This is a genomic window from Algoriphagus sp. UBA3586 (assembly GCF_002376385.1).
Lineage (GTDB): Bacteria > Bacteroidota > Bacteroidia > Cytophagales > Cyclobacteriaceae > Algoriphagus > Algoriphagus ornithinivorans.
Window position 1 is genome coordinate 1 of the sequence record NZ_DFMT01000046.1, and the last position, 57,671, is coordinate 57,671.

Sequence of the window (57,671 nt, forward strand, 5' to 3'; positions counted from 1 at the left end):
GAAATTGTTTGAACAGGTTTGGGAGATTTTAATAATTTGAAAAAATTGGAACGGTGCTTTAGCCCGTTCATTCCATGGGTGATAGTTGATGTCGGGGCTTTAGCCCAATAACAAAAAAAGCGACCGATGGGCCGCTTTTAAATAATTTGATTTAAAACTCTATTATTTGACTGCTATAGGATCTGCATTTCCATCAGGATCATTAATAGCTGATCCCCCGTTTCGTGGATTTCCAGTTAATAGAATTCCAGCTACGTGTGGAGCTGCCATGGAGGTTCCGCTAAAGCTAGAATACCCACCTGGTACTGTAGACAACACCGCAACTCCTGGAGCTGCAAAGTCTACTGGTGGATTTCCGAAATTAGAGAAGGATGCAAACACATCATCGCTATCTATCGCTGATACAGTATAAATGTTAGGTCCATTAGCTCTCGCTGGAGATGAATTACTGGCATTTTGGGCTGAGTTACCTGCTGCAAGAGAGGTTTTAATGCCTTTGCTTGCCATATTTATTACTGCAATATCTAATGCAGTTGAAGGAGGTCCGCCCAAACTCATATTAGCAACATCGCCATTTTTACCATTTGCAGCAACAAAATCTACTCCTGCGATCACTCCTGAATAAGATCCTGAACCTCTGCTGTCCAATACTTTAATCGGAACTACAGTGGCACCTGCAGCCACTCCTATTACTCCAAAGCTATTATCGATAGCGGCAATCGTTCCTGCAACGTGCGTTCCATGACCATTTCCGTCTGCAGATAGGTTAGAGTCTTTTCCTTTATCAAATGCATTAAAGCCTTTAGAAACATCCACATTCAAATCCGGATGGCCTGCCTCAATCCCAGAATCAATGACATAAGCTACTCCAGTTCCTGTGTAGGTTGCTCCGCCTCCGACTCTTGTAATTCCATACGGGGTAGCTTGAGCAGGCTCATTACCTCCTCCATCTCCGCCATCTTTTGGACCTTTACCAGGAGGAGGAGCTAGCATCACTACTCTATCTGGCTCAATAAATTTCACTGACGGATCTTTGGATAGATCCATGTATTGCTCATCGGTCAAGGCGACAGAGAATCCCTCTATGGCATCTCCGTATACATATCCCAAATTCGCTTCTGCGATTCTGTATTTGGCTAATAACTCATTGCCAACTTTTCGCATGGCAGCCTGATTAGCTGCATAGTCTGTACCTTTTCTAAAATTAAGATTGCTTGGGTTTAATCTGACGATGTATTTCCCAGGGATAATATCACCGTTTTGGTACTTGATCACTTCCAATACATCACTTTGAAGTAGTGGACTTTCTTCTTGAGGGGCACAGGCAAACGTCAGAGCTCCTAATAGGATTCCTGCGCACGCTGCTGGTTTTCTCCAGAGGTTTTTCATTTTGCTTTTGATTGTTTGAATAAAATAATTTAAGGATTAGTGGTGTTTATAAAGAATAAACGGTTTTAATATGGGGCTAAAAGCAAAATAATCCTAAATAAAAATTGAAAAATATGCCCAAAAAAAAGTAAGCCTCAATTTCTTGAGGCTTACTTGCAATTATTTGATTTCGAAATTTTCAACCATGGTTCCTGACCTGACTTTCCGATCCAAGGTGCTTCCCAAGTCCATTCGGTCTAGCTTTTCAAACCTTCCTGAAGGTGGGGTTCCAGTGATTTGGGTTATTGCAGTTCGAAGTAATTGTTCATTTACATCCCCAAATTGTCTCAATCGTTCAGCAGTTTCCTTGGCTGTTATATTAGGTGTGAATCCATTGGAATAATCTGATTTATCTTGACTATTAAAGCTTTGAAAAACTATAGGAAGTAAACCATAACTGTTTTGGGGGTTGTCCTCATCTTCAATAGGAACAGATCCCACATTTTTTCCAGTCGTCACATCGCCAATAATAAATACATCCATGTAAGGTTTCAGACCATTGATAATGAGTTCAGATGCTGAAGCTGTTCTGCTGGATGTGAGTACATATACTCTATTTCCCGAAAGCGTATTTCCAAGGTTCTGTGATTTAGACAAAAATTTCGCATTGACATTTTTGAACTCATCAAAACGACTTAAAAAACTATTGAATTTTCTTTTCAAAAAGATGTCGTTTGTACTGACTCCGGGAGCGATCAAGCTTGCCAGATTGATGGCTGAAGAGACAAATCCTCCGCCGTTGTATCTAAAATCAACAATCAAGTGGTTGATGCCTTCTGCTTTGAATTTGGCAAAAATGGCATCTGTTTCTTGATCATAGGCATTGCTATTGTTACCCGGTCCAGGAGCAAAGAAATGATAAACTACATACCCTATTTTTTGATTATTTATAGTATAAATCGTGTCAAGGAAATTTGGGTTTTCAGCTAATTGTACAGGCGTAAGTTGTAATTGGCCTTGATTTTCAAAAGCTTGACTTCCTTCATTATATCTCAGATAAGTAATGGTATGCTGAGAAGAAATAGCCCCAATCACCTCTCTGAAATTAGTAACCGTCATTTGCTGACCGTTGATTGTCCTGATAATATCACCTCTTCTTAAGCCAGCTGTAGCGGCTGGGCTATTTTTCTTGATATAGGTGATTTCTGCAATGACATTATCCGAATTTTGGCTTTCCCGGAAAAGAATAAACTCGTAACCTGCTTCAAGGGTAACTCCATTTAAGGAGTTTAATAGTTCTTGGTAATCAGGATAGATTACAGAAAATCTATCAGTAGGTCTGAACAATAAGGATTCAAAGTAATCTTCAGGATCTGAATTTTCGCTGATGGGAGTTCCTAAGTTCTCCAACCAATAGTAAGCTTCCTCCATTACTTCCGAAATCCATCGGTTGATAGCCGCATTGGAACCCGGTTCCACTTCAGGCAAGATATCCTCATCATCTTTACATGACCAAAAGGAAATAGTCATTAAGCCTAGAAGGAAAAAAGGGAAAATTTTTCGTAGTCTCATAATCATTTGGTTGTGCAGAAATAACGAGGGATTCGTTAAGATGTTTTTCCTTGGCGCTCTAAATCAATACGATGTCCCGAAGGAGACATTATGGGTTTGGCTATCCAGTAACTTTCCTCCCTCGCATTTTAAAACTCTATAAGGATATTTACGAAGCAATTCATGGTTATGGGTTGCCATTAGGATTGCAGTTCCTTTTTTATTGATCTCTTGAAAAAGTTTGAATATCCCATCCGCTACGTCCGGATCTAAGTTTCCTGTTGGTTCATCAGCTAGCAGTATTGAAGGCTCATTTAACAAAGCTCTCGCAATCACTACCCTTTGTTGCTCTCCTCCCGAAAGTTGGTGGGGCATTTTGGAAGAAGCATTGTTGAGACCTACGAGCATCAGGACTTCGGCCATTCGCTCCTTGATTTTCACTTTGTCTTTCCAGCCAGTTGCTTTCATGACAAAGTCTAGATTTTCGGCTACGCTTCTATCATTGAATAGCTGAAAATCCTGGAAGATAATCCCCAGCTTTCTTCTTAAAAAAGGTATTTCGGAAGTTTTAACCTTGGTCAGATCAAAACCGGCTATTTCCACTTTCCCGCTTTTCAGCGCCAAATCTGCATAGAGGGTTTTTAATAAGGAGCTTTTTCCACTTCCTGTCTGGCCAATCAAAAAAACAAATTCATGTTGCTCCACAGAAAAACTCACATCAGTGAGGACAGGATCAATACCCTGAAAAATAGTAGCTTTCTCTACCTGCAGTACAGGCTGCGTGCTAAAATCCATATTATAACTCCAGTTTTTGCAATTTTCCAAAAGGCAGTTGCTCAATCAGCGCTGCCAACTCTTCTTCTTTTCCCTCCAATCCAAATTTCTCAATGTTTTTCATGGGTCTATCTGCTCTAAAGTAAGCTACCAACACGAAATTTTCGTCTCTGATTTGGATATAGTCAGGAATCTTTGCTTTTCCCTTTACCTTAATGATATACATATTTTGTATAAGTAGGGAAGGAGGAGATTTTCCTCCTTCCTTGTATTTGCTTATTTACCTGCTGCCTTGGCATGATCTGCCAAAAACTGTGCTAGTCCGGAATCTGTAAGTGGATGTTTCAACAAGCCGGTAATAACTTTCAATGGGCATGTAACTACGTCTGCTCCTATTTCGGCACATTTGATTAAATGCATGCTATGTCTCACCGAAGCTGCAAGTACTTCTGTTGCAAAGCCATAAGTCTGGAAAATATGCACAATCTGCTCGATCAACTCCAATCCGTCAAAAGAGATGTCATCCAAACGCCCTATAAACGGGGAAACATAAGTAGCTCCGGCTTTTGCAGCAAGCAAAGCTTGGCCTGAAGAGAAAATCAAAGTACAGTTTGTACGGATTCCTTCACTATGGAAATATTTGATCGCTTTAACACCATCCTTGATCATGGGGATTTTCACCACAATCTTATCATCAATTTTGGCCAATTCTTTTCCTTCTTTAATCATGCCATCAAAATCAGTAGCAATGACTTCAGCACTCACTTTATCATCTACAATATCGCAGATGGCCTTATAGTGAGCCTTTACATTGGCGTCTCCGCTTATTCCTTCTTTTGCCATGAGAGAAGGGTTGGTTGTTACTCCATCTAAAACGCCCAAATCGTAGGCTTCGCGGATTTCATCCAAATTGGCAGTGTCAATAAAGAATTTCATAGGGTTGTAATTTTAAGGGTTTTCGAATTGTTCCAAAACAAGCTTCATATTTCCAGAAGTCGTTTTTGGACATTTCATGAGTTTAGGTTTGAATTTTAGGTTAATGGGAAAATAGTAGCAAATAGACTTTACCGAAATGGTAAAACCTTTTTCATACTTACTTCCCGAGGAATAGGTTTACTTAATTATTGAATTTGAGAAATAGGTGTGAAGCTATTCTACTAGACAAAGTTAAAAGATTAATCAGCATACGGAACCTTAAAAATGAAAGGTTCGAAAATAAAACAAAAAAAGAAGCGGCATCGCACCGCTACAACCGCCTACCCTTGCTTCCTTCCGGACCTGGGGGATTCAGCAGGAGCTGGTCGTGCCGCTAGGCCACAAAGTTACGGTAAAATTTGCTGATTCCAATATTCAGAAGAGTTCTTTGATCACAAAGGAAGTACTCAGTTGATTCTCAGTCTATTCTTTTTGAATGTGGAAAAAAGATTCATTCTTCGTTTTCTTTCAAGTTGTAGTTGATCATCCAGCTCACTCCAAATTTGTCTTTAAAACTTGCGAAATAAGCATTCCAAAACATTTTTTGATAGGGGGACTCTATTTCTCCTCCTTCAGAAAGCTTTTCAAAAAATTCTTTACCCTGTTGCTTGCTGTCAACTCCTAAAGAAATATGGTTATTGTTTCCCATATGAATTTGATGACCTGCACTGGGCATACTATCACTGCCCATGATTTGTTGGTCAGGTGAGAAAATCAAATTCACATGCATGATTCTCCTTTTTTCCTCGTCTGGGATTTGGGCTCCGGGTATATCTTCAAAATAATGGAAACCACTTTCAAAGTTTCCTCCGAGTACCGATTGATAAAAGGTAAAAGCCTCTTCAGCCTTGCCATCGAAGCTTAGGTGTGGGTAAATGATCATGATTTTGTCTGTTTGGCCTATTTTAAGTTACGGAGATTTATTTTTTTATCCACCAAAAAGCTGAGTATAGAAATGGATAAGCCGGCAAATGAAATCAAGAAAGCAAAGCGAAGAGAATAATAGGAGATGGCGATTGAAAGGAACTGTAGGCTAAGGCCGATCAACCAGACTAAATGGCCCAGTGAGGATTTTAAGGATGTAGGGTTTGATTTTACTTTTTCCAGGCTCTCATTTAAAAGCGGGGGAAAAAAACTTCTGTAATGCCAAAGAATGATCAAGTTAAAAATGAATAAGACTGCTAAAACAAAGGGAGTGCCTCGCCATTGTTGGGAAATAGTGACCATCAAAATATTGAGGATCATGGGCACCATCATGACACTTCCCAAAAGTTTAAATCGAGTTGTGAGGAGTAGATAACCTATCAATACTTGTGATAAGGCTATGAATTTTGCATAAAGCCCAAGAGAATACTCTTCCAGTCTTTCTATCAGCCATACAGGACCTATCCAACCAAAATAGGAGTGCTCATTATAAAGTTTGGCCATTCCCGCACCAAAGAAAGTGAAACCTAGAAATATGGCCAATAGTTGTACAATTGCTTTTTCTGAGAATAATTTCATGGTGCTGTTTAGAGTAAGTATTTACTGGATGAATTCAAATAATGAATGTTACACATTTTGTTCCTGAGGCTGAATACAATTTTCTGATTATCCGCAATCATGCCAGTTGCCTTATTTTCCTTGCTTGACAGGTTGGAAGACCGATGACCGAAGCACCGGATTTTGATCCTTTCAGCAGACAATAAGCCATATTTTTGTCAATACTGGTAAGAAAGCGGATATCCATATACAATTTAATTTAGATGTAAAACTGACTATTTTCCAATAAGAAATAATAACCGCGTAGAATCAGTATTAAGGATCGAATCTGCAAGCTTCGGTCCACGGTCTTACATGTAATTATGAAGAGGGAAAGAAAATATGTAAGAAGTTATGATTAGGGAAACCAGATTAATTTTTTCCTATTTTGGTATTACTGAATTTAACTATTTTAAAAATTATGTCAGCAAGTGAACTAGCCCCAGGCAGCAGATTACGTCATCCTAAATTTGGTTCTGGAATGATTGTATCAGCAGATGCAACTTATTACAAAATCTACTTTTATGATACAGAGGAAGTGAAAACCCTAGCGAGGGATTACGAGGGCTTTGAAATTGAAGAAGCGAAAAAACCGGATTTCCCCATGTTGACACAAAAGGATGTAGAGAAAGCTATTCGGGAGGCTTTAATCCAAACTTCCGAACGGGCCCCTATTGTCCCTTTGGGAGGGAAATGGATCGGAGGATCGATTACACTAAACCCTGGTGACGCAAGCCTTCAGGAAAAGGAAATTTCTATGGATACATTTTTTCATAAGATTGTGATGGTAAGAGAAAAGCTTAGGGTCCTAGAACAGAATATCAACAATCACCCCAAGTTGGATGATGAGGATCGGGTTCATTTGCAACAATACATCACTCGTTGTTACGGTTCCTTGACCAGTTTCAATGTCCTTTTTGCTTATAAAGAAGACCAGTTCAAAGGTAGTGGAGGGAAGGATTGAGTTGGGTGTTTGGTAAATGTTGGAGTTAAGGTAGGCTAAATTTTGAGTTACGAAAATTAGAAGTCTGTTTTTTAGAATTTAAAAAGTGATATAGAAAATTAGAATAATTATATAAAAACTCTAAGTGAATAGAAAAATAGAAAATAAAATATTATTTCTTTAATTATAAGTTTCTCCAAATTAAAATTAGTTTTTATAGCAGGCTTGAAATGAATGCGTGGAATTTAATTCTGTTAATAAATATTTATTTTAATTAATTCAGAATAAAATACTGCGTTTATTCCAAAAGCAAAATTTAAAATAAATAGTATTTTTTAAAGAATCAGAAGATCATTCAGTTTTAACCGGGAAATGGAGAATAATAAACTAAATTGAATAGTATACTATTAACTATTATTCTATTAAATTTTAATAGCATGGTTTAAAATATAGGTAATTTGGATTTTTAACATTAAAGCCAAATTTTATTCTTTAAAATGACGCAATTTGGACTTTTTTCAATTTTTATGTCTAGTAAATACTCATCATTTTAGGCTTTTGAATTAACTAAATAATCAACCTATGAGAAGAGTTTTACTGGGTTTTGTCCTGCTGATGATGAATGCATCATTAGTTTGGGCCCAATCAAGGACTGTCACGGGGAAAGTGACAAGTAAAGAGGATCCCGCGGGGATTCCGGGATTAAGCGTAGTAGTAAAAGGTACTACTCAAGGGACGGTTACCGATTTGGATGGTAACTACAGTCTTTCAGTACCAAGTAGCGATGCAGTTTTGGTTTTCAGCTTTGTTGGACTTCGTACCAAGGAAGTTCCTGTTGAAAATAAGACTGTGATTAATGTGGTAATGGAGTCTGATGTGAAAGCATTGGAGGAGATTGTTATCACCGGTCAGGGTTCAGGGGTTGAGAAAAGAAGACTTTCAACTACTGTGGATCAGATGGGTGAAGATAAAATCAGTAAAATGCCTGTCGTGCAGCTGGATCAAATTTTGCGAGCCAACATGCCCAATGCACAGGTAAGACTAGGTTCTGGTCAGCCGGGAACAGCCTCCTTGATTCGTTCAAGAGGACCTATTTCTGCAGCTGTAGGAACAACTCCTGTTATCTATGTGGACGGGGTCAGAGTGGATAACCTTAACTCAGCTGCACAATTATCATTGGGAACAGGTGGTGCGCAAAGTTCTGCGATCGCAGATATTCCAGTGGAAAATATCGAAAGTATTGAATATGTGAAAGGTGGTGCTGCCACTACTTTATATGGTGCGGATGCTGCGAATGGTGTGATTCAAATCTTTACCAAAAAAGGTACTGCCGGGGCTGCCAGAGTAAATTTTGAAACTCAAATCGGTTCTCAGGTAGGTACAGAGGATTACCTGTTTTTCAAGGAAACTGCTGATATCATTTTCAGACCGGGATTGCAGCAAAGTTATAGATTGGGAGTAGATGGAGGGAATGACAAGTTCACTTACTCTTTCTCCGGAAATCTTTACGATGATGAGGGTTATAGATATGGTTTAAGTCAAACAAGAAGAAATTTCCGTGGAGGTATTTCAGCAAAAGTGAATGACTGGATCACTTATTCATCCACTGCAGGTTTCTCCAGTAATGAGTTTACCAGAGATTACAATGCAAACAGTAGCTTTAGTGAGTTCGGTAACTTGGAGACTGTAGGGCGATGGGGAGACCTGACTACTTTAAACCGTAATGAGTTGGATTCAATCACTCAAAGAATCCGAAGAACAATCGAATTGACCAATATCACTGAGCGTGTGAGAAGATTTACCAACTCTCAGCAATTTGATTTCAAATTCTCTGAAAAAGTATCCGCTAGAGCACTTTTTGGAATTGATGCAAGATCAACCAGGCAGCAGGATATCACCACCAATGCTCAATTGATTCAGCGTGGTTTCGTTCCTGAAGGAACTACTGACCGTGGTACAATTGATTTGTTTGAAAGAAACTTCTTCTCCTTAACTGGTCAAATTGATGCAAGCTGGGAAGAAAATGTAGGTAAATTCTCTTTCCTCACCATTGGTGGTGGTCAGTTTTTCAGAAATCAGGATGAGCAAATCCAGATTAACGCCAGCGAAGTGACAGAAGGATCTATTTCCATCAATAATGCGGGTGAGAAAAATGTAACTGACTTCTTGAGTGCAGTGACAAACTATGGTTTCTTCTTAAAAGAGAATATCGGATTTAGAGATAAACTATTTGCTGAAGTAGGTCTTCGTGTAGATGGAAACACTGCATTTGGTAATGAAATTGGATTGCAGTTTTTTCCATCTGTAGGTTTGGCATACAATCTTTCTGACGAGGATTTTTTCAGAAAAGCTTTCCCGAACTATTCTGTTTCTACAATCAAGTTCCGAGCTAACTATGGTGTTGCGGGTAATTTCCCTAGACCATTTGCGAATGATAGAATTATCAATTCCAATACCTATTTGAATGCTCCTTCATTCACTTTCGGAAACCCGGGTGACCCTACTTTGAAGCCTGAAAGAACTTCCACTACAGAAGTTGGTGCTGACTTGGGATTATTCTCAGATCGCATCAAATTCCAGGTGACTTACTATCAGGCATTGACTGAAGATGCCTTGTTCTCAGCTCCATTTGCGCCTTCTTTCGGTCAAGGCAACCAGTTGAGAAATATCGGTGAGATCGAAAATAAAGGTTGGGAGATCGGAGCCAATTTCGTAGTTCTGGAAACTAATGACTGGAATGTAAATGTGACTGCTTCTTACAATACAGTTCAAAACGAAGTATTGTCCTCAGGCGGAGCTCCTGAATTCAACGTGGGAGGTTTCCAGTTCTTAGGTTCTTTCATCAAAGAAGGTCAGCCTTTAGGATACTTTAGAGGTAACAGACCGATTTTGGATGAGAATAATAACATCACTGAAGTGATCCCTAATGCTGCATTGGGTTCTCCAATTGCTCCAAGATTCGGTTCAATGTCCTTGAATGTGAATTACAAAGGTTTGAGCTTGTTTGCTACCGGTGATTATCAGCATGGTGGACAAACAGTAGCAGTGGATGATGTGCTTCGTTATTTTGCCGGAGCTTCTACTGTCATTCCTGAGAATTTGGTGGGAGGAAACTTCTTCGATCTTGCAGGTCTATGGGTTCAGAGCTCTGATTATCTAAAAATTAGAAACATCTCCCTTTCCTATAAGATCCCAAGTCAATTCTATGGAAAGGCAATCCAGTCCATGTCTATTGGATTCAATGTGTTGAACCCTATCAACTTTTTCAAAGCAGATGTAGATCCTGAAGTCAGTGGTGCCGGATTCGGAACTCAAAATAGCTTTGGTGGTGGTGGTTTCGGCTTTGGTACAGAATCATTGCCAAGAACTTACCTAGGAACTTTGAGAATTTCATTCTAATCAAAGTGAATGATGAAACCTAAAGCAATCAATTATTCGCAGGAAGATATCTCCTCTTTGAATCAGGGTTTCAACTATCCTTTGAGAAAAATTTTAAACACATGAAAAAAACAGCATTAACATATTTATTACTGGGAGGAATATTGATGTCCTCAGGTTGTGATTTGGTAGACCCAACGGAAGTTACCAACCCCAATCTTACAGAAGAGGCCATCTTGAACACCAATAATCCCATGACACCATGGGTGGCTGGGGTAAAAAGACAATTGGCTCTGACGGTAAACGCTCATGTTACCTTTCTGGAAATAGGATCGGATAATTATGAGAACGTTCAAACTTTCTATAACCAAAACCTGGATAACCTAACTATCCGTCCTCAGGACGCAGATATCAATGGGTTCCAGTTTCAGTTGGGTCGTTTGAGAGAAATGGCGGATTACGGTCTGACGGTCGTAAAAAATGCCGACCCTCTGACAACCGCAGAACAGGAAGCTGAATTGAATTTCTACAAAGCTTATTCTTACCTCTTAAGCGGTGAGTACTTCTCTTTCCTTCCGGTGACGGCAGGAGGAGAGGCAGTAGAATGGAGATCCATCCTAGGGATGGCAGTTGAAACATTCCGTTTGGCGGAATCCTCTTCCAATACCCAAATCAGTGCTGCTGCAAGCTTGGGAATAGCAAGAGCTAACTACCGTTTAGGAAACAAAGCTGAAGCAGTTCAGGCTGCCAATTCAGCGATTTCGAAGGCTCCTAATTTGGTTTATTATGCACAGTTTGATCAGGCGCAAGGTCCTGTGAACACTATGCAAACAGCCCTTTATGACAGAGGTAATTTTGATGATTTACAGGTATTGCCAAGAATGGACTTTTTGGATCCAAAGTATTACTTCAGAGGAGCCAGTCAGGCCAGCCCTGTAGCAATATTCAAAATTGAAGAAGCTCATTTGATTCTAGCTGAAGCTGCTATTTCCGATAACAACCTGAATTCAGCTAAATCTGTAATGACTGACATTGTTAATTTGGTAGGCGGCCGTGAGCGGTCAACTTTCAATAACAATCAGCAAGACAGAACCCAATTGAATCCTGGCTCAAGACCTAACAACTCGGATGTTCAGGTGCGTTTTTCTCCAGGTGCTCCTTTGATCGAAGGTTTGGTTTTGGATAGAAAGTCCGGAAATGTAACTGTGCCGACTATTTCTGGAACATCAGTTTCTGTTGCAGATGTCGATGCTTTAAATGATCTGGATGATGCATTGGAAACTCTTTATTTGATGCGTCAGGAGATTTTTATCGCTGAAGGTAGAAGATTGGCAGATATGGGAATCAAATTGGTGATATCTGAAGTGGAATATTTGGCCAACCCAAATATCGATGCGGGAAGTCCAGGTACTTCGCCTGTAATCCCTCCATTCATCGATTCTATCAAAGATGAATTAGATGCCTTTGACTATGATGCTGCTGCTGGAATCTGTACCATCAGACATAACATTAATAGAATTTTGGTTGAGAACAAGACCTCTGAGTTGGTCTTGCCATTCCATTAAGACTTGATTATGGTTTAAAATAAAAAAAGACTGCCTCTTTTGGAGGCAGTTTTTTTTATGTCAGTTCGCTAAATTTATTTTTCCCACCAGACTTTGCTGTTGATGTTGTCTCCACCCATTCTTGCTGCAGCTTCATCATAATTTGACTTATTAACTGCCTGCTCAGATTCAGGGTAAAGATACCTCACCGGATAGCGGCCTTCATTTAAATTATCAGGTCCCGGCTTGAGTGCTGGAATACCAGTTCTCCTTACATTAAACCAAGCTTCATGACCATTATTGATCAAGGCTAGCCATTTTTGAGTCAGAATTTTAGTCAAAGCATTTCCCGTATCCAGAGATACATTATCCCGCTGGAAATAATCGGCTGGAACCGGAACTTTCCAATAGGCAAAGCTGGCTCTAACGCCCTTTTCATAGTATGCTTTCATATCGCCCTGAATGTATCCTCTCGCTACGGCTTCTGCTAGAGCAAATTGCAATTCAGCATACTGCATAAACTGTCCATCAACGCCATTTGGCACATCTCTGAAAACCGCTCCAAAGAGAGAAATATCGTTTAATTGTATTCCTCTTTCATTAATGGTTTCTCGATTAAGGCCATTTTGCAAACCTTTAAACTGAGGATTTCCATTGATGACACTTTGCTGGGTTGGTTTATACAAAACCGCCTGTCTTGGGTCATTCCAAGCTTTCAAAACAGAATCCACGGTAAGTGTCATTCTGTGTTCTTGGTATAAACCCAAAGCGGACTGGGACATAGGCCATTGGTTTGGTGCTGATGCCAAGTAAGGAACTACCGCATTGTCTGAATTCCCTTGCATCATATCGTTTTGATCCACTAGTGCCTGCATCTCAGAGAAATTTGTCAACCTTTTACTGATTCTAAGCAGATATCTGAACCTTAATGAATTGGCAAATCTTCTCCATTTCACTAAATCATTGTTGAACATCATATCTCCCTGAATACTGTTGGTAGTTGATGCCAAAGTTTCAGATGCTTTTTTCAAAGTAGCCAAAATCCCAATTTCAGGGTTTGTATATACAAATTCCTGCGTATCATATTTTGGGCTATACAAGCCATCACTCGCCTTCAATGCTTCAGAATAAGGAATATCTCCCCACATATCAGTCAATTGAGAGAATAAGTAACATTTCATAATGTCGGCTACCGCATTGTAAGCCTCGTTGGTTGCAGGGTTAGTCTGTATTGACTTAATATCATTTAATAAGCGGAAATTTTGATTCCAATACTGGGCGTTACTTCCCATTTCGTATCGATCAATTCGCTCAAATTCCACACTTGCAGCAAACTGTGCTAGATAATTTGCCAGCCTAAACCCTTGATCATAAGTGTTTTCATCTGCTGCCACAGAAATCACATTGGATAGTAAAAACTGTGGACCAATCGCTTCCGGTGAATTCGGATTCGTATTGATTTCTTCAAAATCTTCGGTGCAGGAAAGTGAAAATAAAAGCATTCCACATATTCCTACTTTATATAAATTCTTCATGATTAAAATTCTGTTTTGATGCTAAAACCAAAGCTTCTGGTAGACGGATAAGACATGTCTTCAACTCCATAGGTTAAGTTTCTTCCTTGCATGGCGTTGAGTTCTGGATCGAAGTGAGGATTTTCGGTGAATAGGAGAAGATTGCTTCCCACAAAACCCACTTTGATGTAATTGAACCCGATAGAATTTACCCATTGCTGAGGTAGGTCATAGTACAAGCTCAATTGTCTTAATTTCAGGTAAGAAGCGTCATATAGTGCTGAGGCTTCATTTCCTCTGTCAAAGAAGTTGTTGTAAAATGAGCTGGCAGGTACTACAGTTGTATTTGGCACATATTGAGGATTTTCAGGAGTTCCTACATTCATGACTCCTTGTCCAACTACTCCAGTCTCTCTTCCTTCCAAAGTTTCTTTAAGGACACCAGATGTACTGCCCAATGCTTTGGTTCTGGAAACTATAGTTCCTCCCTGTCTCCAATCGAAAACAAATCCTAGCTGAAGTTTTTTGTAACGGAATTGATTGGTTAAACCCACAAAGAAATCCGGGTTGTAATTGCCTAAAAGCCTCAATCTTCCGTCCTGGATAGGAAGTCCGTTGGATCCGAAAATTGTCTGGCCTTCAAACTCTTGGAAACCGGATCCATACATGTCTCCGATTCTTCCATTTTTTCTTGCGATGTAGAAAACAGAATTTGACCCTCCAGCTCCTCTAAATACGCTGGCCTCGCCAGTCACATACTGATCCACTCCTTCCGGAAGTTCAGTTACCACACTTCTATAAGTTGTGAAGTTTGCTTCCAAGCTCCAGCTGAAAGCTCCTCTTTCAAACATCAAAGCTTGAACGCTTGCTTCCAAGCCTCGGGTTCTTACTTCTCCTCCATTTTCAATGATATTACTGAAACCAGATGCTGTTGAAATTGGTCGCCCGATAATCTGATTGATACTGGTGTTTTGGAAAACGGCAATATCTGTTTGAATTCTGTCTCTCCAAAGTCCGAATGCCATTCCCGCCTCCAAAGAGTTCAGTCTTTCAGGCTTTAGATTTGGGTTGTTTAGTACGGTCCCATTGGTTACTCGAGTGAATGAACCGTAATTCTGATTAAACTGGAAGGTATTGTTTAGCTGATAAGGATTTGTGTCATTACCCACACTGGCAACGTTGAATCGAACAGTCGCATTTGAAATGGATTTTGGAAGCGGAAGCCCTTTGGAAAGCACATAGCTCAACCCGCCTGAGTAATAAGCGAAAGAGTTGTTTTCAGCCGGTAAGGTACTGCTCCAGTCATTTCTCAAGGTCAGATCAATAAACAGAACCGATCTATAGCTGAAGTTACCGAAGGCATACACACTGTTGATTCTTTTATCAAAAATCTGACTGCTTCCTCTCAAAGGCACTCTTGAGTTTTCTATAGTATAGATTCCAGGTAAAGCCAATTGGTTGGCTTCGGTGTAAGAATAGTTGATATTCTGGTCTAGGCGGTTAGCTCCGGCAGATACTGAATACAGCCAGTCAGAATTGAATTGATCAGAGTAGGTAAGGAGAATGTCGGAATTCATTTCGAATAGCCTTACATCATCTTCTCTATAACCTCCAAAAACCCGTCTATTAGTACTGAATGCTCTTCTGAATGCTCTGGAGTCTGATGAATTGTCAATTCCTGTTCTTACACGAAGGCTTAGCTTATTGGTGAAATCATAGGTAAGAGCAAGATTTCCTAAAACCCTGTTTTTAACAAAGCTGTTGGTGTTTTCAAACAGCGTCAAATAAGGGTTGGTCAACCATAGGTAATTGAAATCAAAATGTTGAATACCTACTTGTCCAGCTTGCCAGTAATCTCTCAAAGAAGAAATATCAAAATTTCTACCTGTCCAGTTGAAGCCATACATGACGTTTTCATATCCATAACCTAAGTTGGGACGATTATCACTTCTGGAATTGATGAAGTTGGTAAATAGGTCTACTCTGAATTTTTCCGTCAATGCTTGGTTAATGCTCAGTGCCAAACCATCTCTTTTGAGGTCTGTATTAGGTAGGATACCCTCATTTCTTAAATTGCTGTAAGCTATTCTGGCTCCTCCTTTTTCATTTCCTGAAGTAACAGCAATATTATTTTGGGAAGTAACTCCAGTTCTAAAGAAGTCCCTCACATTATCAGGTCTTGCGATCCATGGAGTAGGGGTGATGGCGGTAAAGGTTCCATCAGGTCTTCTTCTGCTGATTACATCGCCTGCTCTAACCGGATTTCCATTAATATCTACAGATGGGCTGTCAAACTGAGCAATTAAAAGGCCTTGATTAAGTCTTGGACCATAACTGGAAATTCCTCCATCATTGACCCCCGCGCCAATACCATTTTGGAAAGAATATTGTCCATTAGAACCTCCTCCGTACTCATTTTGGTAATCGGGGAGGGTCAAAAGACCATCAAAAGTTAGCAAGGAGCTGGTAGTTACACCTATTCCCTGCTTTTTTCTACCTTTTTTGGTAGTAATCAAAACAACTCCGTTGGCAGCTCTAGCGCCATACAGAGCTGCAGAACCTGGTCCTTTCAATATGGTGATGGACTCAATATCATCTGGGTTGATTTCGGCAGCACCATTTCCGAAGTCTACTTCCTGGATATTTGCTCCATCATTGAAAAGATCACTGGTAATTTGCTCGTTGATAATAGGCACACCGTCGATTACGATTAGGGCCTGGTTGTTGCCGCTGATGGAGTTTTCACCTCGGATAATTATCCTGGAACTTGATCCAACGCCTGAAGATCCATTGGTGATTTGAACTCCGGCAACTTGACCAGAAAGTGAGTTGATCAAATTTGTTTGAGGTACATCACTTAGCTCTCTTGCACCGATGGTGGTCACAGCAGAAGAAAGGGATTGTCTTTGTCTTTCTACCCCTAAGGCAGTTACGACAAATTCCTCTAAACTTTCAGTGGACTCGAGCAGTTTGATCTCCTTTTTTAAAACTCCGTCGTTGATGACAACATCTTGAGTTTCGAAGCCGATAAAACTGATCCTCAAGGTCAGATTTTGCTTGGAAGAACTGATTCTAAATCTACCGTCTTGGTCAGAAATAGCCACATTGGAAGTTCCAAGTTCGGTAACAGTGGCACCTGGAATAGGAATGCCACTTACATCCAAAATTCTACTCTCATAGGTCATAGACTGGCCAAAAACCAGCTGCATACTGAGCAGAAGTAAAAGGGTAAATGAAAATTTCATATACAATTGAATAAATGAATAGATGTCCCTGAAGGAATAGCTCCAGGGAAGATTTGATTTGAAGAAAAGATTGATAATTGATTAAATGGAAAGGGGAGGTGCCCTAAGGGGATTATCCTTGGGTAGGAGTAATTTCTCGAAAACAGTTTTTGTATAGAGAATGAATAATTTTAAACTAAATAGCAGGATTGCAATCCAGTTAACATTCTTTCTGACTATAACTAAAGATTGAAAGTCATCTATATCTACCAGGCACTCGAGTTGCACGACTGAAGTATAAGAAGAGAGTAATTCTGATAACTTGGAATGTAAACTACCCTTGTTCCAAGGTAGATTTTTGAATTCCTCTTCATAAAAAGTTTCTTCGGTCAGCGCAATTAGGTAATCTCCTCCATCTGCAGCAGGTCCGAGTACTGCCTTAGAATGGGTCAGAGAATTACTAGCTTGCTCAATATGAGATAATTCCAGTTCGGGAATATCATTTCCAATAGATATAACTTTTCGGTAACCCTTGGAAAAAACTTCTTTGAAAGCATTGATATAACGCTCTCCAAAACTTTTTCCTTCTTGGAGGTGATCAAAAAACCAAAAGGTTTTTAAACCTGAATTTTGAGCTAAGGATTCTGTTTTCTGATGAAGATCTTGGAAAAGTTTAACCGTGTCTGCGTGATGAGCTGCCCCAAAAAGGCTTTTTCTCCTAGCTTGATAAGCAGGGGAAAGGGCATAAATCATTAAAACTGGCTGATCCATCAGTTGAGCTTAAGTACGAATATAAGGACTATTGACTCACGAAGTCCTATTTCATCTGCACTTACGAAGCTAACTCTGAGATCGGCTTAAAGTTTATAAAAATTTTTAAAGAACTATCGTGGAGGATACTTTTTGGAAAATGGAGGGGTAGGAGACAAGAAGCGAGAGACGATAAGCAAGATGCAAGATCCGAGAGACGAGATGCGAGAGACTAGAGACGAGAAGCGAGAAACGAGAGACAAGAGACTAGAGACGAGAAGCAAGATGCGAGAGACGAGATGCGAGAAGCAAGATCCGAGAAACGAGATGCTAGAGTCGAGATGCTAGAGTCGAGTTTGAAGAATATAGGAATTACGAGCGGCAGAGAATATTTTATCCTCATTACACCTTTTGAACGGGTTTGAACGGTGAACAGTTCTTGATTTTTTACTCAATTACTCGATTCCACAATTACTCAATAAGCTTCTAAAATTTTTAGGCAGTATTGAATGGCAATCCATGAACATTCAATTTTTTCAATTACTCAAATACACAATTACTCAGTTACTCATTTCTGTAGTTACTCATTTTATCTAAAAATTCTACAATATTTTCTTCGATAGTCAATCCATAGAAAAAAAACTCTTCGTATATCCGAATTATTTAACAACAACTACCCATATGAATAATTTCTTAAAACGAGCGATGCTTCCTGGAATTTTTGCTGCTCTAGCCATATTTACAGGATGCGAACAAGAACCGATGGTTCCTAGATTTGAAGGAGCAGATGCTACACCTGAGGTAAACTTCACAGCACTGACTTCCGATGGAAGGATTCTTTACTTTGAAGGAGGAAATCTATCCAATGCTGCGAAAACACTGAACTTGAGTAATCTGGGTTCTGGAGAGCAGATTGTTTCCATAGATTACAGGCCAGCTACCGGACAATTATACGGTTTGAGTTCTGCCAGCAGATTGTACCATATCAATGAAAACAGCGGAGTTGCAACAGCCTTGGGACAAGCTTCTTTTAGTCCAGCTTTTCAAGGTGCAAACCCCTCATTGGATTTCAATCCGACAGTTGACCGTATCAGATTGGTTACAGAATCTGGTCAAAACCTGAGACTACATCCAGAACTAGGAACAGTAGTGGCTACAGACGGAAATATCAATGGGGGTTTCAGGCCAAGAATTGGGGCGGTAGCCTATACCAATAGCTTTTCTGGAGCATCTTCTACTATTTTATATGATATAGATTTCGAGCAGGATAAACTTTATCAGCAAGTTCCACCGAATGATGGCGGCTTGGTTGAGGTAGGAAACCTACAGGTGGATTTTGAGGGAGAGGGTGATATGGATATTTTACCTGACAATTCTTTGGCGCTTGCAGTTACAAGATATTTAAACCAAAGCAGACTGTACACCATTGATTTATCTTCAGGGAGAGCCAATTGGGTTGGGGTATTTACCGATCCAGTAATCAGCATTTCATTCAAAACAGATCCTATTGCCTACGCGGCAGTAGGTGCAACTTTCTACAGATTCAATCCATTAAACCCTAGCAGTCAAACTATGGCTCCATTTACTGGTTTGGCCATGGGTGAAACTATAGTAGGGTTGGACTATAGACCAATAAATGGGCAGTTATTAGCTATTTCAAATAGAAGTAGACTTTACTCGGTAAACCCTTCGAATGCAGCTTTAAACCCAATCGGACAAGCTTTAAGCCCTGCAATTGCTGGGAATTTCGTGGGATTTGATTTCAATCCAACTGTTGATAGAATCAGACTAGTAACAGAAACAGGACAAAATTTGAGACTACATCCAAGTTTAGGTACAGTAGTAGCAGTAGATGGAACCTTGAATCCTGGCTCTCCATTTGTGACCGGTGCTGCCTATACCAATACTTTTGCTGGTACCACTTCAACAGAACTATTTGTCATTGATAGTCAATCCAATAGATTACTAAAGCAAAGCCCTCCAAATGATGGAGTTTTGGTGGATGTTGGGCCTTTGGGAGTTGATTTTGATGCGGATAATGGCTTTGATATCGGTGGAACAAGTAATTTGGCCTATGCCGTATTAAGAGTTGGAAACGCATCTGCTGTTTACAGAATTAACTTGATGACTGGAGCAGCTACCAAAGTGTCAGACTTGAATTTCAATCCAACAGCTATGGCGGTTGGACAAGGATTCTAATAAAGTTTCGGTAAATCATAGCAATCCCCCTTTGCTTACTTTTGGCTTGAAAATTCAACCATCTGGAAAGTAGAGGGGGATTTTTATTGGATTTAAGAAATCCAAAGAAAACTCTGTTTTTATCCAATGTCTATCGTGCGGGTTCGAACGGTGAACAATGAACTCTGAACAATAACAGATTTTACTCAATTCCCCAGTTACTCAATTTTCCATTCCCCCAATAACTAATACCTTTGAAAAACAACTCGAAAAGATTCCAATGAACTCTAAACTTTTTGATAGCACATCAGCTGCCCAAGCTGAAAAACTGGGAAGTTTGCTGCCCGAGTGGATAGCTGAAATTGAAAGAGAAAAATTGTTCCAATTATTCGTGCCCAAAAGACTGGGCGGTTTGGGTTTGACCCTTTCACAAGGACTGATGGTGGAGGAAAAATTGGCAAAACTGGACGGGAGCTTGGGTTGGACAGTAACCTTATGTGCTGGCGCACTTTGGTTTGTAGGCTTTTTAGATCAAAAACTGATTGAAGAAACTTTTCCAAACACACAATTATGTTTTGCAGGAAGTGGACATGTAGGCGGGAGAGCGGTTAAAACGGAAAAAGGATACCGCGTTTCAGGGCATTGGACTTATGCGTCAGGAGCTTTGCATGCTTCTCACTTGACTGCCAATTGTGAAATATGGGAAAATGGAGAGCCGGTAATGGACTCAAACGGAGAGCCATTGATCTATGCTTTTATTTTAAAGAAAGAGGAGGTTAGGATTTTGGACTCCTGGCATTATATGGGAATGATTGCTACCGGAAGTTATGCTTTCGATTGTGAAAATATAGATGTGTCATTCCAGAGGGCGTTTCAAATTTTGCCTGAATCAGCGAGCTTACCTGATCCTGTTTTTCAGTATCCATTTCTTCAGTTGGCCGAAGCGACTCTGGCTGTCAACATTTTGGGAATTAGTTTGCATTTACAAGAGTTGATCAGGGAGTCCTTTTGGAAAAGAAATGAGAAGAAACATTTTTCGGAAAAGCAGTTGGCTTATGCCAATCAGCTTTTTGAGGATACTGCTGTCCAATTAGGAGAGGGAAAGGTTGCTCTTTATGGGGCAGTGGAGAAATCCTGGTCTGAATTGGAAAGAGATGGAGCAATTAAAGACAAGACTTTACAAGAGGTTTCCAAGGCTAGTAGAGCATTGGTTCAAGTTGCCAGAACCTGCAATGCAAGCATTTATCCTTTGGCAGGCTTGGAAGCTGCAAAAAGTGATTCCGAACTGAATAGGGTTTGGAGGGATTTCAATACCGTAAGCCAGCATTCCTTATTGACATTTCCATTTTAAATGAGTAAAAAAGCCAGATTTATAGCCGAATTGGGCTTTTTCTCTCTTAGATTTTATACTTTCAGTTTTCCAGCCTAAGTGCGTCATGAACAAATCACTTTTTGAAATTCAGAAAATAACTCAAAGTCAGAATTTTTTGGAAGAAATATTTTACAATTGTAATTCAAAAGTTATCCCTAAGAATGAGTTTCTTCTCAAAGCAGGTGAGCATTGTACGTATGCCTTTTTTGTAAAAAAGGGCGTATTGAGGCAATTTGTTCTGAGTGAAGAGGGAAAGGAAAGCATTGTGCTTTTTGCATTAGAAAACTGGATTTTAGCTGATAGGGCCAGTACCTATTTTCAGGAGCCATCCGAATTTTACATACAGGCAGTAGAGAGTAGCAAAGTATATTTTTTGGATGAAAAATTTATTCAGGAGCTATCTATGAAAAACACGGATTTTTTCGATTTGAATACCAAGATGCTTCACAATCATATCCGTCATCTTCAAAATCGGATCAAACATCTGTTAAGTCTAAACTCCAGAGATAAATATCTACAGTTTGTGAAGCAATATCCGGACTTGTATGGAAGAGTTCCGCAAAGTATGATCGCTTCTTATTTAGGAATGACTCCGGAGACATTGAGCAGAATTCGAAGAGAAGCTAGCCACGAATAACTTAGGTAATTACTTATTTTAGATCAATTCCCGGATTGCTTGCCTGGGCTATTTTTGTATAAAAAAGAAAGGAATACCATGAAAACCAGATCTGTTGAATTAATTACCCAGCCCACTACTCCCCATTTTGTAGGAGATGGATTTAGGGTTCATAATTTCATTCCCAGTCAAGAGGGTTTGAGTATGCAGAGAATGGATCCATTTATCATGCTGGATTATAACTCTCCCTATCATTTTGCTCCTTCAGTCCGTCCGAAAGGTGTGGGAGTGCATCCTCACAGGGGTTTTGAGACGGTGACCATTGCTTATAAAGGGAGAATAGCGCATCATGATAGCAGTGGAGGTGGTGGAATAATCGGTGAAGGAGATGTGCAATGGATGACTGCGGGGAGCGGAGTTTTGCATAAGGAGTACCATGAAGAGGAATTCAGTAAAAAAGGAGGCCTGTTTCAGATGGTTCAACTATGGGTAAACCTACCCTCTGAACATAAAATGACCAATCCGGGATATCAGGCAATCAAGAATGATAGCATCCCAAAAGTAAGTAAGGATGATGGTAAGGTAGAAGTGGAGGTCATTGCGGGAAATTTTGAGGAAGAGCGGGGAGCTGCTCATACTTTCTCTCCGATTTATCTGTATAATATTAGGATGAAATCCGGGGGGAAATTAGAGTTAGAGTTACCGGAAAACTTCAATACTTCCTTTTTGGTGTTGGAGGGGAAAGTGAAGTTAAATGGTCAAGAGGTGTTGGAACAAAATCAATTAGCCCTGATGAAAAATGAAGAAGGTGAAATTGGGGTTCAGGCAATGGAAGACTCATTGGTTTTGTTATTGAGTGGAAAGCCCTTGGCAGAGCCTATTGCTGCCCATGGTCCTTTTGTGATGAATACCAGGGCGGAATTGATGCAGGCTTTCCGAGATTTTGAGGCTGGGAAGTTTGGTTATTTGGATTGAGTAAGATTTTAAGCAATCAAATTTCAGTGCTTGAAAAAAAATATGGCTTAAAAATCAGTCGTTTAGAATAAAATCTATGTTTGGGCTTTGCAAAAGTTGAGTTTCATCTTACTTTTGCAATCCCAAACAATAAGAATTGTAGGGAATATAGAGGAGTGGCAGAGTGGTCGATTGCGGCGGTCTTGAAAACCGTTGTACCGCGAGGTACCGGGGGTTCGAATCCCTCCTCCTCTGCATTCAAAAGCCAGACGAAAGTCTGGCTTTTTTCATTTCGAGTCGTCGGGCCTGCCCTGCAATCTGGCCCCTCACTAAAAAAGTCCACTGGACTTTTTCTTGACGATCGGTCCTCTCCTCCTCCGCAAAAGAAAAGCCTTTTCGCATAGCGAAAGGGCTTTTTGCATTTTAGTCTGAAGTATAAATCCTATTTGCTCACCATTATCACCATTCAGTTAGGTCAAATAGCCTGCTTAACTTTTCAGATAGTATAAAAAAACAATCCCCCAAAATGGAGGATTGCTTTAGATCAAGATTTAATTTTCGAAGATGGGGAAGCTCAAAAATTACATTTGAAGTGATTTCTGAATCCCATCCCCTGATTAGTTTTTATACAGTTCATGCTGCAACTCAAATCTGTCTAGCATCATTACTTTATGCCAAGCATCTACAAATTGCTTTACAAATAATTCATGACCGTCAGATGCCGCATAGGCAAGAGATAGAGTTCGCAACTGTGGATTGGAACCAAATACCAAATCAGCACGGGTTGCAGTCCATTTGGTCTTGCCACTAGCCTTGTCCTTTCCTTCAAAGGTTTCCTTAGTATCATCTGCTGGAGTCCATTTGGTATCTATGGCCAATAGGTTGGTGAAGAAATCATTGCTCAATACTCCAACCTTATCAGTAAATACTCCATGCTTGGAGCCATCGTAATTAGCGCCTAATACTCTCAACCCTCCAACCAAGGCGGTCATTTCAGGAGCAGTCAGGTCCAACAATTGCGCTCTGTCAATCAACATACGCTCTGTTTCTACAGAATACTTACCTTTTCTGTAGTTGCGGAATCCGTCTAGCATAGGCTCCAATACTGCGATATTATCAACGTCTGTTTGCTCTGCACTTGCATCCATTCTACCAGGTACAAAAGGAACAGATACCTTCACTCCAGCATCATGGGCAGCTTTCTCTACCGCTGCACAACCTGCCAAAACTATTAGGTCGGCCATGGAAATCTTTTTATTTCCGGATTGCTTGCCATTAAAGTCAGATTGAATTTTTTCCAAAGTTTCTAAAACTGAAGCCAATTGTTTGGGGTTGTTGACTTCCCAGTTTTTCATAGGCTCTAAACGCACTCTTGCACCATTGGCACCTCCTCTGAAATCAGTTTTTCTGAAAGTTGAAGCAGAAGCCCAAGCAGCACTTACTAAAGCAGAGATAGACTGACCTGAAGCCAAAATGTCCTTTTTCAGTTGAGCGATATCCTGCTCATTTACTACTTCATGATCCAATGCTGGAACAGGGTCTTGCCAAATCAATTCCTCTTTTGGAACCTCTGGTCCTAACAAGCGATTTTTTGGACCCATATCTCTGTGAGTCAATTTGTACCAAGCACGGGCAAAAGCATCATCCAACAAAGTGGAATCTTCCACAAATCGCTCACAAATTTTTCGGTATTCCGGATCAGTGATCAAAGCAATATCTGTTGTCATCATCATCAATGGATGACGTACACCTTCCAAATGTGCATCAGGAACAGCATCTGCAGCGGCTCCGCCTTTTGGTTTCCAAGCCTTTCCACCAGCAGGGCTGACAGTTTGCTCCCACTCATATTTGAATAGGTTTTCTAAATATTCATTATCCCATCGGGTAGGGTTGGAGGTCCAAGCCCCTTCAATTCCGTTGGTGGTGGTATATTGAGCATTTCCGGTACCATTGCTGTTGATCCAGCCTAGACCTTGATGCTCTAATTCTGCTGCATTAGGTTCAGGGCCCAAATGGGATTTTGGAGAAGCACCATGGCTTTTTCCGAAGGCATGTCCCCCTGCAATCAAGGCAACTGTTTCCTCATCATTCATCGCCATTCTGGAGAAAGTAATTCTAATCTCCTGGGCTGCTGAAATAGGATCCATATTTCCAAAAGGTCCTTCTGGATGCACATAGATTAGGGATTGTCTGGATGCTCCTAATGGATTTTCCAAATCATATTCCTCAGTTCCCGGCTTTCCTGTCCAGCGCTTGTCTTGGGTGGCCATTTCTGTTTCAGGACCCCAGTAGGTGCTATCATCACCTTCCCAAGAGTCCAGTCTTCCACCTCCGAATCCGAAGGTTTTGAATCCCATTTGCTCCAAGGCACAGTTACCGGTTAGGATGATTAAATCCGCCCAGGACAATTTTCTACCATATTTCTGTTTGATAGGTTCTAGCAGTCGGATAGACTTATCGATATTACCATTGTCTTCCCATGAATTGAGAGGAGCAAAACGGATCAGGCCTTCGCCAGAACCTCCACGACCATCGGCAACTCTGTAAGTACCGGCAGCGTGCCATGCCATCCGAACCATCTGTGGACCGTAGTTACCATAATCAGCTGGCCAAAAATCATGAGAAGTGGTCAGCATTTCTGTGATATCTTTTTTGACAGCAGCCAAATCCAAGGAAGCGAATTCCGATGGATAGTCAAAGTCCGGACCATAAGGGTTTGCTTTGGATGATGGGCTGTGAAGCAATTCTACCGGAAGTCGCTTGGGCCACCAGTCAGCATTCATAGGTTTGGTGCCGATGCCACCGCCTATTCTATCGCTTTGAATTTGATTTCTGCCTCCAGAAAAGGGGCATTTGCTTTGTTCAGTCATTTTAAAAATGTTTTATGGGTTATGTTTAAATGTAAGTCATTGACTCTTGTTTTTTAACCCCATAGAAATGATTTTGTTGCCTGGAATTTCCCAAATGGTTAGAGAATGGGAAGAGCGGTAGGCAGGGTACTACCCTCCAAGGGTTTTTGCTATTCGGGATTTGTAATCCCGAATCCCTATCGTAGGATTTCCAATCCGAAAAAATATTTAAGAAGGATGGGAATATTTCGCCGAAGGCATATTTCTTTTATTTCTACTGTATTTCTCTAAAATATCTTGCCGAAGGCATATCTAAACCATATCTTAAAAAATATCTTTCTGACAACCTCAGGTTTGCGAATATTTCGCCGAAGGCATATTTCTTTTATTTCTATTGTATTTCATCCAAAATCCCCCATATCCCCTTTGAAAAAAGAAGTCGTCCCATACTAAATTTACGTTTCCAAAGGGGGATTTGTCTCGTATCTTGCCGAAGGCATATCTTAAAAATTATCTTTCAGGTATCTTTTAATTATTTCGCCGCAGGCGTATTTCTTTTATTTCTACTGTATTTCTCTAAAATATCTTGCCGAAGGCATATCTTAAAAATTATCTTTCAGGTATCTTTTAATTATCTCGCCGCAGGCGTATTTCTTCTATTTTTACTTTATATCTCTATAGTGCCATACCTACGGCATGGAGATGGGTTAGTGCTCTATTTTGCTACCGAGCTGATATCCCTACGGGATAAATATCTCGCCGTAGGCATATCTTAAAAAAAATAATTTTTAGGTATCTTTTAATTATTTCGCTGAAGGCGTATTTCTTTTATTTCTATTGTATTTCATCCCAATCTTGCTGGCACGGAGAATTTTTTTCCAATGGAATTCCTGCGCCAGCGCTGGGGTGATTGCGTTTTACTTTTACCCCGAGTTGCACTCGGGCCTGCCCGACACAGGCGGGGCTAATATATTGTCGCTCCTTTGGAGCTTAGATTGGGAGGTTATTTCGCCGCAGGCGTATTTCAATTTATTTCTACCATATTTCTCTAAAATATCTCGCCAAAGGCATGTCTTGAAAATTATCTTTAAGGTATCTTTCAAATATTTCGCCGAAGGCGTATTTCTTTTATTTCTACTGTATTTCTCTAGAAGATATTCCCTCAGTATTTATCTTCAATTAACATCATTTTATTACCCTTCTATTAAGTCAATTTTAATTTTTTCCTTTCTTATTATCAGTTAGTTAAGCTTAGTTCCCATGTTAATTTTTAACAATTTCAAGGGACAACTCTGATCTAGTTTTGAAAATCAATTCACAAAACTATCAGAATGATGATTCAAAATTTTACCAGCAAGAATTGGATAAAAGGACTTTTATCCACCTTTTTTCTCCTTGCTTTTACTTGGCAAGTGTGGGCTCAGGCCACCAACGCGTCTATCACAGGTGTCGTCAAAGACGATCAGGGGCTACCTCTAATTGGTGCTACGGTGCAGGTTGAAAATCAATCAACAGGTTTCAAGGCTTATTCCATTACTACAGAGTCGGGAGCATTTAATTTTCAGCAACTACCACTGGGCAAACCATACACAGTGACCGTCAGCTTTATTGGATACAATACTAAATCCAGAGCAGGTTATGAACTGAATCAAGGGGATAGAATCAATTTGGATTTTAAACTTGATATGGGGTCCACGGAGCTTTCAGAAGTGATAGTTTCCGGTAATAATCTGGATAATGAGATTGAAAAACTGGGAGGAATTACTTCTATCAATTCAACTCAGATCAAAAATCTTCCAACTGAGGGCAGAAACTTCACAAACCTGACCGCTTTATCTCCCCTTCAAGGTGGAGGGAATAATAATTTGGCAGGCCAAAGATCCACAGGAACCAATATCACTGTGGACGGAGTAAATGCCAGAAATCAATTAACCAATGGAGAAATAGGGAGAGGCCCCTATACTGTTTCGATAGAGGCAATCCGTGAATTTGAGGTTGTGACTAATAGCTACGATGTTACCCAGGGAAGGCAGGCTGGTGGTGCCCTGAATGCGGTGACGAAAGCAGGTACCAATGAGCTCTCAGGTTCTGCATTTCTTTACCACAGAAATGACCGCTTGGCGAGTCAATTTGATATCAGAGGCAATGATAGAGAACAGGATTTTTACAATTCGCAATGGGGTTTCAGCTTAGGAGGGCCTATTATCAAAAACAAAGCTCATTTCTTTGTGACCTTTGACAGGCAAGATGCTGGAGAACCTGTATTTATTACTGACATTAATTCTGCAGATGATGAAAGAAGACTGGGAGTAACAAGAGATACTCTTCAAAAAGCACTGGATATTGTCAGAAGACTTTATGGAGTTTCAGACTTACAGCAAGTAGGGGAGTTTGGAAGAAAAACAGTAGCCAATACCATTTTTGCAAGAGTTGATTGGCAACTCAATGACAGAAATAAATTAACCATTAGGAATAATTATACAGACTGGAAAAATCCTTTGAGTGTGAGTGACAACTCAAATATCAATATAGCTGAGGTTTATGGAGATTTTGAGTCGAGGGAAAATTCCTTCTTAGCATCACTAAGATCGGTTGTAAATCCAACTACAACCAATGAATTAAAACTCCAATATCAACATGCAGAGAGGGCGTTTTTCCCAAATGCTCAATTACCTGTAAGTAATATTCCTAGAGGTATTGTAAGAATTACCTCTCCATTCCCAACAGAGTCTAATCCTAATGCTACTCAAACCCGAACCTTTCAATTTGGAGGGCAACGATTCATCCCGGAAACCAACCTGGAAAACCAGCTTCACTTGGTAAATACTACCTACTTGACCAAAGGAAAATACCAATTGACTTTTGGAACTGATAACATGTTTACCTATCTGGAAACCCTACTTTCAAATGAGCAGAATGGGAGATTTTTCTTTGATAATCTACAGGACCTGGAAAATATGAAGCCAAGTCGTTTTGCGAGAGAAGTGCCACTTAAAGGTTTGCCAATTGTCAAGCAAACAGTATTGGATTTATCAGCATTTGCTCAGGTGGAGTTTGAAGCTTTTAAAAATGTCCAAACGGTTTTTGGGATTCGTTATGACGTGACTGCCTTTATGAATGGAGCAGCTTATAACCCCACTTTAGAAAATGAATTGGGTATAGATTCCTCAGTAAAACCAGCAGATTGGAATAATATACAGCCTAGGTTGCAAATGACTTGGAATGTAGGCGGGAAAAATAAGGATATCCTGAAATTTGGAGCTGGCCTTTTCTCTGCTCAACCTCATTATTATGCGCAGGTAAACAACATTCAAAACTCAGGAGTCATGCTGGCAGCTGTAGACGTAACAGGAGATTTGGTTCCTTCTCCCGATTTCAATAGCTATAGAAATGATCCTTCAACAGTGCCAGGAGTACCAGAAGGAGCCCAGACTATTTCCACTATCAATGCTGTTGCTTCTGACTTTCAAGTTCCTAGTACATTCAAGGCCAACTTGAATTACAATAAATATTTGAATGATAGGGTACGGGTAGGTTTAAATTTACTTTATACCAGAACTTTCAATAACTATGTGTACTTAGAAAGAAATCTGGTGGATGAGCCCTATTTCCGACTTTCCAATGAAGCCAATAGGGGAGTTTTTGTACCGGCGAATACCATAACTAACCGGGGTCAAACTGATTGGTTAAATTCCAGAAAAAGTGAAAACCTAGGTCGGGTATTGGAGCTTAATTCAGATGGCTTAGCTTACCAATATGCCCTTGTACTTGATTTAGGTACACGAATAGGGAAAGATGGTTATCTGAATGCTAGCTATACTTTCAATCAAGCAAGAGATAATTCATCCTACAATTGTTGCGTGGCAAATACCTCCACTTTCTTGCCTGTAGTAGATGATTCGAGGGCTCTGAATTGGGCCTATTCAGATTATCACTTCAAAGATAAGCTTGTGATCAATGCTGCTTCCCCAACCTGGAAAGGCTTTGTATTTGGTGCTTCTTTGATTGGAATTGGAGGGACTAGATATAGTTTCCTGGTAACTAATGGGAGTTTGCAGGGTGATTTTCCACTGAATAATGCACTTGCCTATGTTTTTGACCCTAATGATCCTTCGACTCCTGAAAATATCAGGCAAGGGATAAATGGAATCTTGGAAGATCCCAATACCTCGGAATCTACCAAAAAATATTTAAGAGAGTCTTTTGGGAAAGTTGCCGAAAGAAATGGTGGGGAAAACCCCTTCGCTGCAACTTTGGATTTGAGGATATTAAAACAAATTAAAATTATCAATCAGCAAAGACTGGAGCTCTCGGCGGATATTTTCAACTTTGCTAATATGCTTAATAGGGAATGGGGAGTAGATAATAATCTTAGTAGATCAAGAAATTTATTGAGAATACAGGGTTTTGATCAAGCTACACAAAACTACATTTACAATGTGGAAAGTGGAGTAGGAACTCAACCAATCAATGGTACTCCGTGGAGGGTACAAGTAGGACTTAGATATTCATTTTAAAATTTGATGATGAAAAAAATACAATTAAGAATCAAGGGAGCGATTTTGCTCCCAATTCTCCTTTTTGCTTGCGATACTAAAAAAGAAAATGCCGTAGCCGAAATTCAGGAAGAGCCGCTTACTACCATTGCATTTGGCTCTTGCAATAGACAGGATAGAGATCAGCCCCTTTGGGATCCTATCATTTCTCATCAACCTGACTTGTTTATTTGGTTGGGAGATAATATTTATGGAGACACAGATTCGATGCAGGTATTGAAGGCAAAATATGAGCTTCAAAATAGCAATCCAGGTTACCAAAGGCTAAAAGCTCAAAGTCCGATAATAGGAATTTGGGATGATCATGATTTTGGAAGAAATGATGCAGGAACAGAATATCCCTATAAAAAGGAAAGCAGGGATTTGATGTTTGAGTTTTTGGACTTACCAAAAAGCAATTCTGCCTGGAATAGAGAGGGTGCTTATAATTCCTTCACTTACGGGCCGAAAGGTAAGCAAGTGAAGGTAATCCTGCTGGATGCTCGTTATTTTAGAGACAGCCTAATGATGGAAGACCGGGTGTATTTACCAAATGAATCCGGCACTGTATTGGGAGAAGAGCAGTGGGCTTGGTTGGAAAATGAGCTTAAGGAAAATCAGGCTCAGGTAACCCTGATTGGTTCGGGGATCCAAATGCTTCCAAGAGATCACCAATTCGAAAAGTGGGCTAATTTCCCATATGAAAGAGAAAGGTTGCTAAACATGCTTAAAAAACACCGGGTTCAGGGAGCGATTTTATTAAGCGGAGATCGCCATATCGCTGAAATTTCACAGATTGAATTGGAGGGGATTGAGCATCCTATTTATGAAGTTACCTCCAGTGGGCTAACCCATACCTGGAGAGAATATAGAGAAGAACCCAATAGCTACCGGGTAGGAGAAATGATTGCAAAATTAAATTTTGGTATTATTAATCTGGACTGGAAAGAAAAGGAAGTGAATGTCACTATGGAGGTGAGGGGAAGGGAAGATTCCTTGTTTTTAACACAAAATTTACGTCTTCCATTGTCAATGTGAAGTTGACGTTAATCCAATATTATATTCTGTAGAAGGCATTGAAAATGGGCTAAAATTCCTCCAACTTCAACATATGATTGCGGAAGGAAAGGATTTTGGCCCATTTGATTTTTTGGCAGAAAAGGATGCAGATTTTTCTGTCCGATTTATGGAAGAACTTTTTGTGGAAAAGGGCATAAGCCTCTATCGACCTCCAGAAAAGATAACACCGATTTACCAAATAAAAAGTGGCTTGGTGAAAATTGGAGGGTACTCGGAGGATGGAAGAGAGGTGTGTTACGATGTTTTGAAAGAGGGTGAATTTTTTGGGAATTTGAGATATCTGGATGGACAGTTTTCAGAGTTTGCCAAAGTATTGACGCCAGTTTATTTGAGGAAATTTGATTCAGATTATTTCAAGTATTTGATAGTTCACGAACCCGAAGTATCCGAATGGTTTAATAAGCAAGTCGTAAAAAGATGGTGCCGCGCTGAGGAAAGATTATTTGCAATCAGAAGTTTAAGTCCAGAGGAGAGAGTCAATAGGATTTGTAAATATTATAGTCAAGAGATTGTCATCGGTCAAGGGAGAAAAGTCAAAGCGATACAAGTTATTTCTATTCAGGATATTGCGGATTTGACAGGCTTAACCCGGCAAACAGCTTCCAAAATCTTGAAAAGTATTCAATTATAAGTGGAGTGATTACATTGTTTAATTCCCATCCATCAGCTATGCGGGATTTGCAATCCCGAATCCCTATAGTAGGATTTTCAATCCGATGAAATATTTAAGAAGGATGGGAATATTTCGCCGCAGGCGTATTTCAATTTATTTCTACTGAATTTCTTCCCAATCTTGCTGGCACGGAGATTTTGTTTCCAATGGAATTCCTGGGCCAGCGCTGGGATGATTATGGTTCGCATTAATACCCCTGGGCTTCACCCAGGGCTAATAAATTACGCTCCTTTGGAGCTTAGATTGGGAGGTTATTTCGCCGAAGGCGTATTTCTATTTATTTCTACCATATTTCTCTAAAATATCTCGACCTATACATATCTAAATTATATCTTATCGATAACCTCTGGCTAGGGAGTATTTCACCGCAGGCGTATTTCTTTATTTCAACTGTATTTCTCTTTAGTGCCATACCTTCGGCATGGAGATGGTTTTGTGCTCAATTTTGCTACCGAGCTAAAATCCCTACGGAATAAATATCTCGCCGTAGGCATGTCTTGAAAATTATCTTTAAGGTATCTTTCAAATATTCCGCCGCAGGCATATTTCTCTATTTCAACTGTATGTCTCTATAGTGCTATACCTACGGCATAGAGATGGGTTTATGGTCAATTTTGCTACCGAGCTGAAATCCCTACGGGATAAATATCTAGCCGAAGGCATATCTTAAAAATTATCTTTTAGGTATCTTTCAAATATTTCGCCGAAGGCGTATTTCTTTTATTTCTATTGTATTTCTCTACGGTGCCATACCTACGGCATGGAGATGGGTTTGTGCTCAATTTTGCTACCGAGCTAAAATCCCTACGGGATAAATATCTTGCCGAAGGCTTATCTTAATTATATCTTAATAAATATCTTTCCGACAACCTCAGGCTTGGTAATATTTCGCCGCAGGTATATTTCTTTTATTTCTACCGTATTTCTTTTATTATGTATATCTTAAAAAAATCAAGCTACTCTAGATTCAGAATGCAGGTCATAGGCAGCAACTAACAATTGTCTGCCGGGAGATTCTCCATATCGCTCATAATTATTGATTTCGCTTCTTTTCTCTGCATAGATGGGCAGGTATTTTTCATCCATTTCATCCCAGAAAACCAGCAAATAAGAATATGATATCATACTCTCTCTTCCCTTTTCCATCCAGGTATTAAAAAGTTGTTCATCCAATGCACAGGGATAGTCGGGACTATCAAACATCATAAGCTATTCTTCTAAAATTTTCTGCAAGATAAGCATTCCAAAAATCGGAAAATCTCTTGATGGGACAGAATTTATACAACTTATTAAATCACTTTTCTCCTGAGAAAAGTTGGAAGAAAGGGTTGATTGTTCTTGCCTGACTCAAATCTTGCATTAACTCCTTGACAATTTCTGGATATTTTTCAGCAAGGTTATAATTTTCTTCCGGGTCAGTTTCCAAATCATATAACTCCAATGCTGCATCTGGATTTTTCTGCAGACCTGTTCTAACTCCCTTCCAATTTCCTTTTCGAATTGCCTGCTTGCCTCCCTGCTCGATAAATTCCCAATACAAATACTCATGCGAATTCTGCTTTTCCTGATTGATGATTGTTGGGAGCATGGAAACACCATCTGTTTCCTGATCCAACTGAATCCCCAGCATTGCTGAAAAGGTGGGCAGAAAGTCCCAAAATGCTGAAGCATGCTCACTGACTCTTCCTCCTGAAATTACAGATGGCCATCTGATAATTAATGGAACTCGAATTCCTCCTTCATAAAGGTCTCTTTTGAATCCTCTGTATGGACCATTGCTATTAAAAAATTCCGGATCATGTCCTCCTTCTAAATGAGGTCCATTGTCTGTTGTGAAAATGATTAGCGTATTTTCATCCATTCCACGCTCTTTCAGTAACTGTACGATTTCTCCTACCTGCAAATCCATTTCCTCCATCATGGCGGCAAATGTTGCTCTGGGGTATGGATTGGACTGATAGCCACCTAAATTCATTTCAGGGCCATAATCCCCTCCTTTACCAGCTACATGGGCTTTTTCAGGTCCAAATTTTTGATGGTATTTTTCAATTCGGGCTGCTGAGGAAGCTGCCAGCTCTGCATGAGGAATGATCAAAGGGATATATAAAAAGAAGGGTTTACCAGAATCATACTTCTTGATGAAGTTCAATGCCTCTCGATGGATCAGATCTGGAGCATAGGTGCTTTTCTCCGTCCAATCATTGCCTTCCAGAAATAGCTTCTCCCCGTTCTTCCATAAGTATTCTGGATAATAGCGATGAGCCAATCGCTGACAGTTGTATCCGAAAAACTCATCGATCCCTTGGTTTTCGGGTGAGCCACTGCTCTCAGGAAAGCCTAATCCCCATTTGCCGAATGCAGCCGTGGTATAACCTGCTTGTTTGAAAAGTTTGGGAATGGTCATCAAGGAATCAGGAAGTGGATATTGTCCTTCAGGCTGCATTTCCTTATTGCCACGAATAGGTGTATGACCAGTATGTAGCCCTGTCAAAAATGCTGAACGACTGGGAGCGCAGACAGTAGACCCAGCATAATGCTGGGTAAATAGGATTCCATCCTTTGCCAATTGGTCAATATTGGGAGTTTGGAATTTTTCCTGACCGGTGATTCCCAAGTCTCCATAACCCATGTCGTCCGCCAAAATAAAAATCACATTGGGTCTTTTAGATTGAGCAGATGCTGATAGATTAATTAGAAATAGAAAAAGCCAAAAGGATAAATTCTTGCACATAGTTTCTAGAGTATTTTATGAAACTATAAAAGATTGAATAATAAGCCTAAACCGCCCGCCACATTTAGATAGTATTTGAACGATTTATACCCCCACTTGCTCAATTTCACCCCAGCTTTCCTTAAAGATCAAGCTAATTTGTGCTAATTCTTTTCTTTAAAACCATAAGCTTATCAGAATGATACTAGCAAAGGATTTTAAATCAAAAAGAATAAATTGCTTTAACAAACCCAAAATAAATGAGACCACTACTGCTGTTACTAGTGGCTTCAATGATGCTGCATCAAGCTTTTGCAATGCAGATTGAGCCTTCCCAAGAGGAGTTTTCGATTGATGTGTTGAATGTCCGGAGGGGATTACTTAGTAACTTTGTCACCAAGGTTGTATCAGATGAGAACAATTTGAAATTTTTCGCGACCGAGGGAGGGATTTCTAAGTTTGATGGATACAGTTTTACTGATTTTAGACCTGGAGAGGAATATCCAGGCCTAGAAAACGAAAACATCGAAATTCTTTTTAAGGATGGGGCCAATAAAATTTGGATTGGCACCAAAGAAGGTGGCCTTTCTGTTATGGACCCCAGGAAAAATACGATTCGAAATATGAATCATATTTTTTCATCCCTGACCACTAAAAAACTCCGGGTGATCTCAATTCAGCAAGATGGAAACGGCTTTATCTGGGCAGGTACTTGGAGTAGTGGACTTTTTGTCTTGGATCCCCTAAATGAAAAACTGATCCAACACTTTGCTACCGACCAGCCTATCTACAATGTTATCCGAGATAAATATGATAATATCTGGTTTATAGCAGGAAAGGAACTCAACAAATTTGACCCCTCAGAAAGTCGAAGAATCAGGTTTCAAACCAAAAACATTTATTTCAACTTAACTGAGGACGTTAAGCGTAATAAGATTTGGCTGGTGGGCAACAAAGGAAAAAATGTTTCTTTAGCTAATTTTGATTACGAACTCCAAAGTCTTAGAGAGGAGCTTCTGCCTATTCAAGCTACTTATGTCAAAAGTTTGGCCATAGATCAAAAAAATAGAATATGGATAGGAAGTTGGGGGGACGGGCTTTTTATAAGTGATCAGGATGCTAAAAATTTTAGAAAAATCAATACAAATCCTCAGGGTGCGGGTTTTGATAATATCAATTACTCCATCATCGTAAGTATTGATATAGATGAAAATGGGATAGCCTGGCTAGGGACATCCCATGGTGGAGTCCTGATTTTGTATCCGAATAAAGGCTTCGAAATCTCAAGAAACGTGGCTTTGGAGAATATCCCGGACCATAATATCACTGCATTTTATAAGGATAGTGAGGGTTTTTTATATAAAGGGACTTTGACAGAAGGTGTCTTTTCCAATCAAGGGAAGTCGAATTTTTCAAGATTGAGTCAAGTCCTTCCGAGCCGAATCAACTGTTTCTTTGAAAAAGGAAATGATTTATATGTTGGAACAGGTCAGGGGCTATATATTTTCAGGAATAGAAATTTTGGGCAACCTGAGAGGCACTTCGAAAATCAAAAAATCACCGCAATCCTTGTTGATACGAAAGATAGGCTGTGGTTGGGTACTCAGCAGTTGGGATTGAAAATGATTGATTCAACCAAAAAACTGGATGCTGGAAAATGGATTGTTTTTTCTGAAACCAATCCTGAACATCCTTTGTCCAACAATAGAATAAGCCAGATCAAAGAATCCAAAAACGGGGAGATTTGGATAGGGACTTATTCCGGGATCAATAAGTACGATGAGAAAAGCGGGAACTTCCTTCCGCAAGATAAATTGCTGAGCTCCTCCCTTTCACCCAGTATCATCAATGATTTATACCTGCAAGACAATCTAATTTATTTGGGTACACCGAAAGGACTGATCATTTTAAAGAAAGAAGGTCAGTTGCTGGATTTAGTACATTCATTTGACAGGAAATCAGGTCTTACCAATGATTTTATCTGTGCCTTGGAAGAAGATATATCCGGAAATCTCTGGATTTCCACCACTACTTCATTGACGAAATATAATCCAGCTCAAAAATCCTTTATCAACTATGACAGAGAAGATGGGGTAATGATTAATTCATTTCACATCGGATCTTCTTTCAAGGATGCAAACGGGCTTTTGTATTTCGGAGGCTCTAATGGTTTGATTTCATTTGACCCATCTAAAATATCTGAAAGTATAGAGGTTCCCGAAGTAGTGTTGACCAAGCTCATTGTCAACAACAAAACTTTGAATGTGGGTGATGAAGTGGATGGGAAGATCATTTTGGAAAACTCTATAGAAAACACGGAGTCTATTGAATTGGATTACAGTCAAAATCACCTTTCACTGATGTTTACTGTGAATGACTTTTTAGGAGCAGATAATATTTTTTATTCCTACAAACTGAAAGGACTTCAGGATGAATGGGTGAATCTTGGAGCCAATAATCAAATCAGTTTTACCGGATTAAGATGGGGTGATTATGAATTATTGCTCAGAGCCAGTAGAAATAATCAGGACTGGAGTCCGGAAAGGAGTTTATTCATTCAAATCGACACTCCTCCCTGGCTGACTTGGTGGGCATTTCTAGGCTATTTTCTACTTACTGTCGGAATATTGTTTTTGATTCGTTATGTATCAGCAAGGCAGGCTAGATTGGAAGCTGAGCTTCGCATCATCCAAATTGAAAAAGAAAAGGAGCATGAATTAAGCGAAGCTAAGATTACCTTTTTCACCAATATTTCTCATGAATTCCGCACCCCCTTAACATTGATCCTGAGTCCGATTACAGAGCTTCTCAGCAATTTCGAATTGAAAGAAACGGTAAAAGAAAAACTGCTCTTGGTAGAGTCAAACGGAAAGCGAATGCTGGGTTTGATCAATCAATTACTGGACTTTAGAAAATCCGAACATGGTCTTTTAAAATTGAATCCAACCAGGTCAGATTTTGTAGATTTTGCAAAAGAGGTGTATATCAGCTTTAAAAGCCTTGCCATCAAAAAGCAAATTAATTACCATTTTGAAAGCGATTTGGATCAGTTGAACTTGGATTTCGATAGATCTCAAATGGAAATTGTCCTTTGTAACCTCCTTTCGAATGCCTTTAAGTACACCAAAGATGGTGGAGAGATTAGTTTGGAGTTGACCAAAAATTCTGATTCAATCAAAGTAAGTGTCAGAGATAATGGAATCGGCATGAGTTATCAGGAGTCTAAACTGGTATTTGATAGATTCTATCAAGTTCAGAATGCAGAGACCTCTAATCTGGTCGGAAGTGGGATTGGATTGGCATTTTCCAAAAATATTGTGGATTTGCATCATGGAAAAATCGACTTGGATTCTGAGCCGGGAGTCGGAACTTGTATTTTCTTCTCCTTACCATTCAATGTCGATCTTTCTGAAGTTAAGGAAGAGGCTTCTGATTCTAAAATTTCTACAGAGAAGATCTTAGACTTGGACTTCGAGCATAAAGATGTTCTCAAGATTGATCATGAAGGGAAAGAAATCAGTATTCTCATTGCTGATGACAATGAAGATATTCGGGTCTATCTGCGATCCCTTCTGAGTGAGGAATACCATATTTGGGAAGCTGAAGATGGGGAGCAGGCTTTGGCCATGATTCAGAAGGAAATGCCAGACTTGGTGATTTCAGATGTGATGATGCCTAAAATGGACGGGATCAAACTCTGTCATGAAATCAAAAATCAAATCAATATATCCCATATTCCAGTAATCCTATTGACAGCCCGGACATCCATTGCTTACGAAATGGATGGCTTGCAGACAGGGGCCGAGGATTACATTACCAAGCCATTTAATCCCGGTATAGTTAAAACTCGGGTTAAGAATATTCTGGAAAACAGAAAAAAGCTTCGAGAATACTTTTTAAATAAAGTTCGCTTTGAACCAGATTCCAAAGAAGTAGTGGAGCATGATTTGGATGCGCAGTTTATTGAAAAAGCCATCTCCTTGGTCAACGCCAATTTACTCAATGAGGAATTTGGAATAGAAACCATGGTAGATGAACTCTGTATGAGTCAGTCTACCCTTTTTAGAAAAATAAAATCCCTCACAGGCCTATCTATTACTGCATTCATTCGCTCTGTCAAATTGAAAAAAGCGGCTCAATTGATTTTGCAAACAGACTACAAACTCAGTCAGGTTGCCTATGAAGTTGGCTTTAATGATTACAAACACTTCAAGAAATCCTTTCAGCAGCAGTTTGGTTGTCTCCCTTCGGATTATAAATCACTCATTCTCCAAAAAGCCGAATAAAACCCTTTCAAAAGCATCCAATAGGGTGCTTTTTTTAATGATTGAATGATTTGTCCACTGACTTGAATGATTCATACCCCTTATATATGGAGATGAAAATCAAAATTTGGATAAGTTTTAATTAGTAATAACCCAAAATTTTCCTTTCATGGATAGAAATTCTACAGATGATCTCTCAAAGAATAAGAGATCTGGAATGGGGCTTATTTTAAGGAATTGCCTGCTGGTGCTGGGGCTTTTTCTCATAAGCTTCTCAGCAACGATAGCCAGACAGAGTGCCAAATCAGTCTCTGGTACAGTGACCTCAGTTTCCGATAATTCTCCTATCCCAGGAGTTGTTGTCTTAGTTAAAGGAACTAATCAGGGAACTGTCACGGATTTGGATGGGAAGTTTTCCATCAATGTGCCTTCATCAGAATCAGTCTTGGTTTTTAGTCTGATAGGATTCAATACTCAAGAAATTCAAGTTGGAAACCAGTCAGTAATCAATTTAGCGTTAGCTGAATCAGAATCCCTCTTGGAAGAAGTGGTGGTTGTTGGCTATGGTGAACAGAAAAAACTCAACTTAACCGGCTCTGTAGAAACAGTGAGGTTTGACGAGGCAGTGAACCAGCCTGTAACCAACTCTGCACAGTTGATGTACGGTAAATTTGCAGGAGTTCAGTTAACTCAGTCCACAGGACTTCCTGGTGCAGATGGATCTGCAATTATCATTCGTGGGATTGGAACTTTCGGTGGAACCAATCCTTTGGTTGTGATTGACAACATCCAATACGAAGGGCTAGCGGAATTTAATAATCTAGCTCCATCTGATATTGAAAGTATTTCAGTGCTTAAGGATGCTTCCGCTTCCGCAATTTATGGTGCAAGAGGAGCTAATGGAGTACTAGTTGTGACCACCAAAAAAGGATCCAAGGGTAAATTCTCTGTGGATTACAATAATTACTTTGGAGTTCAGCAAGTTACAGTTGTCCCTGAATATTTGGATGCTGTAAACTATGCTTTATTAAAAAATGAGAGAGACCGAAATGTGAATGGTCAAAACTCTCCGATGAGATTTTCTGAAGCTGATATTCAAGCTATCAGAAATGGAACAAATCCTGATCAGTTTGCTAACACCAACTGGGCTGATGTGGCTCTTCGGGACGCACCAATTCAAAATCATTATCTCTCTTTTACAGGCGGAACTGACAGAACTTCATTCAGAGTCTCTCTAGGCTATTTGAACCAGGAAGCAGTAGTAAGAGGAAAGTTTAAATCAGATAGATACAATTTAGGAATTAACCTCTCTGTAAATGCCAATGACTGGTTAACCTTAACCAATGTAACCAATGCTTATTGGTCCAGATTTGTAGGGCCAAGTGGCGGTGCAGGTGCGATTACTGGTGAAACAGGTATCATTAATCAGTTTCAGCGATCTTCCCCAACAGTACCGGTAAGATATTCTAATGGAGAATTGGGCGTAGTTGATGGAGCATATCAAAATGTAAACTTTTCTTACCCAATTAATAACGTATTGTTAACCGGTAACTTTGGGGACTTTAGTAATGATAATATCAACATCAGTGAGAGAATTGGTTTAAAAGCAAAGATTAGTAAAAAGCTAACTTTTGAAACCAGTGGTAGTGCAATCATCAATTTTGCCAATATTTCGAATTTCCGTCCAACCAATATTCTAAGAGATTGGGAAGGAGAAGTAGTACTTCAAAATGATCTGAACGACCTGAATAATAATCTGAATTTTAATTACAGGTTATTGAATGAGAATATTTTCCGCTACTCAACCAGTCTGAATGAAGTCCACAATTTCGACTTTATGCTGGGGCATTCTGTGATCTATGATAAAGCAGATGGATTTTCAGGTTCGCTACAGGGCTTTCCATCTGACGCGATTCAGGAATTCAATGGTGGAGGTGTAATCAACCCTTCAGTAAGTGGAGGAGCATCTGAAGAAGCTTGGCAGTCATTTTTTGGAAGAGTAAATTACAATTACAATGAAAAGTATCTTTTTGAAGCTAATGTGAGAAGAGATGGTTCTTCCAAATTTGGTCCAACGAATAGATATGGAACATTTCCTTCTGTATCTGCAGGATGGAATATAGGAAGAGAAGGTTTCTTGGCAGGATCTGAAGTTTTGGCCGATTTGAAATTGAGAGCCAGCTGGGGAATTAGTGGTAATGACCGGATTGGGAATTACATCTATGAGCAAACCTACAACACTGGATTAGATTATCATTTGGGTGTAGATGGCATTGTGCCGGCGGTTGCTTTAACTTCATTGGCCAACCCATTTATTACCTGGGAGACCATCGAACAATTTGATATAGGTGTGGATGTAGCTCTTTTTGCCAATAAATTGAATGTGACAGCAGATTATTTTAAAAGAATAAGCTCTGATATTCTCTATACCAATTTTCCAATTCCAAATACGATTGGAGTAACCAATTTGGCTGCTCAAAATGCAGCAGGCATGGAAAACAGCGGAATTGAATTAGGAATAAATTATAGAGAGACAATTGGGAAATTGAAAATGAATATCTCTGCCAACGTCACGAAGATGGCAGATAATAAGGTGACTGATTTAGGTCCTGGAGGAGAGGAAACCATCAGTGGTAATACGATTATTCGAATCGGAGCTCCTTTCAATTCTTACTTTGGATATCAAGTGCTTGGAGTTTTCCAAACACAAGAGGAGGTTGATAATGCACCACAGCAATTTGGCAGTAACCTGACAAGACCGGGGGACTTGAAGTACGCTGATATTTCCGGACCTGATGGAGAGCCAGATGGCGTTGTCAATGCATTTGACAGAACTATAATTGGAAATCCATTCCCGAATTGGATCTATGGTTTCAATGCCGGATTTCAAATGTCTGGTTTTGACCTGAACTTAGTATTCCAAGGAGTTGGAAGAATCGATAGATATTTGGACGGCAATGGTCAAACCCCAATGGAGGGAGACAGAAACAATGCATTAGCCTATTGGATAGACAGATGGACTCCTGAAAATCCTTCCGAAACTCTTCCAAGATTAGGAGGGGTGAATAATGCCGTTACTTCCTCTTTCTACGTGCAGGATATGTCTTATTTGAGACTTCGAAATATAGAATTGGGATATACTTTACCTGCTGATTTTTCGAAAATTGCGCTTTTACAAAAAGCCAGAATCTTCGTGAGTGGTCAGAACTTGTTGACTTTCACCAAAGTCAAAAACTTTGACCCGGAAAGGCAAAGAGGTGGTAACACAGATCAAACCACCCCGCTTTACAAAGTCGTTTCCGCAGGTGTCAACTTTAAATTTTAATCGAGATGAAAAAACTCATATATCTAATCAGTATCCTTTTCTTGGCCTCTTGTTCTGAGGATTATCTCGAAAGAGGTTCCTTGACCCAGTTGGCAGAAGGTAATTTCTGGCAAAATGAAAAAGATGCCTTGTTAGGCATCAATGGAGTGTATGAAGTCCTCCAAGATAGAGTGATGTATAGTGGAAATTTAAATGGAGTGGCAGGAATTCCACAACATGACAGCTTCGCTGATAATACATTCAATAATTACAAGTTTGAAGGGCCCGGGAATTTCGTAGAAGGCAGAGCTGATCCCGCTTATGGATTCTTTCTTTCCTTTTGGACTTCTCTTTATAGAGGGATAGCCAGAGCAAATGTGGCTATTGAAAACATTGCCCGAATTCCGGATAGTAATATTAGTGCTTCTTCAAGAGATGCATTGGTAGCTCAGGCAAAATTCTTACGAGCGCTGTTCTATTTCAACTTAGCTGTTTATTTTGAAGATGCTCCTCTGATTACTTCGACTCAGACCTTGGAAGAAGCATATGTTCCTAAAAATAGTTATGAAGAACTGAGAGCATTTGTTATTTCAGAATTAAGAGCAGCAGCTGATGCATTGCCTGTGTCCTATCCTCCCTCTCAATTCGGCTATGCTACCAAAGGTGCAGCACTTTCTCTGTTAGCCCGTTTTGAATTGTATAATCAAAATTATGGGGAGGTAATCAGACTAACTTCTGAAATTATGTCCTTGGGATACCAATTGCATCCGAGCTATGAGCAATTGTTTACAGAGGCAGGCGAGCAGTCAAAGGAAATTATCTTCTCAGTGAGATTTATTCAGGATCAGTCGAATAATGGGGAAACTTTCTCCTCTACCTTCTTGGGTATTCCTAAGGTAAATGTGCAGCCAATGCCAAATTTGGTTAATTCCTATTTGTGTATAGATGGCTTACCTATTTCATCTTCTCCTCTTTATAACCCACAAAAACGTAAGGAAAATAGAGATCCTAGATTGGGTGCTTCCATCTATTTTGAGGGGGATATTTTCGTAAAATACTTGGATAGACCTTTTAGAGGGAATACAGCCACCAAGTTTGGATTAAAAAAGTATGTAAGAGATGATCAATCTGCAGATGGCATTGCACCATTCAGTCCGGGAGGTCAGGATTTTTATGTGATTCGCTATGCTGATGTACTCTTGATGCGTGCAGAAGCTTTGGCAGAATCAGGTCAGTTGAGTGAAGTATATCCTCTACTGGATCAAATCAGAACCCGTGCGGGAATGCCTACTGTAACGAATGTAAATGGTACTAATCTTAGTCAATCGGAATTATTGAATTTAGTCCGATTGGAAAGAAGAGTAGAATTGGCATTTGAAGGATTAAGATTTATGGATGTGAAGAGATTGGGTGAAGTGGAGGCGGCTTATGCTCGCGCCAAAGCTGATCCAGTAGGTCCATATAATCCGCAGTATCGAGGCAGACTTTCTGAGGTTTTTGCAATCCCGCAATCTGAGATAGACGCCAATCCAAATTTGGTTCAAAATCCAGTTTGGAATTAAAAAGTAATAATCAATTCATAGATAGATTGGTCAATCACTCCCACCCGATATCGGGTGGGGGTGTTTACTTGTTCATCCAAATACATGAAAAAATTACAGCTCTTAGTAAGCATATTGCTCTTTTCTTTGACCTGCTGGTCACAGAGTAGATCACCAGAAGATAGACCAAATATCATAGTCATTTTGACTGATGATCAAGGATATGCAGATGTAGGATTTAATGGTAGCACCGATATACCTACACCAGGAATTGATAGGATTGCCAGCAATGGCGTGGTTTTCAGTTCTGGTTACGTATCATTTGCCGTATGTGGTCCAAGCAGAGCAGGCTTAATAACAGGTAGGTATCAAGATAGATTTGGCTTTGCCAGAAATCCTCTTTTGGCTCCTAAGGATTCCACCATGGGCTTACCATTGTCAGAGGAAACCATGGCGGATTTGTTGAAAAAAGCAGGATATAGAACTGGCGCTATTGGAAAATGGCATTTGGGAGCACATCCAAGCTTAGTTCCTAATAAAAGAGGATTCGATGAATTCTACGGGTTTCTTTCAGGAGGGCATCAATATTTTCCTGAAAAGTGGGTGCTCAATGACCTCTCAGAAGCCAGAGATCAATGGGATGGATATAAAACCAAGCTTTTAAAGAATGATGAAAGAGTCAATGAGCAAGAATACCTGACAGATGCGCTTTCAAGAGAGGCTTTGAATTTTGTCAATAATAATGCTGATCAACCCTTCTTCTTGTATTTAGCTTACAATGCGCCTCATGCGCCTATGCAGGCCACTGAAAAGTATTTAAGCAGGTTTCCTGAAATAAAAGATGAAAAAAGGAGAACCTATGCGGCAATGGTCAGTGCGGTGGATGATGGAGTAGGTGCCTTATTGGATTTGCTAAAAACCCTCAATATAGAAGAGAATACGCTAGTTTTTTTCCTTTCAGATAATGGCGGGCCTACCAAAGACAATGGATCAAATAATAAGCCCCTGAGAGGTTTTAAAGGTGATTTCTTTGAAGGTGGAATCAGAGTTCCTTTTGCCTTGCAGTGGAAAGGGCAGGTTCCCTCAGGTCAAAGATATGATGCGCCTATCATCTCATTGGACATCTTCGCAACGGCGGCTTCTTTAGCAAATGTTAAGCCTAAAAATGAGCTAGATGGAGTTGACTTGATTCCTTATTTGACGGGGAATAAGAAAGGGATTCCACATGAGGAACTGTATTGGAGAAACTACAATGCCAATCGCTTTGCCATTCGTTCCGGTGACTCTAAGATGATTATGCAGCCCAATCAAAACTTCCTGTTTGATCTTTCTAAGGATTTGTCTGAATCCAAAAATCAATTTTCAATACAAGAGGCTTTGGCTAAAAAGCTATCGGAAAAATTAGAAGCCTGGAAAAAGCAATTGATGGATCCTATTTTCTTGGGTCTTTTGGAAGATGAGGAGTATAGCCGCTTGCATCCGGATAGATACACACCGGATAGAAAAATTGAAAACTAAAGAAAACAAACACTTTTAAACTATTTACAATGAATTTACAAAACAGAATAAAGTCCATTCTGGGCCTCTTGTTCCTATTTTTTGCTGGGAATGCAGCCTTGGCAACAGATTACTATTTCCATCCAAAAATGGGAAATGATACTAATTCCGGACTTAGTAAGAATCAGGCTTTTCAAAGCCTTGATAAAGTGAAATCTCTGAATCTTCAGGCCGGGGATAGGATTTTGTTGGCCGAAGGACAAACTTTCAACGGAAGCTTGGAAATCATAGGGTTGAAGGGAGAAAAAAATGAGCCCTTGGTGATTAGCAGCTACAGCGAACAGAATAATTCTCCTTCCAAACTAGCAAGGATTGATGCAAAGGGATATTTGAACGGTATATTAATAGAAAATTCCTCTTTTGTCAGAGTTCAGAATTTGGAAATCACGGCTGAAGGCTATGGAAAGATGTCTCCCGAGGGTCAAATGCGGGTAGGAGTACTGATCCGTGCCAATAAAAAAGGCGGAGTGAAAGGAGTAACCTTAGATAACTTGATAATTTCCAGAGTTTTTTTCGAGGAAAAAGGAATTCAGAGAAGTGCTGAAGAAGTCAAGTCAGCCAATGGAACTCAAAAATATGGCTGGGGAATTCGGGTAATGAATCAATCAGATTCCGAGATGATAGAGGATATCGAGATTTTAAATTCCCATATCTCAGATCTTAGTCATACGGGTATTAAATTAACTGGGAATACTGATCAAAATATCCGCAGGATTACGATAAAAGGGAATACTGTTCACAGAACGGGAGGACCTGGAATTCAGATGTCCGGAGTAAAATTTGTTTACGTGGCAGATAATGAAGTAATGTATTCCGGCAGCAATGATGATGGGAGAAAATGGGGAAGAGGAAGCGGATTATGGACTTGGAGTTCCTCCATGGTATTGATCGAGAAAAATAAATTTATGTACGCTAATGGCCCGGGCGATTCTGCTGGTGCTCACATTGATTTCAACTGTGACAACATTGTGATGCAGTATAACTTCTCAGCCTATAATGCCGGAGGTTTTGCTGAGATATTGGGGAATAATTACAATTGTGCTTATCGCTACAATATTTCTGTAAATGACGGCCATAGGATTAAAGGACAAAATGGGGCTTTTCAAGAGGGTAAAATATTCTGGTTGAGTGGCTATCAAGGAGGCGACAAGGAGAGAAAGGGACCAGTTAATTCTTATTTTTATAATAATACGATTTATGTCAGTGAAGAAATAGTTGCAAAAATTGCGATAGACAATCGTTCCAAAGGGGTGCTAATTGCCAATAATATTTTTCATATTCCGGGAAAGACGGAGTTGGTAGCAGGAGATCAATATAAGCCTGATGATGAGTCGAATAGGGAGTTGGAAGACGTTTTTTTTAAGAATAATCTATTTGTCAAAAATGGTCTTTGGCCTGAAAATGCGCTGATTCAATCAGAAGATGGAATTGTTGGAGATGCTCAATTTAGAGTGCCAGGGGGATTAAATGTAGAAGACTACATTCCTCAAAATGTTGCTGTAGTTCAGAGTGGGGTAAAAGTACCATTCCTTTCAGGGGATGAGTTTGGATTGATTGATGGTCTTCATCTGAGTAAGGACATATTAGGCAATCCAATTTTGGATAATCCTGGAATTGGTGCCATTCAGGTTTTTCCTCAAATGGCAGAAAAGAAAAATGATTAAAATGAAAGTAAAGCCTAAGATTTACCAAATACCCAAATTTAAATTTATGAAGAATAGGTCTATTAGTTTTTTTGCAATCCTGTTGGGAATGGTTTTTTCCCTCGCATGTCAAAATAAAAAGGTGGATGAAGAAGCTCCATCTAAGAAGCCCAACATCGTCTTTATCTACATGGATGATTTGGGATATGGAGATGTGAGTGCCTATGAAGCTGGGACGCTTCAAACCCCAAATATGGATAAATTAGCAAATGGGGGAGTAAAGTTTACCAATGGATATGCCTCATCTGCCACTTGTACTCCGAGCCGGTATGCAATTTTGACAGGTACTTATCCTTGGAGAAATCAGGATGCTAAAATTCTTCCCGGAACAGCTCCTCTTTTGATTGATACAGCTCAATTGACACTACCGAAAATTTTACAAAACCAAGGTTATCATACAGCGGTAATCGGTAAATGGCATTTGGGACTGGGAAATGGAAGCGTGGATTGGAATCAGCAAATTAAGCCAGGTCCTAATGAGGTGGGGTTTGATTTTTCCCACATCATGGCCGCCACCCAAGATCGAGTACCCACAGTCTATATAGAAAATGGACAAGTGGTTAATTTGGATCCTAATGACCCTATTCAGGTGGATTATGATCAGAACTTTGAAGGAGAGCCCACTGCAATCTCCAATCCAGAACTCTTGACTATGAAATGGCATCATGGTCACAATAACAGCATCGTTAATGGAGTGCCTAGAATTGGATTTATGAAAGGTGGTGCAAGTGCCAAGTGGAGTGATGTGGATATGGCTGATCATTTTTTGGCCAAAGCCAAGGAATATGTTTTAGAAAAAGCCCAGTCAGACAGTCCATTTTTCTTGTATTATGGATTGCAGCAGCCACACGTTCCAAGGACTCCTCATCCTAGGTTTGAAGGAAAGTCAGGCATGGGGCCGAGAGGAGATGTGATTCTGGAAGCGGATTGGGTGATTGGAGAATTCATCAAGGCTTTGGAAGAAGCTGGGATTTTGGAAAATACCTTAATTGTTTTCACTAGCGATAATGGGCCTGTACTCAACGATGGATATTACGATGATGCTGTTGAGAAATTAGGTGACCATACTCCAGCAGGGCCATTGAGAGGGGGCAAATATTCTTTATTTGAGGCTGGGACAAGAGTTCCTTTTGTCACCTATTGGAAAGGGAAAATCCAACCGGGAGTTTCTGATGCTTTGGTTACTCAGATTGATTTGTTGGCATCAATTTCCGCTTTGGTTGGAAGTGAGCAAAGTGCCCCAGACAGCCAGAATTTATTAGATACATTTCTTGGGAAAAGCGAAAAAGGAAGAGATGCTTTTGTATTGGAGGCTACAACAAAAACAGCTTTAAGACAAGGGGATTGGATTATGATCCCGCCGTATCCAGGACCGGCAGTTCAAAATCAGGTCAATATTGAATTGGGAAACTCGAGTGATTATCAATTGTATAATCTCAAGGAGGATCTTGAACAGCAAAATAACTTGGCATCAAGCAATCCTGAAAAGCTCCAGGAAATGATTCGAAAGTATGAGGAAATCAGGGGTTCGAATGGTCAAATTCAACAATTAGAGTTAAAGTAATTGATCACCAATCAATAAAAAGCCCGGGGAACCGGGCTTTTTTTTCATACGCTTAACTGATCTTGACACTCATTGATTGAATAGCCTTAAGGGTCGTTCCTATTTTTTAATGAAGCGATATTCAGTTCAATGCTAAAAAATTCCTACAGCTTTAGCTGGTGAATAAAGGTTAGAACTAAATCCAAATCTGGTTTCTTCAAAACCAATATTTAAATAAAGAATTGGATTGCCCTTAATGGAGTATACCCTGAACAAACACACTGTTAATCAATTACTCAGTTACTCAATTACACAAATACCCATTCTAACGAGTCTAATCAATATTCTCTGGTCCGGCCTCTCGAAGAAGTTTATCTTCCATTCTCTTTTTGTCTTCTTCTATCAAGTCAAGCGTCACATTAATTTCAAAGCTAATGAGGATAATCAGAGAAGTGATATACAACCACAGCATCAAACCAATCAATGTTCCGATAGAACCGTAAAGTTTGTTGTAGCTGGCAAAATTATTCAGATAAAAGGTAAATCCGTAAAAAGCTAAAGTAATCAATAGACCTGCGATGTTAGCACCTACTGAAAAGAAATGCCACTTATCATGTATCGCTGGAGCATGCCTGAATACAAATGCTGTCGTAAAGTAAAAAACGGCTAATAGAACCAAAAACTTTAAGCTATTGAATAAGAAAATTAAGAAGTCAGAATTGAATAACTGCATTTCCTCAATTCTGGTGATGACAATTGAGCCCAAAATCATAATTGTACTGGCTGCGAAAATCGCCAACACTAAAGCAACCACGATACTGATGGCAATTACACGGCTTTTGAAAAAACCTCTACTCTCTTTGGTTTGATACACTGAGTTGAAAGACATCATCATAGACATCACCCCTTGAGTACTGGCAAATAGTGCGAAAAAGAAACCGATAGATAATAAGCTTTGTCGGGGTTTGGATACAATATCCATAATCGTGGTTTCCAACTGACTGTATATTTCCCCGGGTAAACTCTCCTGCACAAAAAGTAATATATTTTCTGTAGTCACATAGGGAACAAAATCCTGCAAATAAGGAACAAGATTTAATAAAAAAAGCATGGTTGGGAACAAAGCAATCGTAAAGCTGAAAGCCATTGAACCTGCTCTTTCATTGATATCATCTTTTTGAAGCTGCTGGATAAAAATATTTCCTAGGTCGTAGACATTTTTATACGGATCTCCTAGATGGACATTTTTTAAGCTTAACAGCCAATCATCGAATCTTTTACGTGCTTTTTTTATCCTTTTTTTAACCACAGATAAGGAATTCTAAAAATAGGGTTTCAATAAAGCTAATAAATTTTGAGGAGGTCTAGTGGGTTGATGACTTACTTTTTTTAAAAAAGCCAAGGTAGTCCAGCCCTCTGTGATCAGCTCATCGGCCTCATTAAAAACCTGATACTCAAATCTTATTTTCACTCCCGGGAGTTGAGGGATCTGGGTTTTGATGGTCAAAAGCTCATCGTATTTACCCGGCTTTAGATAACGAAAATGGGTTTCTAAAACCGGCATCATAATTCCCTCTTCCTCCATTTGTCTGTAGGAAAAACCTACACTTCTCATAGCTTCCACTCTAGCTACCTCAAAATACATGGCATAATTGCCATAGTATACATAGCTCATTTGATCTGTTTCGGCATATCTTACCCGGATTTGTGTTTCGGCTTGATACATCTTAAAATATTTTTGCTGCATTCAATGCGGCCTGATATCGTCTGGCATTCGCATTATGCTCTGATAAGGTTTTTGCAAAAGCATGATAGCCTGAGAAATCCTCCTTCGCACAGAAGTATAGATAATCATGGTCTTCATAATTCAGGACAGCATCCAAAGAATTGATGTCTGGAAGATTAATAGGTCCAGGAGGAAGACCTGCGTATTTGTAGGTGTTGTAAGGGCTTTCAGTTTCTTTGTGGATATTGAGGATTCTCTTGAGAGAGAAGTCTCCTAAGGCGAAAACCAGCGTTGGATCAGCCTGCAAAGGCATATTCAACTTCAAGCGATTAAGATAAACGCCGGCAATTTTTGCTCTTTCATCCTTTTTCTGACTTTCTGCCTGAACAATACTGGCTAAGGTTGAAACTTCCTTCGGATTCAAACCCAATTCTGCTGCTTTCTTTTTTCTTTCATCCGTCCAGAAATCATTATACTCCTTATACATTCTATCGAAAAGGGCTTCCGGAGATGTATTCCACCAAACTTCATAAGTATTGGGGATAAACATGCTCATGATGGTTTCCTCGTTAAAATCGAATTTTCTGATGTAAACGGAGTCTTGAAGTAAAGCAAGAAACTGATCCTCTTGCATTTCTAGATTATCAGAAATTTTTTCCGCCAAATCCTCTTTGGTTCGCACATTATTAAAAGTAATTCGAACCGGAGTTTGTCTTCCTGACCTCAACAGTCTCACCAATTCCAGATTCGTCATTCTAGGTTTGATCGTGTAGAGTCCCGGCTTGACTAGTTCCTGATAGCCAAGAACCTTAGCTACAAAAGCAAAGCTGACCGCATCATTGATGATTTGATCATCATACAGCTTATTAGCTACATATTTATAATTGGCATTGCTTGGTATTCTTAGAGCAATGGGTTGATCAGGCTCCGAAAAAGTATTGGGACTGAAGAATACCTGATAGAAATAGAAGGTCATCGAAATTCCCAATACGGAGAAAGTGATGATCAGAATGAGCAGTAATTTTTTCTTTTTGTCGGCGATCATATGGGCAAAAATAGGAAATAGCTTTAAAACGCTTAGTAGAAACTTTCAATGGGTCTATTTTTTCTATCGAACAAAATATGGTTAATGCTTATAGAATTTGAAATTCCTAACTATCTTGTTAAAACATCTTTTTATACTATGATTAAGCGTTTGTATTTCCTTTTGTTTGCCTTGGTTGCAGTTTTTTCCTGTGAAACTCCAAAAACTCCCGATCAGATCTGGGAAGAATCAAAAACTCAAATTTTCAATCCTCAAGGATTATCTTTTCAATCCAAAATGGTTTGGGAAAACCCCAATTTCCATGAATTTGATACTACTTTCAGTGGTTTTGAGGCCAAAAAAATAAAGGATGAATATTTTGACTATGCCTATATAGGAAAGAGAGATAATTATACTTTCGCGTATTGGGGAGGAGTACTGCAGTCTATTGATCATGAAAAGAAAACCGTGAAAATCACTTCCATTGAGCAAGATTCTCTCAACTTTATCAATACATTTCACAATAATAGCTTTCTTTCTTTTTCTCCATTAGGCTTGATGAAAAAAGAAGGCTGGTCCTTTGTAAAAGATACCATCGTTGACAATAAAATCTATTTTGATTACTTACAGATCGAAATGGATACCACGATTGATAAAACCAAAGTGTTGCTTGAAAATCACCTTTTTATTAATCCCTCTAATGCTATTCCGGTTTGGTATAGCAGACGTTTGTACCATCATGGGAAAAGGAATCAATTGATAGAGATTTACTTTTCTGATTATAAATTTTCTGAAGGAAATGAAGAGTTGACCTTAGAAATTCCGAGCACTTATGTAAGTAAGACGGAGCAGGAATCTGAAACTCGACTGCCTTTGGAGGTAGGGGAAAAGGCGCCTGATTTTGAATTGCTTGATATGGAGGGTAATCCTGTCAGATTATCAGGGCTCAAAGGAAAAAGGGTGCTATTGGACTTCTCTATGATAAATTGCGGATGGTGTAAAATTGCAATTAACAAATTCAAAGACGAAGACTTTGCCTTTGACTCAAATTTGGTTCCATTATACATCAATCCGGTTGACAGCAAAGAACTGATGGAAAAATACCTTCGATCTAATTCTATTCCTTTTCCTGTCCTTGTGGGAGCTAGTGAATTGGGCAAATCCTATAAAGTCTCCGGTTATCCTACCTTTTATATTATAGATGAAAACGGGAAAATTGAATTTGTCCAAGTAGGGTTTAGTGATAACTTTATTGATCAATTGAATAGGAAAGAGAACTCCTGATGATCATACCAGTCACCTGTGCAATAATTTTATTTGAAGGCAAGGTTTTGGCAACACAGCGGTCTGAATCCATGAATCTACCCGGATTTTGGGAGTTTCCAGGGGGAAAGGTAGAATCAGGGGAAAGTCCTGAGGACTGCCTTCATAGAGAAATCAAAGAAGAACTGAACATAGAAATTGATTTATTGGAAAGCTGGGATTCCTCCGAGCATTCCTACCAACGGGGGAAAACCATACAGTTGATTCCATTTTTGGCTTCTTACAAAGCAGGCGAATTGATACTTTCAGAGCATGCTGCATACCGCTGGCTAGGTTCAAGTGAACTTTTTGAAGTAAATTGGGCACAAGCTGATATTCCCATTGTGCAGGAACTAAGTAGAAAGTGGGAATCCATTCAAAAGAACTATTAATTTTAAGTATGCCTGCTGAATTTATACGTCTGTACGAAGAGAATCCCGAACCTAAAAAGGTTAAGGAAATAGTAGAAATCCTGAGAGATGGGGGAGTAGTAATCTACCCTACGGATACAGTCTATGGTATGGGCTGTGATATTACTAATCAAAGGGCAATTGAACGTATCGCTAAGATCAAGGGGATCAACCCAAAAAAGCATAACTTCTCTTTCATTTGCGCTGATTTGAGCGATATTGCTCAATATACAAGAGTGATTACTAAGCCGGTTTTCAAAATGATGAAGAAGGCATTTCCGGGACCTTTCACCTTTATTTTGGAAGCTAATTCGACAGTTCCTAAGATCCTCCATTCCAATAAAAAGACGGTGGGTATCCGTGTTCCCAATCATAATATTCCGAGAACCTTGGTTCAGGAATTGGGGCAGCCTATTCTTACTACATCCATTCACGACGAAGATGAGGTAGTAGAATATAGCACGGATCCTGAATTGATTTTCGAGAAATATCAGCACTTGGTAGATGTGGTTATTGACGGTGGCTACGGACAAAATGTAGCCTCAACTATTTTAAATTGTACAGGCGATGAAGTGGAAGTAATTAGGGAAGGTCTGGGAAATGTTGAGGACTTATTTTAGAAACCTTTCCTTTTTTTAAATCGGAAAAAGACTTCAATTTCGCTTTCTCATCCTAAGAAAATCATGCGCCAAATTATTGCCGACCTTTTTTATTTGCCCAACCTGGAATTTTTTTCAGCTATTTCACAATGCGAGACACTTTACATTTCTCCCTTTGATACCTATCAGAGAAAATCATACTTCAACAGAACTCAGATTCTTCTCAGTAATAAAGTAGAGACACTTTCTATCCCAATAGTGGGAAGGCGACCTAGGTTACCATTGGGAGAAATTCAGATTGATTACAACCAAAAATGGCTGGCTACTCACCTTCGGGGAATCCAAAGTGCCTACGGGAAGGCACCTTTTTTTGAATTTTTTTTTCCATACATCGAAAGTATTTACGAGCAAGAAATCCCCTCTTTATGGGATTTAAATTATAAATTCCTGACAATCTGTCTTAAACTTTTGCAGCTATCTGTCAAAGTGCAGGTGCTTGAAAAAGCTGAGGAATTGCCAGATGCTTGGGACATAAGAGGTCAAATAAAGCCCTCAGAGCACTTTTCGAACAGAAATTATTATCAGGCGGAGCCTTATACCCAACTTTTTGGCTTAGACTTTGAGCCTAACCTCTCCGTACTGGATTTGCTCCTTTGCGAGGGACCCGCAGCAAAAAAATTCCTCTTAAAGTCTGCAAAAAAACAATGAACAATCCTCAAAAGGATTGTGTTTTTAAAACAAATTCGGTAACATACGTACAGGATTATTAAACAATCAGAAAGGAATTAAATGGAAGCAAAATTTTCGAACAGAGTCAAAGAGGTGATCTCTCTCAGTCGCGAAGAAGCTCTTCGCCTGGGACATGATTATATTGGTACGGAGCACCTCTTATTAGGGATGATTCGTGAGGGGGAAGGTGTAGCTGTTTCCATTCTTAAAAAATTGGGCGTACCCTTGGACGAACTTCGGTCGGCGATCGAACGTGCCGTCAAAGGTACAGCAAATCACAATGTGAAGAACATGGCCAATATACCTCTGACCAGACAGTCAGAGAAGGTATTGAAAATAACTTATTTGGAAGCAAAAATCTTTAAGAGCCAATTAATTGGTACAGAGCATTTGTTGCTTTCCATTTTGAGGGATGAAGAAAATATTGCCACACAGATTTTGAACAAGTTTGACATCAATTACGAAGCTGTCAAAGAAATGCTGGAAATGCAGTCTGATCCGGGAATGAGTCCGAGATCAAAAGCTGAAGCAGAAGATTCAGATGATGATGGTTCTAAATTGTTCGGTTCTCCAGGCGGTGGATCAGGCTCTTCTAAAGCCGGTGCGGAAAAATCCCGCACTCCAGTTTTAGATAATTTTGGCCGTGATTTGACCAAAATGGCGGAAGATGATAAGCTAGACCCAATTATAGGACGGGAAAAAGAAATAGAGCGTGTTGCACAAATTCTTTCCAGAAGAAAGAAAAACAACCCAATACTTATAGGTGAACCTGGGGTAGGTAAAACTGCCATCGCAGAGGGCCTTGCCTTGAGAATTGTACAGAAAAAAGTATCTCGTGTCTTATTCAACAAACGTGTCGTGACTTTGGATTTAGCCTCTTTAGTGGCAGGTACGAAGTATAGAGGTCAGTTTGAGGAGAGAATGAAAGCCGTCATGAACGAGCTTGAAAAGTCACCAAATGTGATCTTGTTCATCGATGAGCTTCACACTATCGTTGGAGCAGGAGGAGCATCAGGCTCTTTGGATGCTTCCAACATGTTCAAGCCGGCATTAGCCAGGGGAGAAATTCAATGTATAGGAGCTACGACTTTGGATGAATATCGTCAATACATCGAAAAGGATGGTGCTTTGGCGAGAAGATTCCAGATGGTCATGGTAGATGCTACCTCTCCGGAAGAGACTGTGCAGATTCTTCATAATATCAAAGACAAGTATGAAGATCATCATAATGTCAACTACACAGAGGAGGCTATTGAGGCATGCGTCAAATTATCTGACCGGTACATCTCTGATAGATTCTTACCTGATAAGGCGATTGATATTCTAGATGAAGCTGGAGCTAGAGTGCACATCAACAACATTCATGTGCCGGAAGATATTCTAAAGCTCGAGGCTGAGGTAGAAGATATCAAAAATGAGAAAAATCGAGTGGTAAAATCTCAGAAGTATGAGGAAGCCGCTCAATTGAGAGATAAAGAGAAGAAACTTCTTGAGCAACTTGAAGTCGCTAAAGTAAGATGGGAAGAAGAAAGTAAGTCCAAAAGATTTACCGTAGACGAGGACAATGTGGCTGAGGTAATTGCCATGATGACTGGAATTCCTGCAAAGCGAATTGCTCAGAATGAAGGAGCGAAATTGCTCAATATGAATGAGGAGCTTGCCGGAAAAGTTATCGGGCAGGATGAAGCTATCAAGAAGCTTACGAAAGCTATTCAGAGAACGAGAGTTGGTCTAAAAGATCCTAAAAAGCCAATCGGTTCCTTTATTTTCCTGGGTCCTACCGGTGTAGGTAAAACAGAGTTGGCAAAGATGCTGGCGACCTACCTATTTGACAAGGAAGATTCCTTAATTCGAATTGATATGTCTGAGTATATGGAGAAGTTTTCCGTATCCAGATTGGTAGGAGCCCCTCCAGGATATGTTGGATATGAAGAAGGTGGACAATTGACTGAGAAAGTCAGAAGAAAGCCTTATTCAGTAGTCCTTTTGGATGAGATTGAAAAAGCTCACCCAGATGTATTCAATATCTTATTGCAAGTATTGGATGACGGTATCTTGACCGACGGATTGGGTAGAAGAGTTGACTTCAGGAATACCATTATCATCATGACATCTAATATTGGTGTCAGAGATTTGAAGGATTTTGGAGCTGGAATTGGTTTTGCCAACAAGGCGAAGCAGGACAATATGGACGAGATTATGAAATCTACCATTCAGTCTGCTTTGAAAAAGGCATTTAGTCCAGAATTCCTGAATAGATTAGATGATGTGGTAGTATTCAACTCCTTGAATAAAGAGCATATCTTCAAAATTATCGACATCTCTTTGGGCAAACTCTTCCACAGAATCACTGATTTGGGATACAAGATTGAATTGACCGAGAAGGCCAAGGAATTCTTGTCTGATAAAGGATATGATCAGCAATATGGTGCAAGACCATTAAACAGAGCTATTCAGAAATATCTGGAAGATGCTGTGGCTGAAGAAATCCTGAAAGGTGATTTGTCAGAGGGAGATATCATCACCGCCGATTATGACGGTGAGGGTTCTGAATTGACTATCACTGTGAAAAAGAAAGAAAAAGCTGAGGAGTAAAAATCCTCTGAATAAATGAAACCCCGATTCTAAATAGGATCGGGGTTTATTTTTGCTATCTGGAAAAGAAGAGTCGGGTAATAAAAATCCCTTGACCATCCTCAGCTCCAGCATTGCTTTCCACTCCTGAAGTCACATAAGTGAGTTTCCATCCCTGTGCAAGCATGCTGTTGATTTTTGAAGCGATTACCGCATCGTTGGAAGCGATATTTTGAAAATTAATACCGGTAGCACTGAAGAAGTTTAATAATTTGGTTTCCTCCAGCTCATTTACTTTGATATCTGCCCGGTCTATTTCCTTTTGTTTACTGGTTTTGCCATCTGTTCTTTCTGTGGTAAATAGGGAAGCATCTACCTGTGTCTGACTGTCAATAATTCTGGAACGCCCAAGACCCATGGGAACTATGGATTCCACGACAGTGATAATTTTGAACTCAGAAAATGATGCTTGGCTAGAAACCTCTTGAGCTTTTAAATTCAAGCAGAAGGCCGCTACTAAAGCGGCTGATAACAATATTTTTTTCATTACTGGTTTATTTAGATAAGGACTTCTACGCCAGCAATTTTAAAATTGTTTTCCAAAAAAAACTATCAGATTGATAAAATAAAAAACAACAAAGCTACACTCAAAATCATGGTCATCACTTTGGCTTTTTCTAGATTTTCTTTGAGAACTTTTCTTTTCCTCAAAACCAAGACTGCCAAGCTCAAGCCGATCATTTGAAGTAGAATAGCCACTCCATTTAAAGGCCCCATAGGAGCTTCCAAAAACTGAAAATTGGTATTGAAAATGGATAGAGTGCCCAATACAATACCTGTTATTCCAAAAATAAATGATCGTTGAAGAAGTACGCCTTCCGGCTG

39 protein-coding genes, 1 tRNA gene and 1 other RNA gene (1 of these 41 running past the window's edge) are annotated in these 57,671 nt (G+C 39.7%); 22 read left to right on the forward strand and 19 right to left on the reverse strand.

The window, feature by feature from the left end; genetic code table 11:
- Positions 1–162: 162 nt before the first annotated feature.
- The 8 genes from B2906_RS16475 to B2906_RS16510 form a co-directional block, all read right to left on the reverse strand.
- Entirely contained in the window at positions 163–1,389 is a 1,227-nt protein-coding gene (locus B2906_RS16475) for a S8 family peptidase (protein WP_219958066.1), read from the reverse strand.
- Positions 1,390–1,548: 159 nt separating this feature from the next.
- Positions 1,549–2,940, reverse strand: coding sequence for a S41 family peptidase (locus B2906_RS16480; protein ID WP_219958067.1), 1,392 nt, complete (start codon positions 2,938–2,940; stop codon positions 1,549–1,551).
- Positions 2,941–3,003: 63 nt separating this feature from the next.
- Positions 3,004–3,714 (reverse strand): cell division ATP-binding protein FtsE, encoded by a 711-nt coding sequence (locus tag B2906_RS16485; protein WP_091655653.1) that lies wholly within the window; start codon positions 3,712–3,714, stop codon positions 3,004–3,006.
- Between the two features lies 1 nt (position 3,715).
- Positions 3,716–3,919 (reverse strand): fructose-6-phosphate aldolase, encoded by a 204-nt coding sequence (locus B2906_RS16490; protein ID WP_144605665.1) that lies wholly within the window; start codon positions 3,917–3,919, stop codon positions 3,716–3,718.
- A gap of 50 nt (positions 3,920–3,969) precedes the next feature.
- Positions 3,970–4,629 (reverse strand): fructose-6-phosphate aldolase, encoded by a 660-nt coding sequence (fsa, locus tag B2906_RS16495; protein ID WP_219958068.1) that lies wholly within the window; start codon positions 4,627–4,629, stop codon positions 3,970–3,972.
- A gap of 290 nt (positions 4,630–4,919) precedes the next feature.
- Positions 4,920–5,006: signal recognition particle sRNA small type (ffs, locus tag B2906_RS16500), an RNA gene on the reverse strand.
- Between the two features lie 113 nt (positions 5,007–5,119).
- Entirely contained in the window at positions 5,120–5,551 is a 432-nt protein-coding gene (locus B2906_RS16505; RefSeq protein ID WP_219958069.1) for a VOC family protein, read from the reverse strand.
- 17 nt (positions 5,552–5,568) lie between these two features.
- Entirely contained in the window at positions 5,569–6,171 is a 603-nt protein-coding gene (locus tag B2906_RS16510; protein WP_286941823.1) for a hypothetical protein, read from the reverse strand.
- Between the two features lie 439 nt (positions 6,172–6,610).
- On the opposite strand from B2906_RS16510, the gene B2906_RS16515 reads away from it, so the two are divergent.
- The 3 genes from B2906_RS16515 to B2906_RS16525 all read left to right on the forward strand — a co-directional run bounded on the left by B2906_RS16515 (position 6,611) and on the right by B2906_RS16525 (position 12,075).
- Positions 6,611–7,153 (forward strand): hypothetical protein, encoded by a 543-nt coding sequence (locus tag B2906_RS16515; RefSeq protein WP_286941826.1) that lies wholly within the window; start codon positions 6,611–6,613, stop codon positions 7,151–7,153.
- A gap of 561 nt (positions 7,154–7,714) precedes the next feature.
- Positions 7,715–10,531, forward strand: coding sequence for a TonB-dependent receptor domain-containing protein (locus B2906_RS16520; protein WP_286941828.1), 2,817 nt, complete (start codon positions 7,715–7,717; stop codon positions 10,529–10,531).
- Positions 10,532–10,632: 101 nt separating this feature from the next.
- Positions 10,633–12,075 carry a hypothetical protein gene (locus tag B2906_RS16525; protein WP_286941830.1) on the forward strand — a complete coding sequence of 481 codons (1,443 nt, stop codon included), beginning with the start codon at positions 10,633–10,635 and terminating at the stop codon, positions 12,073–12,075.
- A 74-nt stretch (positions 12,076–12,149) separates the two neighbouring features.
- Here the strand turns inward: B2906_RS16525 and B2906_RS16530 are convergent, their stop codons facing one another.
- From B2906_RS16530 to B2906_RS16540, 3 genes are all read right to left on the reverse strand, one after another.
- Complete coding sequence (locus B2906_RS16530; RefSeq protein ID WP_219958073.1) at positions 12,150–13,589, reverse strand: SusD/RagB family nutrient-binding outer membrane lipoprotein; 1,440 nt, start codon at positions 13,587–13,589, stop codon at positions 12,150–12,152.
- A gap of 2 nt (positions 13,590–13,591) precedes the next feature.
- On the reverse strand, positions 13,592–16,813 hold the full coding sequence (locus tag B2906_RS16535) for a SusC/RagA family TonB-linked outer membrane protein (protein WP_219958074.1): 3,222 nt from the start codon (positions 16,811–16,813) through the stop codon (positions 13,592–13,594).
- 81 nt (positions 16,814–16,894) lie between these two features.
- Entirely contained in the window at positions 16,895–17,563 is a 669-nt protein-coding gene (locus B2906_RS16540; RefSeq protein ID WP_219958075.1) for a TIGR04282 family arsenosugar biosynthesis glycosyltransferase, read from the reverse strand.
- A 660-nt stretch (positions 17,564–18,223) separates the two neighbouring features.
- On the opposite strand from B2906_RS16540, the gene B2906_RS16545 reads away from it, so the two are divergent.
- The 5 genes from B2906_RS16545 to B2906_RS16565 all read left to right on the forward strand — a co-directional run bounded on the left by B2906_RS16545 (position 18,224) and on the right by B2906_RS16565 (position 22,917).
- Entirely contained in the window at positions 18,224–19,741 is a 1,518-nt protein-coding gene (locus B2906_RS16545) for a DUF4394 domain-containing protein (protein WP_219958076.1), read from the forward strand.
- Between the two features lie 259 nt (positions 19,742–20,000).
- Positions 20,001–21,071 (forward strand): acyl-CoA dehydrogenase, encoded by a 1,071-nt coding sequence (locus B2906_RS16550; RefSeq protein WP_219958077.1) that lies wholly within the window; start codon positions 20,001–20,003, stop codon positions 21,069–21,071.
- An 85-nt stretch (positions 21,072–21,156) separates the two neighbouring features.
- Positions 21,157–21,729, forward strand: a complete 573-nt coding sequence (locus B2906_RS16555) for a Crp/Fnr family transcriptional regulator (protein WP_219958078.1) — start codon at positions 21,157–21,159, stop codon at positions 21,727–21,729.
- A gap of 78 nt (positions 21,730–21,807) precedes the next feature.
- Entirely contained in the window at positions 21,808–22,683 is an 876-nt protein-coding gene (locus B2906_RS16560) for a pirin family protein (protein WP_219958079.1), read from the forward strand.
- Between the two features lie 149 nt (positions 22,684–22,832).
- Positions 22,833–22,917, forward strand: a tRNA-Ser gene (locus tag B2906_RS16565).
- A gap of 362 nt (positions 22,918–23,279) precedes the next feature.
- Here the strand turns inward: B2906_RS16565 and katG are convergent.
- Positions 23,280–25,532: a catalase/peroxidase HPI gene (gene katG, locus B2906_RS16570; RefSeq protein WP_286941838.1), complete on the reverse strand. Its 2,253-nt coding sequence runs from the start codon at positions 25,530–25,532 to the stop codon at positions 23,280–23,282.
- Between the two features lie 1,310 nt (positions 25,533–26,842).
- Between katG and B2906_RS16575 the strand changes: the two genes are divergently transcribed.
- From B2906_RS16575 to B2906_RS16585, 3 genes are all read left to right on the forward strand, one after another.
- Positions 26,843–30,028, forward strand: a complete 3,186-nt coding sequence (locus B2906_RS16575; RefSeq protein WP_286941841.1) for a TonB-dependent receptor — start codon at positions 26,843–26,845, stop codon at positions 30,026–30,028.
- Between the two features lie 6 nt (positions 30,029–30,034).
- Positions 30,035–31,084, forward strand: coding sequence for an alkaline phosphatase D family protein (locus tag B2906_RS16580; protein ID WP_286941843.1), 1,050 nt, complete (start codon positions 30,035–30,037; stop codon positions 31,082–31,084).
- Between the two features lie 73 nt (positions 31,085–31,157).
- Positions 31,158–31,757 (forward strand): Crp/Fnr family transcriptional regulator, encoded by a 600-nt coding sequence (locus B2906_RS16585; RefSeq protein ID WP_286941846.1) that lies wholly within the window; start codon positions 31,158–31,160, stop codon positions 31,755–31,757.
- Positions 31,758–32,750: 993 nt separating this feature from the next.
- Here the strand turns inward: B2906_RS16585 and B2906_RS16590 are convergent.
- Together B2906_RS16590 and B2906_RS16595 are read right to left on the reverse strand one after the other, a co-directional pair.
- Positions 32,751–33,005, reverse strand: coding sequence for a hypothetical protein (locus tag B2906_RS16590; RefSeq protein WP_339816780.1), 255 nt, complete (start codon positions 33,003–33,005; stop codon positions 32,751–32,753).
- 88 nt (positions 33,006–33,093) lie between these two features.
- On the reverse strand, positions 33,094–34,530 hold the full coding sequence (locus B2906_RS16595) for an arylsulfatase (RefSeq protein WP_286941849.1): 1,437 nt from the start codon (positions 34,528–34,530) through the stop codon (positions 33,094–33,096).
- Positions 34,531–34,769: 239 nt separating this feature from the next.
- Here B2906_RS16595 and B2906_RS16600 point away from each other — a divergent pair, with 239 nt between their 5' ends.
- From B2906_RS16600 to B2906_RS16625, 6 genes are all read left to right on the forward strand, one after another.
- Positions 34,770–38,795, forward strand: coding sequence for a two-component regulator propeller domain-containing protein (locus B2906_RS16600; protein WP_286941852.1), 4,026 nt, complete (start codon positions 34,770–34,772; stop codon positions 38,793–38,795).
- A gap of 148 nt (positions 38,796–38,943) precedes the next feature.
- Entirely contained in the window at positions 38,944–42,099 is a 3,156-nt protein-coding gene (locus B2906_RS16605; RefSeq protein ID WP_286941854.1) for a SusC/RagA family TonB-linked outer membrane protein, read from the forward strand.
- A 5-nt stretch (positions 42,100–42,104) separates the two neighbouring features.
- The gene (locus B2906_RS16610) at positions 42,105–43,640 is read left to right on the forward strand and encodes a RagB/SusD family nutrient uptake outer membrane protein (protein WP_219958121.1); all 1,536 of its coding nucleotides are present in this window, start codon (positions 42,105–42,107) and stop codon (positions 43,638–43,640) included.
- A gap of 84 nt (positions 43,641–43,724) precedes the next feature.
- Positions 43,725–45,137 carry a sulfatase-like hydrolase/transferase gene (locus B2906_RS16615; RefSeq protein WP_219958122.1) on the forward strand — a complete coding sequence of 471 codons (1,413 nt, stop codon included), beginning with the start codon at positions 43,725–43,727 and terminating at the stop codon, positions 45,135–45,137.
- A 29-nt stretch (positions 45,138–45,166) separates the two neighbouring features.
- Positions 45,167–46,840, forward strand: a complete 1,674-nt coding sequence (locus tag B2906_RS16620; protein WP_219958123.1) for a right-handed parallel beta-helix repeat-containing protein — start codon at positions 45,167–45,169, stop codon at positions 46,838–46,840.
- A gap of 46 nt (positions 46,841–46,886) precedes the next feature.
- Positions 46,887–48,443, forward strand: coding sequence for a sulfatase family protein (locus B2906_RS16625; RefSeq protein WP_219958124.1), 1,557 nt, complete (start codon positions 46,887–46,889; stop codon positions 48,441–48,443).
- Positions 48,444–48,756: 313 nt separating this feature from the next.
- On the opposite strand, the gene B2906_RS16630 is transcribed toward B2906_RS16625, so the two are convergent.
- From B2906_RS16630 to mltG, 3 genes are read right to left on the reverse strand one after another with little or no spacing between them, the layout of a single operon-like run.
- Positions 48,757–49,731, reverse strand: coding sequence for a YihY/virulence factor BrkB family protein (locus tag B2906_RS16630; protein WP_219958125.1), 975 nt, complete (start codon positions 49,729–49,731; stop codon positions 48,757–48,759).
- A 12-nt stretch (positions 49,732–49,743) separates the two neighbouring features.
- On the reverse strand, positions 49,744–50,148 hold the full coding sequence (locus tag B2906_RS16635) for an acyl-CoA thioesterase (RefSeq protein WP_219958126.1): 405 nt from the start codon (positions 50,146–50,148) through the stop codon (positions 49,744–49,746).
- Between the two features lies 1 nt (position 50,149).
- A complete protein-coding gene (mltG, locus tag B2906_RS16640; protein ID WP_286941861.1) occupies positions 50,150–51,193 on the reverse strand; it encodes an endolytic transglycosylase MltG in 1,044 nt (347 codons plus the stop codon).
- Positions 51,194–51,331: 138 nt separating this feature from the next.
- Here mltG and B2906_RS16645 point away from each other — a divergent pair, with 138 nt between their 5' ends.
- The 5 genes from B2906_RS16645 (at position 51,332) to B2906_RS16665 (ending at position 56,807) form a co-directional block, all read left to right on the forward strand.
- On the forward strand, positions 51,332–52,456 hold the full coding sequence (locus B2906_RS16645; protein WP_286941864.1) for a peroxiredoxin family protein: 1,125 nt from the start codon (positions 51,332–51,334) through the stop codon (positions 52,454–52,456).
- Positions 52,456–52,866, forward strand: a complete 411-nt coding sequence (locus B2906_RS16650; protein WP_286941866.1) for a (deoxy)nucleoside triphosphate pyrophosphohydrolase — start codon at positions 52,456–52,458, stop codon at positions 52,864–52,866. The genes B2906_RS16645 and B2906_RS16650 overlap by 1 nt, the downstream gene beginning before the upstream one ends.
- 8 nt (positions 52,867–52,874) lie before the next feature.
- A complete protein-coding gene (locus B2906_RS16655; protein WP_219958130.1) occupies positions 52,875–53,504 on the forward strand; it encodes an L-threonylcarbamoyladenylate synthase in 630 nt (209 codons plus the stop codon).
- Positions 53,505–53,567: 63 nt separating this feature from the next.
- On the forward strand, positions 53,568–54,191 hold the full coding sequence (locus B2906_RS16660) for a WbqC family protein (protein ID WP_219958131.1): 624 nt from the start codon (positions 53,568–53,570) through the stop codon (positions 54,189–54,191).
- Positions 54,192–54,272: 81 nt separating this feature from the next.
- On the forward strand, positions 54,273–56,807 hold the full coding sequence (locus B2906_RS16665) for an ATP-dependent Clp protease ATP-binding subunit (protein ID WP_219958132.1): 2,535 nt from the start codon (positions 54,273–54,275) through the stop codon (positions 56,805–56,807).
- Positions 56,808–56,862: 55 nt separating this feature from the next.
- Here the strand turns inward: B2906_RS16665 and B2906_RS16670 are convergent, their stop codons facing one another.
- Both B2906_RS16670 and B2906_RS16675 read right to left on the reverse strand, forming a co-directional pair.
- Positions 56,863–57,333: a hypothetical protein gene (locus tag B2906_RS16670; protein ID WP_175557926.1), complete on the reverse strand. Its 471-nt coding sequence runs from the start codon at positions 57,331–57,333 to the stop codon at positions 56,863–56,865.
- Between the two features lie 65 nt (positions 57,334–57,398).
- On the reverse strand, positions 57,399–57,671 hold the 3' portion of the coding sequence (locus B2906_RS16675) for a hypothetical protein (RefSeq protein WP_091655031.1). 15 nt of this gene lie beyond the right edge of the window; the window shows 273 of its 288 coding nt (coding positions 16–288); its start codon lies beyond the right edge, outside the window — the gene reads right to left on this strand; the stop codon is at positions 57,399–57,401.

Bases quoted from the DNA above. Each gene is read 5' to 3' on its own strand.
- B2906_RS16475 (WP_219958066.1), bottom strand. From the start codon at position 1,389: ATGAAAAACCTCTGGAGAAAACCAGCAGCGTGCGCAGGAATCCTATTA.
- B2906_RS16480 (WP_219958067.1), bottom strand. From the start codon at position 2,940: ATGAGACTACGAAAAATTTTCCCTTTTTTCCTTCTAGGCTTAATGACT.
- B2906_RS16485 (WP_091655653.1), bottom strand. From the start codon at position 3,714: ATGGATTTTAGCACGCAGCCTGTACTGCAGGTAGAGAAAGCTACTATT.
- B2906_RS16490 (WP_144605665.1), bottom strand. From the start codon at position 3,919: ATGTATATCATTAAGGTAAAGGGAAAAGCAAAGATTCCTGACTATATC.
- fsa (WP_219958068.1), bottom strand. From the start codon at position 4,629: ATGAAATTCTTTATTGACACTGCCAATTTGGATGAAATCCGCGAAGCC.
- B2906_RS16505 (WP_219958069.1), bottom strand. From the start codon at position 5,551: ATGATCATTTACCCACACCTAAGCTTCGATGGCAAGGCTGAAGAGGCT.
- B2906_RS16510 (WP_286941823.1), bottom strand. From the start codon at position 6,171: ATGAAATTATTCTCAGAAAAAGCAATTGTACAACTATTGGCCATATTT.
- B2906_RS16515 (WP_286941826.1), top strand. From the start codon at position 6,611: ATGTCAGCAAGTGAACTAGCCCCAGGCAGCAGATTACGTCATCCTAAA.
- B2906_RS16520 (WP_286941828.1), top strand. From the start codon at position 7,715: ATGAGAAGAGTTTTACTGGGTTTTGTCCTGCTGATGATGAATGCATCA.
- B2906_RS16525 (WP_286941830.1), top strand. From the start codon at position 10,633: ATGAAAAAAACAGCATTAACATATTTATTACTGGGAGGAATATTGATG.
- B2906_RS16530 (WP_219958073.1), bottom strand. From the start codon at position 13,589: ATGAAGAATTTATATAAAGTAGGAATATGTGGAATGCTTTTATTTTCA.
- B2906_RS16535 (WP_219958074.1), bottom strand. From the start codon at position 16,813: ATGAAATTTTCATTTACCCTTTTACTTCTGCTCAGTATGCAGCTGGTT.
- B2906_RS16540 (WP_219958075.1), bottom strand. From the start codon at position 17,563: ATGGATCAGCCAGTTTTAATGATTTATGCCCTTTCCCCTGCTTATCAA.
- B2906_RS16545 (WP_219958076.1), top strand. From the start codon at position 18,224: ATGAATAATTTCTTAAAACGAGCGATGCTTCCTGGAATTTTTGCTGCT.
- B2906_RS16550 (WP_219958077.1), top strand. From the start codon at position 20,001: ATGAACTCTAAACTTTTTGATAGCACATCAGCTGCCCAAGCTGAAAAA.
- B2906_RS16555 (WP_219958078.1), top strand. From the start codon at position 21,157: ATGAACAAATCACTTTTTGAAATTCAGAAAATAACTCAAAGTCAGAAT.
- B2906_RS16560 (WP_219958079.1), top strand. From the start codon at position 21,808: ATGAAAACCAGATCTGTTGAATTAATTACCCAGCCCACTACTCCCCAT.
- katG (WP_286941838.1), bottom strand. From the start codon at position 25,532: ATGACTGAACAAAGCAAATGCCCCTTTTCTGGAGGCAGAAATCAAATT.
- B2906_RS16575 (WP_286941841.1), top strand. From the start codon at position 26,843: ATGATGATTCAAAATTTTACCAGCAAGAATTGGATAAAAGGACTTTTA.
- B2906_RS16580 (WP_286941843.1), top strand. From the start codon at position 30,035: ATGATGAAAAAAATACAATTAAGAATCAAGGGAGCGATTTTGCTCCCA.
- B2906_RS16585 (WP_286941846.1), top strand. From the start codon at position 31,158: ATGATTGCGGAAGGAAAGGATTTTGGCCCATTTGATTTTTTGGCAGAA.
- B2906_RS16590 (WP_339816780.1), bottom strand. From the start codon at position 33,005: ATGATGTTTGATAGTCCCGACTATCCCTGTGCATTGGATGAACAACTT.
- B2906_RS16595 (WP_286941849.1), bottom strand. From the start codon at position 34,530: ATGTGCAAGAATTTATCCTTTTGGCTTTTTCTATTTCTAATTAATCTA.
- B2906_RS16600 (WP_286941852.1), top strand. From the start codon at position 34,770: ATGAGACCACTACTGCTGTTACTAGTGGCTTCAATGATGCTGCATCAA.
- B2906_RS16605 (WP_286941854.1), top strand. From the start codon at position 38,944: ATGGATAGAAATTCTACAGATGATCTCTCAAAGAATAAGAGATCTGGA.
- B2906_RS16610 (WP_219958121.1), top strand. From the start codon at position 42,105: ATGAAAAAACTCATATATCTAATCAGTATCCTTTTCTTGGCCTCTTGT.
- B2906_RS16615 (WP_219958122.1), top strand. From the start codon at position 43,725: ATGAAAAAATTACAGCTCTTAGTAAGCATATTGCTCTTTTCTTTGACC.
- B2906_RS16620 (WP_219958123.1), top strand. From the start codon at position 45,167: ATGAATTTACAAAACAGAATAAAGTCCATTCTGGGCCTCTTGTTCCTA.
- B2906_RS16625 (WP_219958124.1), top strand. From the start codon at position 46,887: ATGAAGAATAGGTCTATTAGTTTTTTTGCAATCCTGTTGGGAATGGTT.
- B2906_RS16635 (WP_219958126.1), bottom strand. From the start codon at position 50,148: ATGTATCAAGCCGAAACACAAATCCGGGTAAGATATGCCGAAACAGAT.
- mltG (WP_286941861.1), bottom strand. From the start codon at position 51,193: ATGATCGCCGACAAAAAGAAAAAATTACTGCTCATTCTGATCATCACT.
- B2906_RS16645 (WP_286941864.1), top strand. From the start codon at position 51,332: ATGATTAAGCGTTTGTATTTCCTTTTGTTTGCCTTGGTTGCAGTTTTT.
- B2906_RS16650 (WP_286941866.1), top strand. From the start codon at position 52,456: ATGATCATACCAGTCACCTGTGCAATAATTTTATTTGAAGGCAAGGTT.
- B2906_RS16655 (WP_219958130.1), top strand. From the start codon at position 52,875: ATGCCTGCTGAATTTATACGTCTGTACGAAGAGAATCCCGAACCTAAA.
- B2906_RS16660 (WP_219958131.1), top strand. From the start codon at position 53,568: ATGCGCCAAATTATTGCCGACCTTTTTTATTTGCCCAACCTGGAATTT.
- B2906_RS16665 (WP_219958132.1), top strand. From the start codon at position 54,273: ATGGAAGCAAAATTTTCGAACAGAGTCAAAGAGGTGATCTCTCTCAGT.
- B2906_RS16670 (WP_175557926.1), bottom strand. From the start codon at position 57,333: ATGAAAAAAATATTGTTATCAGCCGCTTTAGTAGCGGCCTTCTGCTTG.